At 67.2% G+C, this 56,418-nt stretch carries 54 protein-coding genes, 1 pseudogene and 1 riboswitch (1 of these 56 only partly in view); of the genes and pseudogenes, 24 read left to right on the forward strand and 31 right to left on the reverse strand.

Annotated features, from left to right (window positions below; genetic code table 11):
* Positions 1 to 2,610 (forward strand): hypothetical protein, encoded by a 2,610-nt coding sequence (locus F1C12_RS21660; protein WP_185279144.1) that lies wholly within the window; start codon positions 1 to 3, stop codon positions 2,608 to 2,610.
* Positions 2,553 to 4,841: a helicase-related protein gene (locus F1C12_RS21665; RefSeq protein WP_185279145.1), complete on the forward strand. Its 2,289-nt coding sequence runs from the start codon at positions 2,553 to 2,555 to the stop codon at positions 4,839 to 4,841. The genes F1C12_RS21660 and F1C12_RS21665 overlap by 58 nt, the downstream gene beginning before the upstream one ends.
* A gap of 284 nt (positions 4,842 to 5,125) precedes the next feature.
* Here the strand turns inward: F1C12_RS21665 and F1C12_RS21670 are convergent, their stop codons facing one another.
* Positions 5,126 to 5,377, reverse strand: a complete 252-nt coding sequence (locus tag F1C12_RS21670; RefSeq protein WP_185279146.1) for a helix-turn-helix domain-containing protein — start codon at positions 5,375 to 5,377, stop codon at positions 5,126 to 5,128.
* 138 nt (positions 5,378 to 5,515) lie between these two features.
* On the opposite strand from F1C12_RS21670, the gene F1C12_RS21675 reads away from it, so the two are divergent.
* From F1C12_RS21675 to F1C12_RS21715, 9 genes are all read left to right on the forward strand, one after another.
* A complete protein-coding gene (locus F1C12_RS21675; protein WP_185279147.1) occupies positions 5,516 to 5,803 on the forward strand; it encodes a hypothetical protein in 288 nt (95 codons plus the stop codon).
* Positions 5,804 to 5,856: 53 nt separating this feature from the next.
* A complete protein-coding gene (locus tag F1C12_RS21680; RefSeq protein ID WP_185279148.1) occupies positions 5,857 to 6,069 on the forward strand; it encodes a hypothetical protein in 213 nt (70 codons plus the stop codon).
* Positions 6,066 to 6,704, forward strand: coding sequence for a DUF6349 family protein (locus tag F1C12_RS21685; RefSeq protein WP_185279149.1), 639 nt, complete (start codon positions 6,066 to 6,068; stop codon positions 6,702 to 6,704). Before F1C12_RS21680 ends, F1C12_RS21685 begins: the two co-directional genes overlap by 4 nt.
* Positions 6,701 to 7,597: a hypothetical protein gene (locus F1C12_RS21690; RefSeq protein WP_185279150.1), complete on the forward strand. Its 897-nt coding sequence runs from the start codon at positions 6,701 to 6,703 to the stop codon at positions 7,595 to 7,597. Before F1C12_RS21685 ends, F1C12_RS21690 begins: the two co-directional genes overlap by 4 nt.
* Before the next feature lie 111 nt (positions 7,598 to 7,708).
* Positions 7,709 to 8,005 (forward strand): hypothetical protein, encoded by a 297-nt coding sequence (locus tag F1C12_RS21695; protein WP_185279151.1) that lies wholly within the window; start codon positions 7,709 to 7,711, stop codon positions 8,003 to 8,005.
* The gene (locus tag F1C12_RS21700; RefSeq protein ID WP_185279152.1) at positions 8,005 to 9,684 is read left to right on the forward strand and encodes a DNA cytosine methyltransferase; all 1,680 of its coding nucleotides are present in this window, start codon (positions 8,005 to 8,007) and stop codon (positions 9,682 to 9,684) included. The genes F1C12_RS21695 and F1C12_RS21700 overlap by 1 nt, the downstream gene beginning before the upstream one ends.
* On the forward strand, positions 9,681 to 10,580 hold the full coding sequence (locus F1C12_RS21705) for a Mom family adenine methylcarbamoylation protein (RefSeq protein ID WP_185279153.1): 900 nt from the start codon (positions 9,681 to 9,683) through the stop codon (positions 10,578 to 10,580). Before F1C12_RS21700 ends, F1C12_RS21705 begins: the two co-directional genes overlap by 4 nt.
* A gap of 479 nt (positions 10,581 to 11,059) precedes the next feature.
* Positions 11,060 to 11,605 (forward strand): hypothetical protein, encoded by a 546-nt coding sequence (locus tag F1C12_RS21710; RefSeq protein ID WP_185279154.1) that lies wholly within the window; start codon positions 11,060 to 11,062, stop codon positions 11,603 to 11,605.
* Between the two features lie 27 nt (positions 11,606 to 11,632).
* Entirely contained in the window at positions 11,633 to 12,268 is a 636-nt protein-coding gene (locus tag F1C12_RS21715) for a hypothetical protein (RefSeq protein ID WP_185279155.1), read from the forward strand.
* Between the two features lie 86 nt (positions 12,269 to 12,354).
* Here F1C12_RS21715 and F1C12_RS21720 read toward each other — a convergent pair whose 3' ends face one another.
* Positions 12,355 to 12,831, reverse strand: a complete 477-nt coding sequence (locus F1C12_RS21720) for a hypothetical protein (protein WP_185279156.1) — start codon at positions 12,829 to 12,831, stop codon at positions 12,355 to 12,357.
* Between the two features lie 363 nt (positions 12,832 to 13,194).
* Here F1C12_RS21720 and mobF point away from each other — a divergent pair, with 363 nt between their 5' ends.
* Positions 13,195 to 16,965, forward strand: coding sequence for a MobF family relaxase (gene mobF, locus F1C12_RS21725; protein ID WP_185279157.1), 3,771 nt, complete (start codon positions 13,195 to 13,197; stop codon positions 16,963 to 16,965).
* A 372-nt stretch (positions 16,966 to 17,337) separates the two neighbouring features.
* A pseudogene (locus F1C12_RS21730) lies at positions 17,338 to 18,230 on the forward strand (IS5 family transposase).
* On the opposite strand, the gene F1C12_RS21735 reads toward F1C12_RS21730, so the two are convergent.
* From F1C12_RS21735 to F1C12_RS21750, 4 genes are read right to left on the reverse strand one after another with little or no spacing between them, the layout of a single operon-like run.
* Positions 18,227 to 18,388: a hypothetical protein gene (locus tag F1C12_RS21735; RefSeq protein WP_185279158.1), complete on the reverse strand. Its 162-nt coding sequence runs from the start codon at positions 18,386 to 18,388 to the stop codon at positions 18,227 to 18,229. The pseudogene F1C12_RS21730 and the gene F1C12_RS21735 overlap by 4 nt on opposite strands.
* A complete protein-coding gene (locus F1C12_RS21740; protein WP_185279159.1) occupies positions 18,385 to 19,167 on the reverse strand; it encodes an MgtC/SapB family protein in 783 nt (260 codons plus the stop codon). The genes F1C12_RS21735 and F1C12_RS21740 overlap by 4 nt, the downstream gene beginning before the upstream one ends.
* 52 nt (positions 19,168 to 19,219) lie before the next feature.
* Positions 19,220 to 20,461 carry a magnesium transporter MgtE N-terminal domain-containing protein gene (locus F1C12_RS21745; RefSeq protein WP_185279160.1) on the reverse strand — a complete coding sequence of 414 codons (1,242 nt, stop codon included), beginning with the start codon at positions 20,459 to 20,461 and terminating at the stop codon, positions 19,220 to 19,222.
* A 41-nt stretch (positions 20,462 to 20,502) separates the two neighbouring features.
* The gene (locus F1C12_RS21750) at positions 20,503 to 22,140 is read right to left on the reverse strand and encodes an Nramp family divalent metal transporter (RefSeq protein ID WP_185279161.1); all 1,638 of its coding nucleotides are present in this window, start codon (positions 22,138 to 22,140) and stop codon (positions 20,503 to 20,505) included.
* 213 nt (positions 22,141 to 22,353) lie between these two features.
* A riboswitch (M-box (ykoK) riboswitch) is annotated at positions 22,354 to 22,522 on the reverse strand.
* A 345-nt stretch (positions 22,523 to 22,867) separates the two neighbouring features.
* On the opposite strand from F1C12_RS21750, the gene F1C12_RS21755 reads away from it, so the two are divergent.
* On the forward strand, positions 22,868 to 23,113 hold the full coding sequence (locus F1C12_RS21755; protein WP_185279162.1) for a hypothetical protein: 246 nt from the start codon (positions 22,868 to 22,870) through the stop codon (positions 23,111 to 23,113).
* Between the two features lie 140 nt (positions 23,114 to 23,253).
* On the opposite strand, the gene F1C12_RS21760 is transcribed toward F1C12_RS21755, so the two are convergent.
* The 12 genes from F1C12_RS21760 to F1C12_RS21815 form a co-directional block, all read right to left on the reverse strand.
* On the reverse strand, positions 23,254 to 23,391 hold the full coding sequence (locus F1C12_RS21760; protein ID WP_185279163.1) for a transposase: 138 nt from the start codon (positions 23,389 to 23,391) through the stop codon (positions 23,254 to 23,256).
* 159 nt (positions 23,392 to 23,550) lie between these two features.
* On the reverse strand, positions 23,551 to 24,585 hold the full coding sequence (locus F1C12_RS21765) for a hypothetical protein (RefSeq protein ID WP_185279164.1): 1,035 nt from the start codon (positions 24,583 to 24,585) through the stop codon (positions 23,551 to 23,553).
* A gap of 69 nt (positions 24,586 to 24,654) precedes the next feature.
* Complete coding sequence (locus F1C12_RS21770) at positions 24,655 to 24,903, reverse strand: hypothetical protein (RefSeq protein WP_185279165.1); 249 nt, start codon at positions 24,901 to 24,903, stop codon at positions 24,655 to 24,657.
* 20 nt (positions 24,904 to 24,923) lie between these two features.
* Complete coding sequence (locus F1C12_RS21775) at positions 24,924 to 25,538, reverse strand: hypothetical protein (RefSeq protein WP_185279166.1); 615 nt, start codon at positions 25,536 to 25,538, stop codon at positions 24,924 to 24,926.
* Positions 25,535 to 27,223: a type IV secretory system conjugative DNA transfer family protein gene (locus F1C12_RS21780; RefSeq protein ID WP_185279167.1), complete on the reverse strand. Its 1,689-nt coding sequence runs from the start codon at positions 27,221 to 27,223 to the stop codon at positions 25,535 to 25,537. The genes F1C12_RS21775 and F1C12_RS21780 overlap by 4 nt, the downstream gene beginning before the upstream one ends.
* A gap of 11 nt (positions 27,224 to 27,234) precedes the next feature.
* On the reverse strand, positions 27,235 to 27,669 hold the full coding sequence (locus F1C12_RS21785; protein ID WP_185279168.1) for a hypothetical protein: 435 nt from the start codon (positions 27,667 to 27,669) through the stop codon (positions 27,235 to 27,237).
* A 21-nt stretch (positions 27,670 to 27,690) separates the two neighbouring features.
* A complete protein-coding gene (locus F1C12_RS21790; protein ID WP_185279169.1) occupies positions 27,691 to 29,346 on the reverse strand; it encodes an ATP-binding protein in 1,656 nt (551 codons plus the stop codon).
* Positions 29,347 to 29,543: 197 nt separating this feature from the next.
* Positions 29,544 to 31,055, reverse strand: coding sequence for an SCO6880 family protein (locus F1C12_RS21795; protein WP_185279170.1), 1,512 nt, complete (start codon positions 31,053 to 31,055; stop codon positions 29,544 to 29,546).
* Complete coding sequence (locus F1C12_RS21800; RefSeq protein WP_185279171.1) at positions 31,052 to 32,374, reverse strand: hypothetical protein; 1,323 nt, start codon at positions 32,372 to 32,374, stop codon at positions 31,052 to 31,054. Before F1C12_RS21800 ends, F1C12_RS21795 begins: the two co-directional genes overlap by 4 nt.
* Positions 32,375 to 32,393: 19 nt before the next feature.
* The gene (locus F1C12_RS21805) at positions 32,394 to 32,699 is read right to left on the reverse strand and encodes a hypothetical protein (RefSeq protein ID WP_185279172.1); all 306 of its coding nucleotides are present in this window, start codon (positions 32,697 to 32,699) and stop codon (positions 32,394 to 32,396) included.
* A gap of 47 nt (positions 32,700 to 32,746) precedes the next feature.
* Positions 32,747 to 33,895: a hypothetical protein gene (locus F1C12_RS21810; protein ID WP_185279173.1), complete on the reverse strand. Its 1,149-nt coding sequence runs from the start codon at positions 33,893 to 33,895 to the stop codon at positions 32,747 to 32,749.
* Positions 33,882 to 34,841, reverse strand: a complete 960-nt coding sequence (locus F1C12_RS21815; protein WP_185279174.1) for a hypothetical protein — start codon at positions 34,839 to 34,841, stop codon at positions 33,882 to 33,884. The genes F1C12_RS21810 and F1C12_RS21815 overlap by 14 nt, the downstream gene beginning before the upstream one ends.
* Before the next feature lie 392 nt (positions 34,842 to 35,233).
* On the opposite strand from F1C12_RS21815, the gene F1C12_RS21820 reads away from it, so the two are divergent.
* From F1C12_RS21820 to F1C12_RS21835, 4 genes are all read left to right on the forward strand, one after another.
* A complete protein-coding gene (locus F1C12_RS21820; protein WP_185279175.1) occupies positions 35,234 to 35,425 on the forward strand; it encodes a hypothetical protein in 192 nt (63 codons plus the stop codon).
* On the forward strand, positions 35,419 to 35,811 hold the full coding sequence (locus F1C12_RS21825; RefSeq protein WP_185279176.1) for a hypothetical protein: 393 nt from the start codon (positions 35,419 to 35,421) through the stop codon (positions 35,809 to 35,811). The genes F1C12_RS21820 and F1C12_RS21825 overlap by 7 nt, the downstream gene beginning before the upstream one ends.
* A 95-nt stretch (positions 35,812 to 35,906) precedes the next feature.
* On the forward strand, positions 35,907 to 36,365 hold the full coding sequence (locus F1C12_RS21830) for a single-stranded DNA-binding protein (RefSeq protein ID WP_185279177.1): 459 nt from the start codon (positions 35,907 to 35,909) through the stop codon (positions 36,363 to 36,365).
* A 73-nt stretch (positions 36,366 to 36,438) separates the two neighbouring features.
* Positions 36,439 to 36,798 carry a hypothetical protein gene (locus F1C12_RS21835; protein WP_185279178.1) on the forward strand — a complete coding sequence of 120 codons (360 nt, stop codon included), beginning with the start codon at positions 36,439 to 36,441 and terminating at the stop codon, positions 36,796 to 36,798.
* Between the two features lie 48 nt (positions 36,799 to 36,846).
* Here the strand turns inward: F1C12_RS21835 and F1C12_RS21840 are convergent, their stop codons facing one another.
* Entirely contained in the window at positions 36,847 to 37,074 is a 228-nt protein-coding gene (locus F1C12_RS21840) for a sigma factor-like helix-turn-helix DNA-binding protein (RefSeq protein ID WP_185279179.1), read from the reverse strand.
* A 94-nt stretch (positions 37,075 to 37,168) separates the two neighbouring features.
* Here F1C12_RS21840 and F1C12_RS21845 point away from each other — a divergent pair, with 94 nt between their 5' ends.
* Complete coding sequence (locus tag F1C12_RS21845) at positions 37,169 to 37,681, forward strand: hypothetical protein (RefSeq protein ID WP_185279180.1); 513 nt, start codon at positions 37,169 to 37,171, stop codon at positions 37,679 to 37,681.
* Positions 37,682 to 37,797: 116 nt separating this feature from the next.
* Complete coding sequence (locus F1C12_RS21850) at positions 37,798 to 39,060, forward strand: hypothetical protein (RefSeq protein ID WP_185279181.1); 1,263 nt, start codon at positions 37,798 to 37,800, stop codon at positions 39,058 to 39,060.
* 801 nt (positions 39,061 to 39,861) lie between these two features.
* Here F1C12_RS21850 and F1C12_RS21855 read toward each other — a convergent pair.
* The 12 genes from F1C12_RS21855 to F1C12_RS21910 form a co-directional block, all read right to left on the reverse strand.
* On the reverse strand, positions 39,862 to 40,533 hold the full coding sequence (locus F1C12_RS21855) for a hypothetical protein (RefSeq protein WP_185279182.1): 672 nt from the start codon (positions 40,531 to 40,533) through the stop codon (positions 39,862 to 39,864).
* Positions 40,530 to 42,539: a hypothetical protein gene (locus F1C12_RS21860; RefSeq protein ID WP_185279183.1), complete on the reverse strand. Its 2,010-nt coding sequence runs from the start codon at positions 42,537 to 42,539 to the stop codon at positions 40,530 to 40,532. The genes F1C12_RS21855 and F1C12_RS21860 overlap by 4 nt, the downstream gene beginning before the upstream one ends.
* A gap of 10 nt (positions 42,540 to 42,549) precedes the next feature.
* Entirely contained in the window at positions 42,550 to 44,130 is a 1,581-nt protein-coding gene (locus F1C12_RS21865; protein ID WP_185279184.1) for an RCC1 domain-containing protein, read from the reverse strand.
* Positions 44,127 to 44,939, reverse strand: a complete 813-nt coding sequence (locus tag F1C12_RS21870) for a hypothetical protein (RefSeq protein ID WP_185279185.1) — start codon at positions 44,937 to 44,939, stop codon at positions 44,127 to 44,129. The genes F1C12_RS21865 and F1C12_RS21870 overlap by 4 nt, the downstream gene beginning before the upstream one ends.
* 55 nt (positions 44,940 to 44,994) lie before the next feature.
* Complete coding sequence (locus tag F1C12_RS21875; RefSeq protein WP_185279186.1) at positions 44,995 to 45,384, reverse strand: hypothetical protein; 390 nt, start codon at positions 45,382 to 45,384, stop codon at positions 44,995 to 44,997.
* A 76-nt stretch (positions 45,385 to 45,460) separates the two neighbouring features.
* Positions 45,461 to 45,958 (reverse strand): prepilin peptidase, encoded by a 498-nt coding sequence (locus tag F1C12_RS21880; RefSeq protein WP_185279187.1) that lies wholly within the window; start codon positions 45,956 to 45,958, stop codon positions 45,461 to 45,463.
* On the reverse strand, positions 45,951 to 47,159 hold the full coding sequence (locus tag F1C12_RS21885; protein WP_185279188.1) for a type II secretion system F family protein: 1,209 nt from the start codon (positions 47,157 to 47,159) through the stop codon (positions 45,951 to 45,953). The genes F1C12_RS21880 and F1C12_RS21885 overlap by 8 nt, the downstream gene beginning before the upstream one ends.
* A complete protein-coding gene (locus F1C12_RS21890) occupies positions 47,159 to 48,295 on the reverse strand; it encodes a type IV pilus twitching motility protein PilT (protein WP_185279189.1) in 1,137 nt (378 codons plus the stop codon). The genes F1C12_RS21885 and F1C12_RS21890 overlap by 1 nt, the downstream gene beginning before the upstream one ends.
* A gap of 7 nt (positions 48,296 to 48,302) precedes the next feature.
* Complete coding sequence (locus F1C12_RS21895; protein WP_185279190.1) at positions 48,303 to 49,478, reverse strand: ATPase, T2SS/T4P/T4SS family; 1,176 nt, start codon at positions 49,476 to 49,478, stop codon at positions 48,303 to 48,305.
* A gap of 77 nt (positions 49,479 to 49,555) precedes the next feature.
* Positions 49,556 to 52,255: a hypothetical protein gene (locus F1C12_RS21900; RefSeq protein WP_185279191.1), complete on the reverse strand. Its 2,700-nt coding sequence runs from the start codon at positions 52,253 to 52,255 to the stop codon at positions 49,556 to 49,558.
* A gap of 151 nt (positions 52,256 to 52,406) precedes the next feature.
* Positions 52,407 to 53,231, reverse strand: a complete 825-nt coding sequence (locus F1C12_RS21905; protein ID WP_185279192.1) for a hypothetical protein — start codon at positions 53,229 to 53,231, stop codon at positions 52,407 to 52,409.
* Positions 53,228 to 53,719 (reverse strand): hypothetical protein, encoded by a 492-nt coding sequence (locus tag F1C12_RS21910; protein WP_185279193.1) that lies wholly within the window; start codon positions 53,717 to 53,719, stop codon positions 53,228 to 53,230. The genes F1C12_RS21905 and F1C12_RS21910 overlap by 4 nt, the downstream gene beginning before the upstream one ends.
* Positions 53,720 to 53,805: 86 nt before the next feature.
* Between F1C12_RS21910 and F1C12_RS21915 the strand changes: the two genes are divergently transcribed.
* The 4 genes in view from F1C12_RS21915 to F1C12_RS21930 are tightly spaced (at most 8 nt apart) and all read left to right on the forward strand, a layout consistent with a single transcriptional unit that may run on beyond the window.
* Positions 53,806 to 54,465, forward strand: coding sequence for a helix-turn-helix domain-containing protein (locus F1C12_RS21915; protein ID WP_185279194.1), 660 nt, complete (start codon positions 53,806 to 53,808; stop codon positions 54,463 to 54,465).
* A gap of 8 nt (positions 54,466 to 54,473) precedes the next feature.
* A complete protein-coding gene (locus F1C12_RS21920; protein WP_185279195.1) occupies positions 54,474 to 54,995 on the forward strand; it encodes a hypothetical protein in 522 nt (173 codons plus the stop codon).
* On the forward strand, positions 54,995 to 55,960 hold the full coding sequence (locus tag F1C12_RS21925; protein WP_185279196.1) for a hypothetical protein: 966 nt from the start codon (positions 54,995 to 54,997) through the stop codon (positions 55,958 to 55,960). Before F1C12_RS21920 ends, F1C12_RS21925 begins: the two co-directional genes overlap by 1 nt.
* Positions 55,957 to 56,418, forward strand: the beginning of a protein-coding gene (locus tag F1C12_RS21930) for an alpha/beta hydrolase family protein (protein ID WP_185279197.1). The gene runs 588 nt beyond the window's last position; 462 of the gene's 1,050 nt are visible here — the first part of the coding sequence; its start codon is at positions 55,957 to 55,959; its stop codon lies off the right edge, out of view. The genes F1C12_RS21925 and F1C12_RS21930 overlap by 4 nt, the downstream gene beginning before the upstream one ends.

Below are 56,418 nucleotides of genomic sequence, written 5' to 3' on the forward strand. Positions count from 1 at the left end.
GTGTTCGACGACGCCAAGACTGCGTGGTCGACCGAGCGCAACCTGCTGCGTGACCTTCTGTCTCAGGAGCAGTGGGACCAGGCACGTCGCACCACGATCAACGCGCACTACACCGACCCCGCCTACGTGCGGCAGATGTGGTCGACCCTGCAGGAACTGGGATTCGACGGCGGAACCGTGCTCGAGCCGGGCGCCGGCGCGGGAACGTTCATCGGCATGGCACCGGAGTCGGCGGCCATGGTCGGCGTCGAACTCGACGAGACCACCGCGGCGATCGCGGCGGCCGTCTACCCGCACGCGCAGATCCGCGCGGAGTCGTTCGCTGACACGAAGTACCCGGCCGGGCACTTCGACGCCGCGATCGGCAACGTCCCGTTCGGCAACGTCACCCTCCACGACCCGGTGCACAACGCCGGACGGCACTCGCTGCACGACCACTTCATCATCAAGTCGCTCGCTCTGACCCGGCCCGGCGGCATGGTCGCCGTCCTGACCAGCAGGTACACGCTCGACACCCAGAACCCCGCTGCCCGCCGGGAGATGAACAAGATGGCCGACCTGGTCGGCGCGGTCCGCCTCCCCTCGGGCGCACACCGTCGCGCGGCCGGCACCGAGGTCGTCACCGACCTGCTGGTCTTCCGCCGCCGGGAGCCCGGCCGTCCGGCTGCATCCGACGTCTGGGAGACCGTGCACGCCCACCAGGTCGACGGTGAGGTCGTCAAGACCAATGCGTACTTCGACACCCGCCCCGAGAACGTTCTCGGGACCTACACGATCGGGCCGAGCCAGTACGGGCCCACGCTCTACGTGACCGGCGACCTCGCCGCCGTCGAGACCAACCTGCGCACTGCACTCGACGGGATCGTCGCGGACGCGCGCGAGCGCGGCCAGCTGTTCACCGCGCGCTCCGAAGAGTCCCAGCTGCAGCAGAAGGAGCACCGACCGGAGCTTGCCGAGGTGTTCGACGGAACCCTCCTCGCCGAGGAGGACGGCAGCTTCGCGCAGGTGCAGGGCGGCCGCGCCGAGCCGGTGAAGGTTCCCAAGTCGGCCGCGGTCGAGCTGCGTGCGCTCCTGAGCCTGCGCGACCAAGCCCGAGTCCTCCTGGAGATGGAAGCCGCGTCCGCCGACGACACCGACGAACTCGAGCACGCACGCGAGGCGTTGCGCACCGACTACGAGCGTTACTCGACCAAGTACGGCCCGCTGAACCGCTACACCATGCGCGAGACCGGTCGCGTCGATGACGAGACCGGCACTCCCCGGATGGCTCGGATCACCCCGACCGCCACACGGATCCTCCGCCAAGACCCGTTCGGATCGCTGGTGATGGCGCTGGAGGTGTTCGACGACGAGAAGCAGGACGCCGTCCCCGCCTCCCTGCTCTCGCGGCGCGTCGTGGTGCCGCGGCCGGAGGTTCAGGGAGCCGAGACCCCGTCCGAGGCGATCGCGCTCTCCATGGACCGCACCGGAGGCATCGACCTCCCGCTGATCGCTCACCTGCTCGGCACCGACGAGAGCGAGGCGCGCGCCGCGCTCGGCACCCTCGTCTACGACGACCCCGCCCTCGACCGCCTGGTTCCCGCTGCCGAGTATCTGTCCGGAGACATCCGGGTCAAGCTCGACGCCGCCCGTGCCGCGGCCGAAGCCGACCCGGACCGCTTTGCACCCAACGTGCCCGCCCTCGAGAGGGTGGTGCCAGAACCTCTGACCATGGAGGAGATCGCCGTCCGGATGGGTGCGGTGTGGATCGACCCGGGCACTCACCAGCAGTTCCTGCGCGAGATCCTCCGTGAGCAAGGACTCACGGTCGAGAACCCGATGCCCGGCAAGTGGGTGGTCAAGTCGCAGATGCGGCGTTCGATCCTCGCCACCGACGAATGGGGAACCAGCCGCCGTCCCGCGCAGGACGTGGCCGAGGCGGTCATGGAGCAGCGGGCGCTCACCGTCTACGACGAGCTCGACGACGGCAAGCGCATCCTCAACCCGACCGAGACCCAGGCCGCGACCGAGAAGGCCGAGAAGCTGCAGGCGCGATTCGCGGAGTGGGTGTGGGAAGACGCCGAGCGCGCCCACCGCCTCACTGAGGAGTACAACCGCCGGTTCAACTCCATCGTGCTGCGCGACTACACCGACGCCGGCGACTACCTCACCTTCCCCGGCATGGCAGCCAACTTCACCCCGCGGCCGCACCAGCGCGCCGCCGTCGCCCGCATGATCTCTGAACCGGCGGTGCTGCTCGCCCACGAAGTCGGCGCGGGAAAGACGGCGGAGATGGCGATGGGCGCCACCGAGATGCGTCGCATGGGACTGATCAACAAGCCCATCGTCGTGGTCCCGAACCACATGCTGGAGCAGTTCGCCCGCGAGTGGCTTCAGATCTACCCGCAGGCGAAGATCCTCGCGGCCTCCACCGACGACCTCGCCGGCGACAAGCGCCGCCTGTTCGTCGCCCGCGCGGCCGCGAACGACTGGGACGCATCATCGCGACCCGGACGGCGTTCGAACGCATCCCGGTCTCCCCCGCGTTCGAGGCAGAGTACATCCGCGAACGCGTGCACGAGCTGGAGGCCAACCTCGCGGCCGCGCGGTCGGCTGGATCGTCGACAGTGAAGATGATCGAGAAGGCCAAGGTCCGCTTCGAGGAGAAGCTCAAGGCCAAGCTCGACAAGCCGGTCGACCCCGGCATCACGTTCGAATCCTCCGGCGTCGACTATGTGATCGTCGACGAGGCCCACGACTACAAGAACCTCACCACCGAATCCAACATCGACGCCGCCGCTATCCTCCCTGGATCCGGCCGCGCGACGGACCTCCACCTCAAGATGGAGTACCTGCGCTCCCGGCACGGCCTCCGCGCCGGGACGCTGGCCACCGCGACTCCGCTGGCGAACTCCATCACCGAGGCGCACGTCATGCAGCGCTACCTGCGCCCGGACCTGCTCCAGGCTGCGGGCGTCCTCACGTTCGACACCTGGGCGGCGACGTTCGGCGAGCTCGTCACCGAAATGGAGATGGGCCCGGCCGGCGGATTCCGGCTGAAGACCCGGTTCTCGAAGTTCCAGAACGTTCCGGAGATGCTGCGTATGTGGCACGTCTTCGCCGACGTGAAGACCGCCGAGGACCTCGGGCTGCCGGTCCCCCTGCTACGCGCGCGCCCGGACGGGGAGCGTGCACCGCACGTGCACGTCATCCCGCCCACTCCGGCATTGGAGTCCTACCTCGAGCACATCGGCCAGCGCGCCGAGATGGTCGCCGCGAAGGCGGTCCCGCCCGAGGAGGACAACATGCTCAAGATCGCCGGGGACGGCCGCAAGGCGGCACTGGACATGCGGATGGTCGGCGCCGAGCACGCTCAGCCCGGCAGCAAGCTCGAAGTCGTCGCCGCCACCATCCTGAACGAGTGGCAGGCGGGAAAGGATCTCACCTACCTCGACACGGTCACCGGCGAGGTCTCGGAGACCCCGGGCGGCCTGCAGATCGTCTTCAACGACCTCGGCACCCCGGCCAAGGACCGGTGGGACGCCTACAACGAACTCAAGCGGCTCCTCGTGGCCGGTGGGATGCACCCCGACCGGATCCGGTTCATTCATTCGGCGCGCAACGACGCCGAGAAGGGCCGACTGTTCGCCGCCGCGCGCTCCGGCCACGTCGACGTCCTGCTCGGGTCGACCGGCAAGATGGGCACCGGTGTGAACGTGCAGGCCCGCGCGATCGCCATGCACAACATCGACGTGCCGTGGCGGCCGGCCGACATCCAGCAGCGCAACGGTCGCGGGATCCGGCAGGGAAACCAGAACGCCGAGATCGCCGTGCACAACTACGTTGTGGAGCGCTCCTTCGACGCGTACATGTGGCAGACCGTCGAGCGGAAGGCCAAGTTCATCGCCCAGGTGATGCGCGGCAAGCTCGACGTACGCGAGATGGAAGACATCGGCGACTTCGCCCTCTCGGCCGCCGAAGCCAAGGCCCTCTCCAGCGGCAACCCGCTGCTACTCGAGCAGGCACAAGCCGCCGACCAGGCGGCGAAGCTGGAACGCCTCGAACGCGCGCACGCCCGCTCCCAGCGCAACCTCCACGAAATGCACGCCGTCGCGACCCAGCGCGCGCAGCTCGCCCAAGACCGCATCGAGATCCTGGAGCAGATGATTCCCTCGGCCGTCCCGACCGACGGCGACCGGTTCCGCGCCGTCATCGACGGGCGCGCGTACGACAAGCGCGCCGACGCGGCCGCGGCGATCGCCGTCTGGGCGCGAAGCAAGTACCTCGGCTCCCTCCCCGTGTACGCCGAACGCGACCTCGGCGAGCTTGGCCAGCTCGGCGGGTTCACGATCGACATGCGAACCCGACCCCAGCTCGGCTCGATCCAGATCGTCGCGGAGCTTCGCGGCGTCCCGAATGCCACCGTCTCGGTCGGACGAGAAGAGATGGCATCGCCCGGCATCGGCTACGTCACGCGCTTGGAGAACCTCACCGCCTCGCTGCCCAGGCTCCTCGCTGACCAGCGCGGGGCGCTCCGTGAGGCCGAGTCCACGCTGCAGGACGCACAGGCGCGCATCGGCCGGCCATTCCCCCGCGCTGCCGAACTCACCGAGGCGCAGCAACGCCTCACCTCGATCACCGCCGAACTCAACGCACTGGCCGCGGAAGCATCCAAGACCGCTCCGGCGGCCGCACCGACAGTCGACGCGGCCGCGGCTGGCGCGACCGCCGAGGCCGCCCGGCCCGTTCGTGTGGACGTGGACGCCATCACCAACCGGATCGACGCGCTTACAGCCCCCACGGACCCCCGGCCGACCTGGAAGCCAGACACCGTCCCGCCGCCCACTCAGCAAATCCGCTGACGGCCGAGAGACCGTCGGAGGGGCGTGCATCCAGGCGATGCGCGCCCCTTCTCGCTGTGCATGGATGGGGAACCGGTGTAGAGGTCACGCGCACGCCAGGCGCGGCGAAAGTAGCCGTCCGGGTTGCCGCTCTTTTCGTACCGCAAGCGGCACGAAAAGAGCGCCCTCAGCTGCGCTCTGCCGCAAGGCGCGCACATGGAGCGGAAGCGGCCCCTCTCAGCTTGCCGGTGCCGCTATCGAGCGTGTTGGGCAGCCGACCACATTATGCGAGACGTGCGGGAGGTTCAGGACTCGCCAGCTGCAGCGGGGGTGAGATCGAGGGGAAGCTCGATGACCTCGCCGCCGACGGTCACCGAGATGGTGGCGCTATCGGCCCCGACGGCGACCAGGTAGCTGCGCAAGCTGGTCAGCGTCATCCGGTCCGCTTCACGCTCGAACTTGCTCACCGTCTTGAACGACTTCTCCAGCCGCTCCCCTACCTGCCCTTGCGTCAGGCCCGCTGCCTTCCGCACCAGGTCTAGCTCGAATCCGGCCATCAGGTCCTCCACTCTCCGCCCCCATTCTCCCGGACTCGCGCCGAGCAAACTCACTCTACCAAAAAGGCGATTCGCCTTGAAAGTAGACTCTACTTTAAAGTAGAATAGAGAGGTAGGCAAGCGACGAGGAGGAAACCAATGAGCGACTACGCAACCACCTACCGGCTGACCCCTTACGACACCGGCGACCGCCTGGAGCCGCGCGACTGGGTGAAGGGCGAGGTGGCCTCCCCGTCCGGGCTCCCGCGACAGGCCATGCCGGACGACTTCGGCCGCGTCGACTTCACAGACGACGAGGGCACCACCCTCCTCACCGTCTTCGCCGAGCCCGACGGACACGGCGGCGTCCGCCTCGTGGTCTACGGCAACGTGCCGGTCACCATCGAGCGCGCCGACGACTCCGAGCGCATCCAGCTCGCCGACTAACCACCCCGGGTGCCGCCCGCGGGCGGCACCCCTCCACACCGAAAGGACATCCCATGCGGTTCTTCCCTCACAGCAAGGCCCTCGTCCTGCTGACCGTGCTCGGCCTGATCGCCCTCTTCGCCAGCGCCCCCACTGCCATTCCTTCGTGGATCGGCGTCATCGCCGCCATCGTCACCCTGACCTCCTTCGTGACGCTGATCGTCGGCATCATTGCCGGGATCTTCGCCACCTTCCAGCGGAGCACCCACCAGGAGGTGCAGCGATGAGCCAGCTCACTTTCGACCTGGACGCCATGATCCACGAGATGGACGTCGCGGCAGCGCCCGCGTGGACCGGCGCGCCGCTGCACTTCACCACCGGCTACTGGAACCCGGCTGACCTCGATGCCGCCTGGAACCGCTACCTCTTCGAGAACGGCCACTTCAACTGCCTCCAGGCCAGCCACATGTGGCACCGCCCCTACATCCAGGAGAAGCCGCTCGCCGTCGGAGCGCACACCATGGACCGCTTCGAAGCCGACCTCCGCCACTCCCACCTCTGCCCCGGATCCCGGTACCAGAGCGACACTCCCTGCACCTGCCTCGGGTCCACCCTCTACCAGGCCATCTGCACCGCCTGCGGCTGGCACCACATCAGCTCATCCGAGAACGACATGCTCGGAGCCTGGCATGACCACGCGATGCCGGGCTGGCGCACCCTCCCGGTCGCCCCCGAAGGCTGGCGCAACGACATGTCGGGCAAGCTCAGCAAGAACGGCCGCGAGTTCCTCGACGCCTACCCCACCGAGTGGACATTCGCAGGCGCACCGATCCTCACGGCCCGCAGCGGCATCGGCACCCGCGCCGTCCCCGGCCGCAGCCCATTCGGCGGCTACGACTTCGCCGCCGAGGTGATCCGATGATCGCCCACGTCACGGGCGGGGCGATCACCCCGCCCTACCCGGCCCTCCCGGTCGCCGTAGGCGAGGTCGCGCACGTCGACGCAGGGGCACTGAACGTCCAGTGCCCCTGCGGCAACTCCACCCGCTTCCACGCCGCCGACCGATCCGGACGGCTGGTCAGCGAGAAGCCGGGACCGGCCCCGGAGGGACTGGGCGAGATGCCCGAGACCTGCCTGGCAATCTGCGCCGACTGCGGCCGCGTCTACGACGACGCCGTGAACGACCTCGCCTCCACCGGCACCGCCACCATCGGCTCCCCCGTCCTCGCTCGAGTCAACACCACGAGCCCCGAGTGGCGGCGGGCGCTCGCCCTCGCCACCGAGGCCGGGAGGGCCGACGCCGACGCAAGCTCCTGCCCCCGCTGCGGCAGCGCCGAGAGCTTCCCCGCCCTCGTCTCCCTCCATGGCCAACCCACCTTCGTCACACGCTGCGCCTTCTGCGGCACCACCCGACCCTTCGCCCCCCACCCTCAGGAGCACACCATGACCGACACCAACGAACGCTTCGACCTCCCGGTCACCTACGGCGACGGCCGCGTCTACATCGCGCACACCGTCAGCGGCTACCGCTGGAACGGATACCTCTGCCCGGCCTTCACACGCGACGTCGCCGACCAGATCGCCGCCGACCTCGCCCGGGATGAAGCCCAGGCCCCGGACGAGTTCCGCACCCTCGTGCGCTGGAACGACGAGCTGCAGGCCTATCTCCTCCAGAGCGCCCAGTACGAAGAAGCGGGAGATCCGCCGGAGATCGTCCGCGGGCATGACTCCCGGGGCGTCACTGTCTATTCCATCGGCGGAGGCAGCTGGACCTGGAGTGCCGCGGAGACGTCGCCGGCCTCACCCGTCCACTGACCACCGCCACCCAAAAAATCTACTAAAACGTAGATTCCCCTTGAAAGTAGACTCTACTTTAAAGTAGAGTAGAGAGGTAGGCGAGAGACCCCACAACGAAAGGCATCGACCGTGACCACCATCCGAATCACCACCACCGCGGGGGTGCGGGCACCGCGCCCCCGCCGCATCCCGCGGGCCAAGCAGGCGCGGATGTTCACCGCGGCGTACAGCGTCCTCCTCGGCTTCATCGCTGCCCTCGTGATCGTCGCGGCCGCGGACATCGTCCCCGCCTTCGCCGCCGGTCACATCGGGGCGCGGCCCGTCGCCAGCAGCAGCCTCGCAGCCGCGCTGGTCATCTTCCTCTTCGTCATCCCGGCCGTCGCGGCCCTGCAGCTCCACGTCGAGCGTGCGGGAGGTAAGCGCTGATGCTGGCCACTCTCGAATCCGACGTGACGATGACCGACCTCTTCGCCGGGGCGGGCGGATCATCGACCGGCGCCGGACAGGTGCCCGGGGTCAAGGTCAAGGTCGCCGCGAACCACTGGGACGTCGCGATCGACATCCACGCGGCGAACCACCAGAGCACCGATCACGCGATCGTCGACCTGCACCAAGAACGGCCGTCGTTCTTCCCGTCGACCACGATCCTCTGGGCCTCCCCGGAGTGCACGAAGTGGTCGCAGGCCAACGGGTCCAAGCTGCCGGACATCGAGGAGGGCCTGTTCGAGGACCCGCTCTCCGACGAGGCGAAGACCCGCTCGCGCCTGCTCATGTTCGACGTGCTGCGCTTCATCGAGCACCACCGCTACCGGCTCGTCGTCGTCGAGAACGTCGTCGACATCGCCATCAACGCGAAGTACCGCACCGCCTGGACCGTGTGGCGGCAGGAGCTGCGGGCGCTCGGCTACAAGTTCCGCGTCGTCTCTCTCAACGCCATGCACGCGCAGAAGTTCGGCGCTCCCGCTCCCCAGTCCCGCGACCGCATCTACGTCGTCGCCTGGCCCGAGGCCGACAAGGCACCGGACCTCGACCGCATCCTGCGGCCGCTCGCCTACTGCTGGAAGTGCGGCGAGATGCGTGAGTCGGTCCAGTCCTTCAAGCCCGGCCGCACCGTCGGCCGCTACCGCCAGGCCTACGTCTACTGCTGCCCCGGCTGCGGCTCCATCGTCGAGCCCGGCTACCTCCCCGCATCGGTCGCGATCGACTGGTCCATCCCGGGCCGTCCGATCGGCGACCGCCTCAAGCCCAAGACCCGCCTGCGCGTGGCCGCCGGGATTGCCCGCTACTGGGGACCGACGCACCTGGAGGCGGCGGGCAACACCTACGACGCGGCCGACCCGCACCACCCGCACCACGGCGAAGCCGACGCCTACTACCGCAGCTGGCCGATGACCGAGCCGCTGAAGGCGCTGCACACGAGCAACTCCAAGGCACTCGCGATCCCGGTCGACGGCCGTGACGGCAAGAACGCCTACCCCGTGGACGAGGCGCTGCGCACCCAGACCACACGCCTGGAGACCGCGCTCGCCTACGCGCCCGAGCGCACGCCGTTCATCGCCGAGATGTACGGCACCGGGACCGTCCGCCCGGTGACCGAAGCCGCCGGCACCTTCACCGCCGGAGGCAACCACCACGCGCTGGTGACCCCCTTCGTCACCCAGTTCCGTGACCGAGTGCGTGACCTCGACCCGTACACCGAGCCGATGCGCACCGTGGTCGCCGACGGCGCGAACCATGCCCTCATCCACCGAATGAACGGCGGCGGAGCCGAGATGACCACGCCCGCCAGTGAACCGATGCGCACCCTGACCACAGCCGGGCACCAGGCGATCATGCAGCAGCCCCGAGGGCAGCGCGCGCCGATCAGCGCCAAGGACCTGGACGCCGCCATGGCGTTGGTCCCCGACACCCTGCTGCGCATGTTCCTCCCGACCGAGGTCGCCGCCGGGATGGCCTTCCCCGCCGACTACATGTGGCAGCCCACCAACCGCCTGAAGCCCGTCTCGCAGCGCGACATCACGAAGGCGGCGGGTAACGCGGTCTGCCCGCCCTGCGCGCGCGACATCGTGGGCATCTGCGTCGAGACGATGGGGCTGGTGGGATGAACGCCCCGGCGCCCCTTCTCTCGCAGCGGTGGGGGTACCGCCAGCACAGCTGGCGGCACCCCGCCGACGGCGGCTTCCACGCCCCGTCCTTCGACGTCGTGCGGCTGCCCGAGCAGCTCGCCCGCGAGTTCGTCACCCGACATCACTACGCGGCATCCTTCCCCGCCGCCCGGTTCAGCTACGGCCTGACAACCACCGACGACCGCCTCGCCGTCGACGGCACCACCGTCGGCGGCCGCGCCCTGGTCGGCGTCGCGGTCCTCAGCGTCCCCATGCGCGCCAGTGTGCTGAGCAACGTCTTCCCGGAACTGCAGCCGAACATGCAGACGCTCGAGCTCGGTCGGCTCGTCCTCACCGACACCCCGGCGAATGCCGAGTCCTGGTTTCTTCGCCGCGTGTTCGAAGGAGCCGCCAGTGAGGGCATCCGCGGCGTCGTGTCCTTCTCCGACCCCATGCCGCGCACCCGCACCGTCGTCGACGAGAACGGCCGAGAGCACGTCGACGAATATAAGAACGGCCACATAGGCGTCTGCTACCAGGCTACGAACGCGCTGGCCCTCGGTCGCTCCACCCGCCGGACCCTCACCTACCTGCCGCGCCACGGCCTCGTGCTCAGCGACCGCACGCTGCAGAAGATCCGCGCGCAGGAGTCCGGCGCGGACGGCGCAGAACGTCGCCTCGTCGCCCTCGGCGCACCAGCTCGCCGCGCCAACGAGAACCCCTCCAGCTGGCTCCGTCATGCACTCCAGGAGCTGCACGTCACGCGCGTGAGACACCCGGGCAACTACCGCTACGCATGGGCGATCGGCACCCCCAGCGAGAGACGTCGCACCCGGATCGGATTGCCCCGCACTCCGTACGCGAAGCCCGACCAGGATCTCCTCGCGCTCCTCTAGCCGCAGGGCCGGCCCCGGGCCGGCGTGAAGGCAGGCTCCGCCGCCCTCACACTCCCGTGGCCGAGGCGAGCGCCGCGACGACCAGCTTGACGAGGAACGGGACGGGTAGCCGGAGCATCGAGAGGGGGAATCGTACTAGCGGCCGCTCTCCGCCTGTCAAGGGCCGCTCCCTCCCCTGCACCTCCAGATGGTCGGGGAAGGTGCTCCGCACCTGCGATCCAAGACTCGTCCGCGCTGGGGGTCGGTCGGAACCCTTGACAGGCTCCGGCGTCCGCCAAGTCGGTCCCCTTATTCGATGATCCGCCCACCTCTGATTCCGCGGACACCTAACGAAAGGGAAGAACCGATGAACACGCAGAACACCACCAGCAGCTTCGACCAGATCGGCGGCTACGAGGTCCCCGTCGACCCCATGGACCTGCTCGGCTGCGACTCCTGCCAGTAAGTCCAGCACCAGCTCACCGCGAGAGGAGAAGACGATGACCCGCTACACGCCGACCGAGATCCTGCAAGCCGGGATCGACCAGACGCGCGAGACATTCGCCGACCTGTACGTCGCCACCGACCGCGCCCGCAAGGCGATCGACTTCCACTGGCACCGAGTGAACGTGGACGCTGCAGTCCAGCCGATCGACGGCGAAGAGCGCCTGCCGGAGCACGCCGCCGGCGCTGGCTTCGGCAACGAGCTCGCGCTCCCCGCCCGCCCCGTCGACCTGACTCGTCTCACCGACGCCGGCCTCGCCCTGTTCGCGATCGGCGCGCGCATCGCCCTCCTCGAGCGCGACGAGCTGACCAAGGAGCACGAGCGACTCACCCAGCAGCTGCACTGGGCACGTACCTCCCCCGCAAACGACGAGTGGCGTCGCTACGTCGCCGCCCTGATCCGCAACCACGAGGCCTACCTCCACCGCCAGCAGCCTCGGGTCTCGACCCCCGTTACCCCGTCGGCATGGGCGGTCCGCGTCCCCGGCACCGACACCATCCTCCCCGCGGTCCCCCAGCACACGCTGCCCGCGGCCGCCTAGACCTCACACACCTCGAAAGGAACCCTCATGGCCACCACGAACGACGCAACCTGGCTCCAGCGCAAGCTCACCGAGCTCTGCCCCAACATCACCATCACCGTCACCCGCGACGCGCAGAACAACCTCGTCGCCACCGGCAGCAGCACCCTCGGCTCGTTCACCGAACGCAGCGCCGACCACGACGTCGACACCCGCGACGAGTTCTACAACGCCGTGCGCGGATACTTCCTCGACCTCGACCACGACACCGCCCGCGCCGCCGTCAAGGCGGCCGTCCCGGAACTGCCCTACCCGACTGTCCCACTGACCGGCGCGGAGCCCTCAGGCATCACCAGCCCAGACGCCGACAACGGCGTCGACTACATCGGCTGCGGAGCCACCGAGTGCGCCGGCGACTGGGACGTCTCATACCTCGCCGCAGACGGCCACCTCTGGGACAGCCGACGAATCGACGAGGCCGAAGAGAACGACGTCCTCGCTGGCTACACGGTCTGCAACCACTGCGGCCGCGTCTACCCCAACGCGCACCGCTACCAGGGCCCGCTGCCTACCGTCGCCCGCATCGACGTCACCACCGATACCTGGCTCGACGCGCTCGACCTCTACAACCACCGCACCTTCGCCACGCAGCCCACCCGCCCCGCCAACCAGGAGGAGCAGTGACCGCAGCCTGACCCAGGCAACGACGAAGCGGCGGGGAGAACCAAGTCGGTCCTCCCCGCCGCTTCGTGGTGAGCGTGGTCCGATGCTTACGCGGCGACGTGCTCGCCGTCGCCCTCAGACTCGAACGACTCCTCCGCAGGAGCCTGCGACGTCACGACATTGGGCCACGACGGCCCCGCAACATCCGACGCCGGCTGTCCCCCCGCTGGCGCTCCCGCGGCCGGCGCCGCGTCGACCAGCTTCGACAGTCGGGTGACCTCAGCCGTGCTGATGCCCAGCAGGTCCGCGATGGTCGCGACCGTCTCCAACGAGCGCAGCTCCGCGATCACCTTCCCCTGCTGCAGCTCGAGCGCGCTCTGCTGCGCGTCGAACTCCCGCATGGCCTCCTCGCGCTGCGCCGCGAGCTGATCGAGCTTGTCCAGCGACAGGTAGTACGCCGTCGCCGCATCCTCGATGCGGGCTTCCTTCTTCTTCTGCTCCTCCAGCTGAGCCGCACGCGCGGCACGCGCGCGCTCCCGAGCGAGGGTGGAGGCGGACTTGGGCTTCGTGGTCTTTGCCGACATGGGCACACTCCTTCATCGAGTTGTCCATGCTCAACCTCCACTTGAGCACCTAACGCCGCGATTCTATCCGCCCGCCGGCCCTCGCCGCAGGCGGCGCACCACTTCCAGCACGAAGGGACCCCGCGTACCGAACAGCCCAGCAACCACCAGCCAGCACCACCAGCAACTCACCCTCCAGAGCAGCCACCACCAGAGCAACAGTCAATCGCCGAGTCATGCGATACCCGACCTCAGAGCAGCGACCAACTACACTGAGACACCAGAAACAACACACCTCTTGCACTAGCAGTGTGCGGAACGGCCAAGCAGGAGCAAAAGGGCTGATAAGCCCGGGAATCTGATCCGAAAGGAGGGCGGCTGCCGATGATGACAGTCCACGTCCTCCACGCCGGAGACGGGTACACCTACCTCACCCGGCAGGTCGCTTCCCATGACCAGACACGCAAGCGCGGCGAAGACCTCACCGATTACTACACCGCCGAGGGCAACCCCGCCGGCGTCTGGTTCGGTAAGGGGGCGGCCGCGCTCGGAATGTCGGGAGAGGTCTCCGAGGAGCAGATGAAGGCCCTGTTCGGTGAGGGGCTGCGCCCGGACGCGGACGAGTTCATCAAGGCGAAGATTGCCGAAGGGATGAGCGCCAAGGAGGCGCACGCGGCCGCCCGGTTGGGGCGGCGCTTCATGGTGCCGCAGACCGGCACGGACGAGTGGGCGAAGATGGTCGGCGCCGCGTACCGCGAGTTCCGCACCGCCCACGGCCGCGTTCCCGAGCCGGGCGTCGAGCGCGATCTGATCCGCTGGGACCTCGCCACCAGCCACCTGCAGGAGCAGCTGGGCCGGGCGCCGAAAGATGCCGAGGTCTCCCGGTTCCTTGCCACGATCGGCAAGCAGGACCGCCAGCCGGTCGCCGGATACGACCTGGTCTTCACCCCTTCCAAGAGCTTTTCCGTGCTCTGGATCCTGGCCGACAAGGAACGCTCCCAGCAGCTGCACGAGATCCACAACGACGCGGTCCGCATGACGCTCAACTGGATCGAACAGGAGGCCGGTAAGACCCGCGTCGGTGCCGGCGGGGTCGCCCAGATGGACACCCACGGGCTCACCGTCACCATGTTCGAGCACTTCGATTCCCGATCCGGTGACCCCAACCTGCACACCCACGCAGCCGTCTCCACCAAGGTCCAAGGCGTCGACGGCAAGTGGCGCAGCTTGGACGGACGCATCCTCCACAACCTCGGTGTCGCGGCCTCCGAGCGGTACAACATGCTCGTCCAGGTGCTGTCCATGCAGCGCCTCGGGCTGGCCTGGACCGACACCAGCCGCGGCCGCGACAAGCGCCCTGTGCCGGAGATTGCGGGTGTCGATCAGAACCTCTGCCGGGCGCGCTCCAGCCGCCGCGTCGCCATCGAGGACGAGTACGCCAAGCTCGTCAAGGAGTACGTCACCACGCACGGCCACACTCCCCCGCGCAAGGCGCAGCAGGCCATGTTGGAGAAGGCGAACCTCGCCACACGCGAAGCCAAGGACCAGCTGCGCAGCCTGGACGAGATTCGCGAGACGGAAGCCCAATTCGCCGAACAGTACCTCGGCGTCGGCGGTACGCAGGCCATGCTCGACGACGCATTCAGCGCCGCCGACATCGGCGAACGCGCCCGCCTCCTGGAGCCGATGGACCTCGACCAGGTCGCCGAGTACGTCCTGCGGAGCGTCGAGAGCTCGCGCACCACCTGGCGCATCGACCACCTTGAAGCCGAAGCCAACCGCGCCGTCGCCGCCTACTTCACGACTCACCCGGAACTCGACCCACTCGCCTTCCGGGATGCCCTCCTGCAGCGCGCCGTCGACCTCTCAGTACGGCTGACCGCAGATGATCCGAACCCGGTCCCTGCGGCGCTGCAGCTCGCCAACGGGTCCTCCATCTACCGCCTCTACCGCGGTGAGACCTACACGTCGCAGCGCATCCTCGATACGGAAGAACGCCTCGTCCAGGCTGCGCAGACCACCGCCGGATTCCGCGTCCCCGAGGACGTATTCGACGCGACCCTCGCGGAGGTGAACGCCGCCCAGATCGCCGCAGGCAAGTACGCGCTCGACCCAACCCAGGCCGCACTCGCACGTCACTTCGCTACCAACGGTGGACTGATCGACATCGGAATCGGGCCCGCGGGAACCGGCAAGACCACCTCCATGCGCGCGTTCGCTCGCGCCGTCGAGGCCGCTGGCGGCCGCGTGCTCGCCGTCGCGCCCTCGGCCGCGGCATCGACAGTCCTGGCGGAGGAGATCGACGTCGAGGCCGACACTGCTGACAAGCTCATCCAGATCCACACCACCGGAACGCCCGAGCAGCGCGCCAGCGACCGGTACCGGATCGACGCCAACACCGTGCTTCTGATCGACGAGGCAGGCATGGCCAGCCTTCCGATGTACGCCAAGCTCCTGGACCTCGCTGAAGCGCACGGAGCCAGCATCAAGGCGCTCGGCGACTACCAGCAGCTCGCCGCCGTCGAAGCCGGCGGCACCCTGCGGCTCCTCGATAAGACAGTCGGGGCGGTCGCGCTCGAACACGTCTACCGGTTCGTCGACCAGGACGAAGCCGCCGCGACCCTGCGTCTCCGCGACGGCAAGGAGTCCGCACTCGACTTCTACGTCACCCGCGGCCGCACGCACGGCGGTCTCCGGATGACGCTGCTGGAGGACATCTACGACGCCTTCCTCCGCGACGAAGCCGAGGGCAAGGAAGCGCTCATGCTGGCGGCCACCAATGAGGAAGTCGTCGCCCTCTCCGCCCGCGCCCGCATCGACAAGATCGCGGCCGGAACCGTCTCGGCCGAAGGCCCAACCCTGCACGACGGCAACCGCGCCGGCGTCGGCGACAGGATCGTCACCCGCGACAACAACCGCCGGTTGCGTGCCAACCAGGGCAAGGACTTCGTCGCCAACGGTGACCTCTGGCATGTCCTCGAAGTCGGCGACGACGGCTCGCTGAAGGTCAAGAGCATCCGCCACGACGGCGTGGTGACCCTCCCGGCCTGGTACGTGGCCGAGCACGTCGAGCTGGGCTACGCCACCACCGTCAACCGCTCCCAAGGCATGACCGTTGACACCACCCACACGATGATCGACCCGGATGGAACCGCCCGCGAACAGCTGTATGTGGCGGCGACGCGCGGCCGCCAAGGCAACCACCTGTACGTGATCACCGACGACACTCTGGCCGCCGACGGTCACAGCCCTGACCGCGACAAGGACTCCATCCTTCACGGCCTCGAACGGGTCCTCGCCCGCGAACAGGCAGAGCTCTCCGCCACCGAGACGCTGGAGCAGGAGCAGGAAGCAGCTAACTCGCTGCAGCGGCTCGTGCCGGTCTATGAGGACGCCAACGTGCGCGTCCTCGGCGAAATCACCAAGATGAAGATGGAGATCATCGTGCGCAGCGTCCTGGACCGCGACGCGGCCAGCCGCATCACTGACGACCCGGCATGGGCGACTCTTGCCGAACGTCTTGCCGCGCACGAAGCACGGGGGTCGGACGTGCGAGCGCTCCTTCGCGACGCCACGGCGACCCGGGAGATCGACGGCTTCAACGAAGCTCGTTCGCTGGCTAAGGTGCTCCACTACCGTGTCGGCGACCCCGCCGGCGCACCCACCATCGAACTGCCGTCGTGGATCACCCCGCCGCCGGGAAGTGTGGGACACGATCCGACGGTGCGTGACTGGGTGAACGAGCAGGCCGACCTGATCGCGAACCGCATTCACACGCTCACTGAACGTGTGGAAGCTGCGCGGCCTGTGTGGATGGAGTCGCTTGGGTACGCTCCGGAGGACAGCGCACAGCGGGCGCTCTGGCGGCGCAACCTGGCGCGCATCGTCGCCTACCGCGACTTCCACCACATCACCGTCGACACTCCCATCGGGCCGCCGCCTGCTCATGACGACCCGGCTTACGCGGATGCCGTCGCCGCGCTCCGCGCGCTCCGCGGCACCGCAGCGACCGCGCCTTCGGACGCGGCACCGACTCCTCCGACGGCTACACCACTCTCCGACCGCGTGGGCGAGATAACAGCTGAGCCCTCCCGGCAGACGCTTGCCGACGTCGTCGACGAGAACACCCGAGAGCGCCGGGAGCGCCAAATCTGACTAGTCCGGCGTCGGCTCTCAGGCGTCCGTGCGGTCTGTAGTCTCCCTCGGAGCTGAGTTCACCGTGGAGGCAAGGGTGTCAAACCCCTCGCGCACGAGTTCCTCCGGCGTCGCGTCGAGCGGCAGACGAAAGCGGTCGGCAATGGTGGGCATGAGTAGCCTTCCCAAGGTCATGGCCCCACGAGGTGTGGAGTCCACGCCGGCATTTGCGGCGACGCTCCGACCCGATTCCGGGGCGCAGGCGCCCCCAACCGAGCCGTGCGCAACAAGAGACGGCCGCTCCCCTAATCAGGGAACGGCCGTCGTCAGTTGAACGGGTACTAGAGCGTGTTGATCAAGTGGTTTCCGGTTCTGGTTGGCGAGTCTTGAACGGTGACGCGACACGAGGTCTCTGACGAGGTGTGGGCCGTGCTGGAGCCGCTGATGCCGGTGTCGACGGGGAGGTCTCGGCCGTGGGCGGATCACCGCTTTGCGGTCGAGTGAATGGCGTGGAAGTACCGAACCGGTGCGCCGTGGCGGGACGTGCCGGAGCGGTTCGGGAAGTGGAACTCGATCTACAAGCGGTTCAACCGGTGGGCCGAGGATGGCACCTGGGAGAAGTTGCTTGCCGAGGTGCAGTAGCAGTCCGACCCGGCGGGGAAGATCGACTGGGTCGTGTCGATCGACTCCACGATCACACGCGTGCATCAGCACGGTGCGACTCTCGCACGCACCACAGGGGCTCTGCCGAATCACAAGAATCCGTGGTTCGAGCCGCCTGATCACGGGATCGGACGGTCTCGCGGCGGGCTGACGACCAAGGTGCATCTGGTTGCCGACGGCCGAGGCAGGCCGCTGGGCATGACCGTCACCGGCGGCAACGTTAACGACACCACGATGATGACCGCGGTGCTCGAGGACATTCGTGTCCCACGCGCTGGGCGGGGCCGGCCGAGGACTCGACCGGACCGGGTGCTCGCCGACAAGGGATACCCGTCGAATGCGAACCGCGCCTGGCTGCGCGAACACGGGATCGCCGCGACCATTCCCGAGCGCGATGACCAGATCGCCCACGGCGCAAGAGGCCGGGCCGGCCGATCGGGTTCGGTGATCAGCAGCAGGAGCGCTACAAGGGCCGAAATGTCGTCGAGCGCTGCTTCAACAGGCTCAAACAATGGCGCGGCACCGCGATGCGATCAGACAAGACCGCCCGCAACTACCGTGCCGCCATCAGCCTCGCCGCCACACTGATCTGGATCAAGGCCGACTTGATCAACACGCCCTAGTGCCCCGGCGGTTTCCGGGGGCGCCGGCTCGCGTGGTCGAGCTTCGCGTGCGCCCGGCGGACGCGCAACGCGTCGGTGAGCGCCAGCGCCACGGTCAGGCCGGCCACCACGAGTCCGATGGTGAGCGGCACGAGGGCGCGGAGGTCGAGGTCGTTCATGCGTCACCTCGCCGTCGTAGGAGCGAACGGAAACCGAGCCGGCTCTGGTCGAGGGGCTGGACGGGAACGGGTTCGGGGTCCTCCGACCGCCAGGAGGCCTCTTTGATGCCGTCTTCGAGGGAGATCGCCGTGATGACGCTGTCGAGCAGCGCCGGCGCCGCGCCCTCGATGAGGACTTCGGCGTCGAGCCTGGAGAGCTCGTGGCCCTTCTCCGTGGTGGCGTCGAGGTGGCTGCTCATGGCGTGGACGATGATGTCGGGTTCGCTGAGGAGTTCGCTCAGCCGCGCCCGGACCTCCGGCTCCCGCGCGTCGTCGACGAGCACGGTGAGGGCGTAGGCGCCGATGGTGTCCGTCTTGGCCACGGGCGCCCGGTCGACCAGCCGGCCCAGCGGACGGAGCAGCAGGTGGATGGCCAGCACGATGCCGGTGGTGGTGAGCGCGGGGACGACGTGGCCGCCGGCGGCCTGGCAGCCCACGGCGGCGGAGCACCACAGAGTGGCGGCGGTGTTCAGCCCCTGCACCGTGAACCCCTGCCGCAGGATCACACCACCGCCGAGGAACCCGACACCCGAGACCACGTACGCGGCGATCTGCAACGGCGCCTGGGGCACATTGGCCTGGATGCCGAAGAGGACGAACGCGGCCGCGCCGACGGCGACCAGTGATTGGGTGCGGAGTCCAGCGGTGCGGGAGCGGTACTGTCGCTCCAGCCCGATGAGGAGGCCGCATCCGCCCGCGAGCAGCAGCCGCAGCAGGTAGTCCAGGTCGGTGATGCTCACGGGTGATGCTCCTTCAGGCCTCAGGCGGGTCGCGGGTCGCGTGGTTCCGCGATCAGGGGGCGCGGGTACGCCCGCGTTCGCGCCAGTCGTCGGGGATGGACTCCTCGAGGGCGTCGTCCACGGTGATGATGCCGACGAGCTCTCCGTCATCCGCGACCACGGGCACCGACAGCAGGTTGAAGTCGGCCATGGTGTTCACGACGGCGACGGCATCGTCCGACGGGGCGACCGCGACCGGCTCGGTCTCGGCGATCTCGCTGACGGGTGCTTGCGGGTCGGCGCGGAGGAGCTCGATGAGGCCGACGGCGCCGATCAGGCGGTTCTCGGCGTCGACGACGTGAACGGTGGTGAGCGCCTGGTCCTGCATGCTTGCGTCGCGCACCGCCTCCACGGCGTCGCGGGCGGTGGTGTCGGGAGGGACAGCCAGGTACTCGACGCCCATCATGCCGCCGGCGCTTCGGTGCTGGTAGCGCATCAGCCGCAGCACATCCTCCCGCTGCGGAGCCGGCAGCGCATCCAGGACGTCCGTCCGCCGATCCTGCGGGAGATCGAGGATGGCGTCGACGACGTCGTCCGCGTGCATGCGGCTCAGGACCGCCGCGATCTCCGCGGTGTCCCTGCTCCTGAGCACGCGGGCCTGCTCGTCGTCGTCGAGCTCTTCGATGACGTCGGCTTCCAGCTCCGGGTCGCCGTGCAGGTGCTCGAACAGGTCGGCGCGCTCGCTCTGGGTCGCTGATTCGATGACATCGGCGATCTCGGCGGCACGGAGACCGTCGAGCCGGCGGAAACGCGAACGCAGCGCCGCCGACGGCGCGTGACCGATCAGAGCGTCGAACGATTTCCAGTCCCGGACCGGATGGTCGCGTCGACCACGCCACAGCGGCGCGCTGACGTCGACCCCCGTGGCCACCCAGCCCTGGCCGTCGTACCGGATGGCGATGTCGTAGGCGCGGACCAGCCGGGCGTGCTCGACATCGACCAGACGGTGTCCGAGCACGGCCTCCTTCAACAGCACCTCGCCGGGCCGCCGCTCGAACGGCCGAAGATCCAGGCGGGCCGTGCCGAGGGTGATCGACCCATCGCCGAGCTCCGTGATGCTCTCGGCCGGGACGAACACGGATCGGCCGCCGACCCGCGCCACCAGTCCGGTGACGGCAGGGTAGCCTTCGGGTCCGAGGCGGACGATCAGGTCGGCCAGAGCGCCGATCTGGGTGCCGTGCCCGTCGCGGATCGGGCCGCGCAGCAGGCGGGAGAGCATCACCGTGGTGTCGGCGGTGGTGACTGCGTCGTTCATGACTTCCACGTCCTTTCAGCAGAATTATGCGGGTGAGCGGGTCAGTGGCCGAGGGCCAGTTGCACGACCCGGACGATGACCAGGATCATCGCGATCAGCAGGTACCCACGGAGGACGCTGAGCCCGAGCCGGCGCCCGGTCGAGAGCTTCGGCGGGTTCAGCAGCGCCAGGGGCGGCATCCGCCAGCCGGCCCGGTCGCTGCGGGCGACCGCCGGCGCGGCCGGGGCGGGGTGCCGCAGCCGCCAGATGCCGAAGGCGACACCGACCGCCACCGACAGTGCGCCACCCACGGCGAGGATCAGGACGATCTGGCCGCTGGTGATGCTCGGGAAGATCACACTCGCCGTCAGGACCAGCGACAGTATCACGAGCACCGCGATCACCGCGGAGGTGAACACGTTGAGCCAGCGCCCGTTCACCCACGGCCCCAGCACTTCCTTGTCGTTGCACAGCAGAAGCAGGAACACCGTCGCCGACGGCAGCAGCACCCCGGCGAGGACCTGCACACCGACGGTGATCAGCCCGAGCGGGCTGCCCGGCAGCACCACCACCGCGGCGGCTACAAGGAGCAGTCCGGCGAACACCGCGTAGAACCCCTTCGCATCGCGGACCTTGCGGTGCAGGGAGTGCTTGAGCCCGAGGGTGTCGCCCAGCGCGTACGACGTGGACAGGCCGACCGCGGCCGCACCGATGATGGACGCGTCGATCAGTGCGATAGCGAACAGGATGCCGGCGACCTTCCCGACGTACTTTCCGATCCCGGCGGCGACTCCGGCCGCGTCGGTGAAGTTGCCGAACTCGGGCTGCCCGGCGAAGACCGCGGCCGGGACGGCCATGAGGATCGCGCCACCGATGACCACGATGACGATCCCCACCCACAGGTCGACCTTCTCGTAGGGGATGAACCGGGGAGTGATGCGCTTGTCGATGATGTAGGACTGCTGGAAGAACAGTTGCCACGGCGCCACGGTGGTGCCGACGATGCCGATGATCAGCAGCATCACCGTCGACAGCTCCGCCCCGGCCGGGAGCCCGGGCACGAAGAACCCGCGCGCCACCTCGGTGAGCGACGGGTGCGCGAGGAACGCCAGCGGGACCAAGATCAGCGACCCGAAGATCAGGAACATGCACAGCCGTTCGAACCGCCGGAACGATCCCGTGGACGCCGCAGCGATGATCACCACCGCGGCGATGATGACGCCGGGGATCTGTGGCAGCCCCAGGTAGCTCAGCCCCAGGCTGATCCCGATGAACTCGGTGACGATGGTCAAGGCGTTCAGCAGGAACAGGTCGATGACGCTGAACGCGCCCCAGAACTTCCCGAACCGCTCCAGGATCAACCGGGCGTGCCCCACCCCCGTCACCGCCCCGAGCCGCAGCACCATCTCCTGGTTCACGTAGAGCACCGGCACCAGCAGCAGCAGCGTCCACAGCAGGCTGTACCCGTAGTTCTGACCGGCCTGCGTGTAAGTGCCGAAGGCACCCGCGTCGTTGTCGCCCACCATCACGATCAGGCCGGGACCCACGATCGCCAGAAGCGTCTTCAGCTTCGCGGACAGTTTGGTCCGTGCGGCGTCGTCTCCGACGGGGATGGTGCCGAAGGCACCCTGGATATCGCCGACGTGCGCCGAATCGAGGACGGCGTTCTGTGGGGGCGGGGTCTGCATGGTCGAGGGCATGGCGAATCGCTTTCTCTTCGGCGGCGCGCGGGGAATCGGCGCGCGCCGTCGCGGGCACGAGCAGGAAAGGTGGCCGCGTTCGGCGGCCGGAACGGGTCGGAAGGACGCGTTCAGAGCAGGGAGGAGGGAGCGATCGGCTCCCGTCTATCGCACTCGCTCATCGCTCACCTCCCGTTTCGGATCCCGCGTGCCTCCAGGACCGCCGAACCCGGCGGCGCCTCTCCACGTAAGACCTTTGGCACTCCGCGACGTCACCCGGGAACCGGGAGCCAATCGGGGCCACCCCTTAAGCCGGGGAGACCTGTCCTGACCCATGGCGTCTCTCGACATTTGGGGTCGCTGGCATGTGTTCGCGAAGGAGCCTCAGCTAACGATCGGCACCTACAAACGTGATGGTACACCGAAAATCGCTTATCTGCATATATACGCAGATGAAGATTTTCGCAGCCATCGGCGGAGCTTCCACCCCGTCGATTTCACGGCGTCAGGTCGATGGTAGGGCGGACTTCAGACGGCCGCCAGCAAGCTGAGCCACGCCTAACCTGGCGGGCCCGTTCAGTCACGTAGGCCTCGCGCCGATCTTCATAGCCAGTTCATCGGCATCGTTCACCCGCGTGCCACTTTCGGAGGGTGCTGCGTTCAGTGCGCGCCAAGAGCGTGTGTTCGTCTGGGGCGCGGTTCCCTGTGAGCTCTCCGGCGTCGATCAGGTCTTATCGAAGGAGAAGTGATGTCGTCGAAATCTCGTGGGCTGCGTCGCGGCCTCGTCGCTGTCGGCCTGGCCGGCGTCGCCGCGCTCGCGGTCGCCGCTCCCGCGCTGGCGCAGCCGACCGACGGTCACGGTGAGCGCAGTAACGCTGAGCACAGCGTGCACCTCGCCAAGGGCGACCTGCTGGTCAGCAGCGGCCTGCCTCGGCCGTCGGCAACCAGATGCACCTTGGTCGTCAGCCCGCCGCGAGACCGTCCGATCCCGTGATCAGGCGGCTCGAACCACGGATTCTTGTGATTCGGCAGAGCCCCTGTGGTGCGTGCGAGAGTCGCACCGTGCTGATGCACGCGTGTGATCGTGGAGTCGATCGACACGACCCAGTCGATCTTCCCCGCCGGGTCGGACTGCTACTGCACCTCGGCAAGCAACTTCTCCCAGGTGCCATCCTCGGCCCACCGGTTGAACCGCTTGTAGATCGAGTTCCACTTCCCGAACCGCTCCGGCACGTCCCGCCACGGCGCACCGGTTCGGTACTTCCACGCCATTCACTCGACCGCAAAGCGGTGATCCGCCCACGGCCGAGACCTCCCCGTCGACACCGGCATCAGCGGCTCCAGCACGGCCCACACCTCGTCAGAGACCTCGTGTCGCGTCACCGTTCAAGACTCGCCAACCAGAACCGGAAACCACTTGATCAACACGCTCTAGGTGCCGAGCGTCGTCGTCGGAGCGTCGGAGCGTCGGAGCGTCGGAGCGTCGGGGCGCGAGTCGATCGCCGAGGTCTGTTCCGGATCCACCAGCGCGTTTACTCGTGCGTCGAGCTGGCCCAATGGCGTGCCCATCACTTGCTCTAGAGTGCGATTTCCCGTTGAACCGAAGATGGCCAGGGACGAGGCGATCGGCCGCACTACAGCGGCTGCCGCTGCCGCGTCGTCGACATCGAAGAAGCTCCCGACCGCACTCACGACGGCCGAGGCCGCACCTGGTGCGATCGCCGAGACGACGCCTATCGTGACGGCCGCGGAACCGAGGTCGGCCGCGATGCTGCTCTCCCGCTCTCGTGCGTCATCGAGTTGCCGTTCGTAGACCACGCGGCGATCGAACGTGTCCTCGTCCACGGGCCCGTAGTCCAGGGACTCGACCTCCTCGCGGAACCGAGCGCTCGACTCGATGTTCTCCGGGGTGTTCTGCGCCCACCAGGCTTGCGCCTCACGTCGTGCCGCTTCAGCGGCGTACAGCTGCTCCGCAGCCGAACGTTCCGCGACACGTGCCGCCTTCAGACCACCGTCAGTGGACTCGGTCACCCACCGATCCCACTCCTGTGCGACGGCGTTCCGCCCAGGCAGCGCAAGAGCGCTACGGCTGGCGACGTCGGAGCGCAACCGATCAGCCGTCCGCTGACGCAACCTCCGGAAGAGGATCGAGGCCGCCGCCAGGCGCCGATCCGCGCGCATGATCCGCGCCGCGTCGGCGCCGAGCTGCGCGCGAAGCGGCGCCACGTAGGCTCGACGGCTCGTGAGTGCTGCGTCGGCCGCGCTGTGGCGGTTCGTCGCTGCAACCTCGCGGGAACGCGCTTCCCACGGGGCGGCGAGACCTTCTTCGGCCATCCGAAGTGCCGCCTGCAGAACTGCAACGTCGGTGCGTGCCTCCCGGTGAAGTTCACGCAACGCATCCACAGATCCGGTCGTCGGCGGGCTCTCCTCGCCTTCCCACCCTGCGTCGATAGTGCGATCGCTCATCTCGGCCTTCCCTTCGATTGCCTGGCACGCGTCCAGGGGTGATGACCGCCCGGACGGGCGGCCAGCTCGTTAACTCGCGACCAGGTGAAGCCCCGACGCCGCTACCGCGGGCGAGGGCTCGCCTACCTTCCGTGTGAGCGCGGATGGTCGGATCAGAGTGTCGACGATGGTGATCGCGCCGTTGGCGTCGACCGCGGTGGTGGTGAGGAGCGTCCAACCGCGCAGGATCAGACCGGCAAGGTTTGTCTCGCGCTCACCGATTCGCCGCGCCTGTTCCGTGTTGGAGTTTGGTCGGAAGCTGGTGACAACGGTGGTCACCGTCGCATCATCGGCGGGGCTCAACTCGCGCCGCCCCCGCCGGGCGCTGGCTCCGGACGCCCTTCGAGGTCGCTGACAAGGAAATCCGCGAAGTTGCCCGAGTCATCGACTCGTTTGAGAGGTGCTTCTGGTGTCCAGGGCTCGTCCGTGCGGTGGTTCGCCGGGAACAATCCGAGGCTGCGCATGCGGGCGAAGGTGGGCCAGAGGCAGCGCTCATGCCACTCGACGAGGTCAAAGGATGGCGCGGCCCTAGTGCGTCGATACACGTACTGGTGCGAGACCATGAGAGCAGTGAGCAGCTCGACGGCGACCGGGTGCTTGTACCAGTCGTTGATGAGCCGGTGGGTTTCATCGGTCAAGGCGACGAGGTAGCGGTCGCGCAGCCAATTCACCCAGTCGTAGAGCTCCATCCAGAGCTCTTTCGCAGCCTCCCGATCGAGCGTCCGCCAGGACCAGGGACCGCCGGGCCGTGTCTCAAGCCAGTCGACGATCTTGGTGACCTGTCCACCGATAGACCCGACCGCACCGCTGAGGTACTCGATCTCCTCGCCATGCGCGCCCAAACGGTGCTCGTGCTCGGCGACCGTGCCTGGCAGGGTGAGGGGTCCGAGCGGGGTCTTCTCGCGACCGCTCATGCTGCCAGCCCCAGCTCGTCACGGGTGTGTGCCTGGCTTGCTTCGTAATCGGCAGCGTCGTTGCCTTCCCACCAGGCCGGCAAGCGTACGACTGCCGCGGGCAGGTTGCGGTAGAACATGACAGCCATCCCATCCTCGAGCGCGTGGAGACGTCCCACGGTGAAGACGTCCTGTTCCTGGGTAGACGCGGAGGTCGACGTGCCGTTGGGGCCGTCGGTGGTGGACTCCCGGGTGATCTCGCGCTTGTCGGCGAGGTTGGAGAGCTCGCGGAGGAAGTCGTAGTCACGCGAACCGCCGAAGAACAGCAAGCATGAGGAGAGCCGGATGATGGTGTCAGCGCCCTCGGCTCCGAATCGCTGCTCGCACTGCTTGCGGCCCTGCAGGATCGCGGCCACCTGAATTCCATGCCCGCGGCCATCGGTCATCAGCGAAGGCGCAGACGGCAGCGGGCACACGTTCGCCAGCTCATCCAGAACGATCGTGAGCACCGGGTTGAGAGGCTTCTGCTCGCCAGCGTCCATCGCCACCGACTGCAGCGACTCCACGAGCGCTGTGATGACGGGGGCGGCCAGGCCCTTTTTCTTGCTCATCAGGTAGAGGGTGTCCGTGGACGCGACGAACTGCTCCAGGTCGAGCATGATGACACCCTCGGCCGGGCACACGGCGTCGAGGATCTCGTCGATCGCCAGCGCCTTGAGCAGGATGGTGATGGTCTGCTGCATGTTGTTGCGGGTCTCCACCGCTTCTCCACGCGCGAACGTTTTGAGGTCGCCGAACCAGCGGTGGTTGGCCTGCGGGTGCTCGCGGAGGATCGTGAACGGCGTGTTGATGCTGAGGTCCTGCATCCAGTCAATGACGTCGCGGAACGTGTACCTCTTGTCGCTACCCGGCATGCCGAGCGCGGCCGCGTGCATCATGCAGCGCAGGATCAACGAGGCCGATTCCTTGAAGAACCCCGAGTTCTTGGAGTCGCCGGACAGCGGCATGGCGTTGGCGATCGCATCCGCACGCTCCATCGCGACAGCAGGCTTCTCGCAGCCCGCAACGATGTCCCAATGGACGCGCCACTTCCAGGGAAGAAGTGTCCGGTACTCCGGGCCGAAGGTCAGCGCCCGACCGACCCGTCCACGGATCCACGCCGTCAGGAGAAACACATCCAGGCGCGTCGACGTCGTGACGCACGCGCCCGCGGCGCGGGCGACCATCTGCACGACGAAGCGGGTGGTCTTACCAGCACCGGAGGAGGCGACCACACAGAACGAGTCCTCGCTGGTGGCGTGGAAGGGCTTGCGACCAAGAAAGGCGAACGGATGCGGGAGGGCGAGGTCCCGGGCGTTCTGCTTGCGTCGGTGCCTGCCTGTCATCAGTCCCTGGTCCTTCGCCGGCCGGCCGGGCCGACCGCGACGGGCCGCTCGAACAATCAGCCACCACGCCAGAGCGAACACTCCAAGGAACACCGCGAGCACGGCGAGGAAGAGCGGGAGCGGGGCAAGCACGACGCCGGCGGGAACGGACGCCCCAAATAGAGGACCGAGGACAACGGCCAGCAGAATCCTGACGTCATCAGACGGGTCGAACATCGGCACACCTGAGGCGGTGATGGCCAGAGCAAGATGGGCGCCGACAGCTGCCAGCGCCAGGGCGATTCCCACCTGCAGGCGGAACTTCCATGTAGTGGAGGACATGCGAACCTTCCCTAGCTGTGTGCGGCGACGAGACCGCTCCAGGCGGGCGTCGAAGCGATCAAAACCATGCCGATGGCGAAGACGACTGCCGAACCGGCCGACCAGAGGATCGCGTAGCGAAGCGTGACGCCCCTGAACTTGCGGCCACCGAGTATGCGGAAGATGACCGACGCGATCGTGACGATGATGGCGATCGCGAACCCTCCAGCGAGGGTGTACGTCAGCGCCTGCATATCCGTGGCCGCCTTCGCCAGCAGCGCCCACATGAACGCTGAGATCGACCACACGGCCGCCGCTCGCGCAACACGGCGAGCCTTTTGGGGCAGCGGCCCCTTGTTCGCAAGTAGCGCGATCGCCAGTGCGACAAGAAAGGTGAGCGATCCGGCGCTCCCTACGGCCACGGCGGGCCAAGAGGTCCATTGGATCAAGGATGCGAATGTGAGCATGGTGGCCTTCCGTTGGGGGGTTCAGCTAGCGATGAGCGCTTCGTCGGGACGGAACACTCCGCACTGAGTGCAGAAGGCACCCGACGTCGTCTGTGAGTGGATTTCAGGAGAAATGCAGTTGGTGGCGAGCTGCAGGAAGCTGTCGTCGGTGAGGTCGGCGTGCTTCGCGCGGTTCGCCGCCGCGATGATCTCGGACCGGCGGCCGGTCAGCTCGATCTCGCGATACTCCTCGGCCGCCGACACTTCGTCTGCAGCGGCCTCCCAACCGGTGGCCGGCTTCAGCAGCGGCGGTGCGACGAACGGGCGAGGAGCTGCGGCGGTCGGCGTCTCGATGCGGTGCCGGCCCGTTGCCTCAATGTCCCAGTTCGGCTCTTCCTCGACCGGGTCGGCGGTCCAACCGGTGGTGTCTGTCGGATCGGCGGCCGCGGGCGTGACGGAGCCGATTTCCTCGAACCGGTCGGAGGTCTTGAAGGTCTCCAACTCGTCCTCGGTCAAGTAGTTGCGCACGATGAAGGGCCGCTTGCCGATCTTCCACAAGCCGACACCCTGCGCGAGGCTGCGAACCTCGCGCACCTCCGCGTCGGTGAGCCCCAGAGCTTCCTTGGTCGCTGGGAGTACGTCTTCCTCCTGGCGGTACACGATGCGGATCTCCGCGTCGGTAAGGAGGCCCTGCGCGAGCGCGCGTGTTGCCGATCCTGCGTTCCCCACCATGTCGAGGTCGGTGATCCGATGCATGATCAGCAAGTTGCACAGGCCATATTGACGGGCCAGCTTCCACTGCTCGCTCATCCGTAGCAGCATCTGCTCGTCGCGCAGCATCCGCCAGCCCTCGTCGTAGATGACGATGCGCTTGCCAGCGGCCGGATCCATGACCGCCGCCTCGAGCCACGCGGCCACGCAGGTTGTCGCCACCGAAAGCAGCGTCGCGGAGGCCCCCATGAACCCGCTGGTGTCCATGACCACGAACGGCGAATCGGCGTCAAACTTCACGGTCGACTCGCCGTCGAAAACCCCGGAGAGGTCGCCGTGGACCAGGCGGCGAAGTCCGTGCGCGATGTCGGCGCCGTCCTCACGAGCCTGGTCGTCCTTCGTGTCGGTCAGCTGCTTGTAGACGTCGGTGATCGTCACCGTCTCGCCGGCGGGCGCCGCGATCGCCGCGACCAGCGCGACATCGAGCGCGGTGTGCTCACGCGGGCTGATGTCCCGGTGGATCAGAGACGGGATGATCGCTGTCAGCGTCAGCCGTCGGCGGGAGAGCACCAACGCGACCCACTCATCGTCGGACAGACGGCTATCCCGTGGTCCCTCGTCGAGCGGGTTGAGACGGTTCGCGCCGGACGGCGCGAGTGAGATGACGGTGCCGCCCATGGCCAGGGCAGGCGCAACCCACTCTCCCTTCGGGTCCGACGCGACCGCGACCTTGACCCCGAGGGTGCACATCCGGCAGGCGAAGGCTTTCGCGCCCGCGCTCTTGCCGGTGCCGACGGTGCCGATCCAGACCATGGAGGTGCCGGTGACCAGCTTCTGACGGTACAGCTCGTACGGGTCGAAGACGAAGTCGCCACCGCCCGAGAGCGAGCCGAGTTTGCCCATCCACGCGCCGCGGTGGCCGAGACCGACTTCGTTCAGGAACGGGTACGCCGTCGACGCGGTCAGAGCGGTGGCCCGATGAGTCATCGGGTTTACACAGGTTGGTCCCCACCAGGAGTGCGCGGCTCGGACCCCCCATGCTGGAGGGACCGGATCGGTCGGGCCAGCCGCGGCTTTCTTCACGACCTCCGGCGCCATGAGCTCACGCACGAGCTTTTCTCTGGCCTTCCGCTGCTTCCGAGTCTCTCGGGGCGGGACGACAACGCCAACGAACTTGCGCTCCATCAGCTGGCCTTCCGTCGAAGGGAGGAGGTCGCCGAGGGGGCCAGTGCCAGCGGGAGCGACGCGCTGTTGAAGGCCGCTAACTGCTGCCCGTACATCAGGCGGACCTCCATGCCCTGGCCCTCGGCGGCGGTGGTGAATGCGGAGCAGTTCGCGTCCAGCTCCTCTTTGCTCAATCCCGTCACGGTGACCAGGCCGAGGAACTCGAGGTCGCCAAAACCGTGAACCAGCTCCTGCTCCCGCCGGGTGATGTCGACCTGCTCCTGGATCTCGAACTCGTCATCCGCTCGGTCGTTGCCCCGGCGCTGCCGTTCGAGCCGGTTGGCGTTGATCTTGCGCCGCTCAGCGCGGATGCGTCGGCGGGAGGTCTTCAGTGGAACCGGTGTGAAGTAGAGCGAGGCCGAGTGCTGGAACGGGAGGGTGGTGACGGCGCGGAGGAAGTCCGGAAGTGTGGGGATGCGTGGCCATTCGGTGACCTCGTACGTGGCGTGGAATGCGCCGTCGGTGCGCAGGTGGTCGACGAGCTCCTTCCCCCAGATCGGGCCCGCGCTGGCCGGGGCCACGCCGGCACGGGCGTCTGTTCGGTTCTCGATCGCGTCGGCAGCCTGTGGGTCGTACGCTTTCCGCATGACGGCGGCGCCCTCGCGCGCGCCCAGCCAGGACCGGACGGTGATGCCGCAATCGCGGAGGGATCCAGTGGTGGTGTCCACTTCGCGGGCCATGACGTTCGCGAGGCCGACTCGGCCTCCGCCCTGGGCTTTGACGTCGCGAGCCAGACGGTCTTTGTCAAGCACAACGACGATGAACTGCTCGTGCTGCGGGGAATTTGCGACGGCGTTGTCGAGGAGGACTTCGTACTGTTGACGCGCCCACCCGCTGACCGCCTGCGACGCACGCGGCTCGTAGTAGTCCCGAATCGCCGTCGGCGAAGACACCCGAGAGGTGAGGAGAACCTGGATGCGCGCCAGACCCGGGTGCTTTACCAAAGAGGACTGGAACAGAGCCCAGGAATCCACGCGCTCCCGCTTCTGCGGATCATCCAGCAACGCATATCCCGGGGTGGTGACAGCGAGGACGGCGATGAAGGTGCCATGCACCCGGTCCTCGAAGATCGCCTCTCCCAGTTCGGTCTCGAATGCGGTAATCGAGCCGAGACCTCCCGGAAGCTGGAAGGTGCTCGACTTCTCCACATGGGTGACGACCGGTCGACGCCATTCGGTCTGTCCGAGCAGAGTACGCATCGTGTGTCCAATCTGTGCGATGAATCGGTTGATGAGGGGGTGTCCGTGCTCGTCCGACCACAGCCCGACGCCCACGAGCGCTGAGCCCGGGAGGAGCGCCACAGTGAGCGCGCCGATCGGGTCGTCGAGGTGGAACATGATCCACACGACGACGAGCACGACGCCGGATGCGGCAACTCCCACCTGTAGGTTGCTGAAGTTGCCGATGAAGCCGGCTCGGCGTCGTGCCGGGAACGAGACCTCCCGGGGCTTGTCAATCTGTTCGGCACTCATAGGCCTGCTCCTTCTTCTGGACGGTGGCGGGCGAGGCGGGGCGCGGTCCCCATCCCGTTACCCGCAGCATCGGCGGCTCCCTCGAAGCCTTCGCGCGCCTTGGTCGCCCCGGCCTTGACGACCTGGGCGGCTCCAGCCGCGATGCCGACTGGGCCGGCCGCGGCCGCGGCACCGCCCGCGGCGCCGCCAGCGGCCGCGCCCCCAGCCGATCCGGCGGCGCCCGCCTTCGCCCCGGTGGACGCGGCAACGGGCGCGGGGGATCCAGTCGACGTGGGGCCGCCTGCGCTCTTGATGGGCTTCACCGGGTCGCTGGAGCCGCCTCCGTCCGAACCGGACTTGCGCGGCATCCACTGGCGGGCCTGTCCGGCGGTCTGTGCAGCTTGGCTGGCCCCTTGCCGGAGGGCACCTTCGCCTGCGGCTTGCGCGTAAGCGTGGCCGATCTCCACGCCGAGAAAGCCGAAGAACTTCATCGCGATTAGCGGTGAGGCGGCCGCGACGAGGAAGGAGATCACCGCCACGCTGAACATGAGCAGGTTCATCTGGCCGCTGGCAGCCAGCATCTTCGCGCAGGTCGCGATGATGATCGCCGCGAGGGGCTTGGCGACCAGCAGCGAAACGGCGATCTGTAGCCACTTCAACGGCACGGATCGCCCCGCCTTCTCGGTGGGGAGGAACATGAAGGCGAGAGGGCCGAGGCCGATCATGACGATTAGCGCCCACCGGCGGAAGCCGAGCATCGCCATCAGCAGGAAGCCGCCCAGCGCGAGGCAACCAACGGCGATGAGCGGAATGATCGGGATGACCATCGTTGAGACGGCGCCGCCGACCATCCAGGACGGCGCGTTCCAGACGCCTCCTCCGGTGGTTTCCCACTGACCGTTCGAGGTGTTGTAGGTGAAATTGAGCGACTGCATCAGCGAGTCGGTGATCCCGCCCGCTGACTGATTGAAGTAGTCGATGAGCGCTGTGGTGGTTTCGTCGAACCCGTGAATCGCGTACGGCCCGTACCAGAAGAGCACACGGGTGAGGACGACGAACCCCACACCGCCGACTAGTGCGCGAAGGACGCCGTCGAGGCGTCCTCCGGCCGCTGACCGCATGAGCTGCCACACCATGGCCGCGACGGTGATGGGGGCGGCCAGCCAGAGGATGAGGTTTCCGACGTCCGTGCCGACGGCAAGGTCAGCCGTTGCGACGGTTCCGTCGAGATTGGTGGAGTCCATGTTGAACGTGTTCTTCACCACGTCGGCCGCGAAGTTCGCCAAGCCGACGATCATCCCGCCCATCAGGTTGTTGATCCAACCGAAGAGCCAATCCATTGCTGTCCGCCCCCGCTGCTTAGGAGATCGGGTTCTGGTGGCTGGACCAGTTGATGATCTGGGGGGCGGCGGCGATTGCGACCGCTCCGGCAATCGACCCGAAGACCATCCACTTGCCGCCGACCACCTTGCGGTGATTGTCGGAACTCGAGCCGCCGACCCAGTTGATGATTCCCCACGTCAGGAAGATGACCATGACGATGAAGCCCAAGGTCATCAGGTTGCCGGCCTGCTCGCCGACCCAGTTGAAGAACGGCCACGTGTTCGACGGCTTCACGTTGACGTCGTCGCGAACGATGACCTCGGAGACTGCGGTGCTTGACATTTGCTTTCCTTTGCTGAGGGTGATGAGCGGAGCCCCGCCCGGGGTGGTCAGAGGTTCGAGCGACCGACGTCCACGTGGACGTGGTTGCAGGTGTCGTTGAAGTCGACGAAGTGCGTGAACGTGATCTGCGTGTGAGCGGCCATCCGGCACTGGCGCTGGCCAAGCCCCATCGCTTCGGCAGGCGCCGCCTTGTCGAGCGCTCGAATCAGCTCGAGCGAGGGCGGGTTCGCCCCAGTGAGCGTCTGCCCGTTGATGGAGAAGAAGTCGATCGCGTGCCCGCCGCCGTCCTTGTAATGGAGGCTGTCGGTGCCGGCTCCTTCCACCTGGCCGGTGCACCTTCGGTTGATATCCGAGACGCCGACCTTGTCAAAGGCGCGGACCGCGGCGACAGCAATCTGCAGGATGCGGGTATCGATCTGGCAGTTGGCGACCGTCTTTCCTTCCGCAACCCACCGGATCTCCTTCAGGTGGTCCGGGGTGCTGCCGTAGAGCTTGCCCGCGTCGATCGCCTTCACGAGTTCGCCTGCGAGTGCGCGCGCGTCCCCGGATACCGGGCATTGCACGCCGCCGCCAGTCCCTCCACCGGCATCCTGGCTTCCGCCGGTCCATCCGACCTCGGCCGGGATCGCGATCGGCTGGATCGTCGGGGCCACGTCGTTGATCACCGCGGTGGCCTTCGGAATCCACTTGGCGTAGGCATCGGGGAACGCCGACACCTCTACCGCCTGTGCAGCCTTCCCCGGTTCCATTCCCTGCCACCCCGACACGGCGTTCAGGTGACGGAAGAACATCCCGGCTGCGTACGCCGGGTTCATGATCTGCTCGGCAGTGCCCCAGCCCATGGAGGGGCGCATCTGGAACAGGCCAAGCGAATCGCGATCGCCGTGGTTGAGGTTGCGCAGCCCAGATTCCTGCAGAGCGGCGATAAGGGCGACGATCTGCGCTTTCTGTTGAACGCTGGGATCGGTGAAAGCCGATTTGGAGACGCCGAGAATCGTCGCCGCATTCTGTGACTGTTCGGCGCTCAACTCCGAGGTGGACGGCGCCGACCCGCCCGGCTGGCAGGCCTGCGCGCCTCCCGCGACGACCAAGACGATGAAAGCGATCAGGCCCAGCGGGGAGAGCGCCATGACGATGGTCAGCACGATGCCGCCCCAGATCAGGGGCTTGCTGCCGTTGTCGTTACTGGAGGCCATCGCCCACCCGCCCGAAGTCGCCCATCTGAAGGGAGGTCAGCTTGTCCCGGAACGCCGGAGGAACGACGTACTCGGCCGAGCACGGAGCGACCATGACCACGAAGATCGTCTGTTGCTCCGACTGGGGCTCCATGCCGGGCACGCTGCGGGTGATCGTGACGTCGTATGTCAGCCGGGTTTCGTATGAGGTGGTCGCCGGCCGGGCGCCGTTGCCCGCCGTCGTTGTGACCGCATTGATACGCACTTCGCTGGTCATTCCTCGGTTTGCCCACTGCTGCCACTGCTGCTCCGAGTACCCCAGCGAGGAGATGCGGTTGTCCCAGCTGCTGCCGGGTGTCTCCTTCTGATCGGGACCGTTGCCGTACCCGCCGACCGTCTCGTTCCAGGTGTCATGCAACGGGGTCACGAAGTCGGACCAGTCGGCGCGACCAGTGTCGAAGGTGAACAGGTAGCCGATGAGCTGATTCGCGTAAGCGCGCGCCTCCGGGACGCGTGAGGAGGCGCACTGCTGGACAGTCCAACGCTGCTCCAGCGGCACCGTCAGCTTCGAGTGCGGGACCGGCGCGGGGAAGGCCGCCAGTCCGGTCGACGGATCGGGGGTGGTCTCCGGGGCATCTGGATTGACCAGGGTGTTCGTGTTAGCGGGGATGCCTGGTCCGCCGATGTCCACAGTTCCATCCGCGGACGGCTGGGGGCTGCCCGTTCGTGTCGGACCCGACGTCGCGAACAGGTCGGAGCTTCCCGTGCCGGGGTCACTCGGATTCGCGGCGTGGCCGGGTGTGCGCGACGCTGCGTGCCCCGCGGGAGCATGCCGAGAGTTGACCAGCGCTCCCCCGACTACGAGGACGGTCAGCGCCACAACCAGGAAGGCTGCCAGGAAGATCGCTGCCTTGCCCTTCTTCGTCGACCAGAGCGCCTTCAGGGTTCTCGTGATCTTGTTCGTCATTCCGGTCTCCTCCACAGGTCGGTGTCGAGGTCAGCTGGGCCGGGGGTGGAGGCCCCAGCCCAGCTGCCCTCATTACCTAGATGGCGGAAGTGCGCAGCGAGTTCGCCCGGGGGCATCCGCCCCGCAGAAAACGGGCCGTGAGGATCACTGCGCACTTCCGCCATCTAGGTAGTGAGCAAGACTTCGCTCTCTCTGCACCTCGGAAGGACGATCGTGGAAGAAGACCCCCGCACGTCGGCGCCCCCCAGCCCGACACTCAGCCCTGCCAACCAGACCGACGTGGTCGACGGCTACCAAGTCCCCGTCGACCCGATGGACCAGCTGCAGTGCGACGGATGCCAATGACGGCACGGCGGGGCGAGGTCGAGCGACTCGCACGCTGCACAGACCCCATGCCGCTGTCCCCCGTCGACGCAGAAGACCAGAAAGCGGAGGCATCCGCCCTTGCTCGGATGAACGCCGAACTGGCTGAGCTCGCCGATCAGGGCTGGCGCGTCAAACGAGAGAACCGCATGACCAATCTCGACGAAAGCACTTACATGATCCAGCACATGCTCGAGCGGTGGATCGAGGACCCATGCTGACCTGGGTAGTCGCGACGACCAGGCGGCTTGTCTTCGTCGGCGCGGGGATTTGGGTTGTTTCCGCGGCGATCGCGCTACTGAATCCCCTGACCCCGCAGGCTATCGCCACGCCAGCAGCTACATGGCCGTTGTGGTTGAGCGTCCCCCTGGCCGTCGTCGTCGTGGCGGTGCAATTCGGCAGCTGGGCGGTCGCGATCACGCTCCCGATCATCGGGTACGCGCTGATCGTTCACGGGCGTCCCTGGCGGGACACCACCCGCGCTCCAGGCCGCCCAGAGCGGACTCGCCGAGCTACCTCGGCGACCAACACCGATAGCGCTGTCGACGACACCGTCATCGACCACACACGAATCACCGCACGATCCCGTCGCATCATCGGCGCTTAACCGAAAGGACAACACATGCCGAAACCCTCCAACCACAAGATTCGCCTGTCTCGGCGAAATACCCGCGGCCTCGCCACCCGCAAGGCGATGCGCTGATGGCCGGAGAGATGGTCATCACCGTGGTGGGGAACCTCACCGCCGATCCCGAGCTGCGCTACACGCAGAACGGGCTCGCTGTCGCGAACTTCACCATCGCGTCCACCCCCCGCACGTTCGACCGTCAGGCGAACGAGTGGAAGGACGGTGAGGCCCTGTTCCTCCGCGCCAGCGTCTGGCGCGAGTTCGCCGAGCACGTCGCCGGTTCGCTGACCAAGGGGTCGCGCGTCATCGCGCAGGGCCGCCTGAAGCAGCGCTCCTACGAGACGAAGGAAGGCGAGAAGCGCACCAGCATCGAGCTCGAGATCGACGAGATCGGCCCGTCGCTGCGCTACGCCACCGCTCAGATCACCCGCACGCAGGGCTCGACCAACGCTCCAGAAGATAACGCGCCCACCGATGAAGAACCGTGGGACCGCTGGAATCTACCCTCGTCCGGCGAACCGCTTCCGTACTAAACGACACCGACCGCCGCGGACGGATGCCATTCCCGTTCCGAAGACCAGACCTCCAATTGAAAGGGTCAAGACAATGTTCACCATCGAAAAGACTGACGACGCCACTGGTGTGCTGCGCAACGACGTCACCGGCGAGAGCATCGAGGGCTCCCTGCAGAACCTGGACGCTTACCTGAAGATGTTCGGCCAACTAGACGGCACCATCGAACTCATCCGCCGGTCCCAGAACCTGCCGGAAGCGCGCGCCGCACTCAAGGATGCGCTGGGCGTCGACGACGCGCAGGCAGACGCGATCCTCGGGTTGCGCCTGCAGAAGATCGTGGATGTCACTCGAGACCACGTCCTCACCGACGACGAACGTGCCCAGCTGGACGCCGAGCGGGATGCGCGGCGACGCTACCCCAGAGGGGCAGAGGACATTCGGGAGCGCTAGCCACGCCACGGTTACTCCCGAGGCGCCCGGTGTCGATGGCACCGGGCGTCATTTCGTGCCCGCGCCTGGATGTGCCGCGACGTAGCGCTCATAGTCCTGCCGAGCGCGCTCCGCGGAGACCCCGAGCATGCGGCCAATCTCCGCGAAGGTGTATCGCTCCTCGTAGGCATCGAACACCGCCTGGCGGCGACGAGTGGTCAGGTCCTCTTGCTCAGCCCGCACCCGGGCGCCGTCCGCGGCCAACGCGGCCAGACGCTCGGGGATCGGAGTGGTCATGCCGGCCAGCCTAACGCATCCCAATAGCCCTTGCCGAAATCCAATAGCTATTGGTGAAACCCAATGGGTCTTGTGAAAACACAAGACCTCTTGTATGTTCGTGACCATCGACCAAGCGAAAGGAAAGGAGCCGCCGATGACTGGACACACGAAGATTGCCGACCCGCTCCCCGGCCGAGGCGGAGCCATTCAGCTGGTCCGCTACTTCCCGACCCGGGATGGCTGGGCCTCCGAGATCATCGAGGGGAAGTACCTCTCCGCTACGAGGTCCACGATCAAGATCCGAGGAGATGACCAGACCGTCGAACTGGACCGGGAGAAATGGGCGGTCTGTATGGCCGACCCATCGTGGGAAGCCGCGCCCGCGCCCGTATGCGCGGCTATCCGTACCTTCGCCGTCGACGACCCCGAGGTCAGGGATATCCGGCCGGTGGGGTCCGGTGGCAAGCAGCAGGCGGGGACCCGCGAGTGCTCGCAATGCGGCGCGGAGGTGACGGTCACGCAACGACTCAATCGGGGCGTGCCGACCTCTGCGTGGCTCTACGAAGAGCACACCGTCCCTGAACCGGGAGCAGCGGCCGAGGAGGCAACCTCCGACGTCGCCTGAACCTTACCGACCCCGGACCCGCGGCCGAGAGTGAGAACAGAACACCTCGGCCTCACGACCTCAACCTGTCCATCCGTGAGCGCCGAGCGCTCTAACCTAACCAAGGGGGAATCACCTTGAGCACCGAGAACAGCACCGACGTCGCACCTCCGCGCGGCCAGAACCGCCTGTGGACGTGGACGTGGGCGCGGTCGCATCGTGGGACGGCGATCGCCGCGGCCGCCGGCGCGGCCCTCGTGATCGCCGCGGCGGCCGTCGGCATCCCGGCGGCGGCGGCCACCGCGCAGCACTCTGACGCAGACGCGGCCTACCAGGCGGCACGGATCAAGGCCGTCACCCAGTACCGCCAGGACGTGAAGGCGCAGAAGGACTTCGCGGCCGCGATCGCGGCCGCCGGTGAGCTGCAGAAGCAGCTCACGCAGATCCACGACGAGGCGAAGGCTGGCCAGTACCTGCCGGATGCCCAGGTCAAGGCGCTGGCCGCGCAACTGACCCAGCTGAAGATGTACGCCGGTTTCAAGGCCGGGGCTCCCGTGCAGGATCCGCGGCCAGCGGGCAAGCCGTCCTCCACCACGGAGCAGCTGCAGAAGGAGACGGCCCGACTGACCGCCCTGGTCGAACGGCAGGCGGGTGCTGCGGGGAACACCGTGAAGGGCGCTCCCGGCATCGCCGCACAGGTGAAGACAGCGAACCGCGCCCTTGCGCAGATCGTCACCGGCCTCGCCAAGTCGGGCAACGTCGCCGCGATCCCCGCGCTCGACGTCGACGCGAACGGCGTCATCACAGCCCTCGCTAAGGCGGGCCAGGGCGAGAAGGACGCGCTGACCAATGCCGCGGCCGCCGCCAAGAAGGCTGTGCAGGAGGGCAAGAACCCGGCCCCGCTGCTCCTGGACTTCTTGGCCAAGGCCAAGGCCGTGCACGACTCTCATGACGCCACCGTGAAAGCGGAGGCGGACGCGGCAGCAAAGGCCGCAGCAGAAGCGGCGGCGCGGGCAGGACAGGCCACCTACACCGACCCCGGGACGGGACAGGTTCGTCAGACCCCGCGCGGCAGCGGCGGAGGCAGCCGTGGTGGCGGCGGCTCGAGCGGCGGTGGCGGCTCCACGGGTGGCGGCGGCTCCACGGGTGGCGGCGGCTCCAGCGGCGGCGGCGGCTCGTCGGGCGGCGGCGGAGGTGGCGGCTACACTCCCCCGCCGGTCAACCACACGCCGCACGTCAACGCCAACGGTGCGTACACGCCAGGTTGCGACGGAGCGTTCAAGTACTCGCAGACCACATCCAGCGGCGGCGCGATCAGCATCAATGTCGGCTACCCGTACACCTACAGCACGTTCTCTACCGACGATGGGTGGGGCCTCTCGGTCTACGCTTGCATCTAGGCCGCATCCCTCCCCCCTTTGGGATGCTCTCGGCGCCCCGCCCCTCCCCCGGGCGGGGCGCCGCTCTTTTGCATCACCCTTTCGGTCTGGTCGCTGAGGATCCTCGTTCGCGGCTAACTCTTCGGTTGAGGATCTTCAGTTCGCTCAGCAACGTCGCCATCGACAGTGCGAATGAATGGTCGCCAGTCAGCGTCCCGCCAGGTAGCGGTAAACGGGGTGAATTGCGGGCTCGCGGTCGGTGGGCCGTTCGGCTCGGACCTCACCCAACGGAAGATCTCTTTGGTGCCGGCCGCGATCGCGGGGTATGACGCGCCGGTTGGGAACTCGCATAGCCATGTCCCGTCTTCGCCATCGGAGGCGTTCTCTGGGACGACGGCCACGTCTAAGACCGCAGCACCCGTCTGGTTCAGCACCGTGTACGTGACCTCGCTCGAGGAGCGTCCTCCTCCTCCGCGAATGTTTCCCTCGGCTGTGATGACCAAGCCCCGCGCTCGTGCTCGTGCTCGCTCAGCCGACTCGCGCCGCTGTCGCTCTTGTTCGCGCCTACGTAGCCAGTTGTCTCTGAGGACGCCGAGCACCGCGATCGCGACGGCCACCACGGAGGCGAGCACCTGCACGACGATCGACCACGGGTCGGATGCCTGCTCGACGACGACGATCAGCTGGTCGTTTATGGCCGGATACTAGCGAGTGTCGAAGGTCTCGGCTGCGCGCAAGAACCCCGCCCGCTCGATGAGCGCGCGGGGTTCTCTGCGGTTGCAGGCGAAAGTGCCTACGAAGCGCTGTGCGCCGTGGTGAAGCTCACTTGCTCGGGTAGTGGGCGAACCCGGGCGGGGCGGTGTTGATCACTCGTGTCCCGTCGGTGGCGCTGCTGGCGTCCGGAAGCACGGCGACGGCAATCAGCTGCGCTGCACCATTCGCCGAGCGCACCGCCGCAACGGCGACCTGTGCGCTGCGGGACTCGGCGATGAGCTGCTTCATCCGTTCCGGCGCGGATCCCTCGATGGCAGCGTAGGCAAGGACTTTGCCGTCTGCGCCGGCGGCTCCGGCGAGCACGGCCGTCGGCCGGCCGCAGACGTCGACGACCTCGTACGCGCCCGTACCGGCCAGGGCGGACAGGTTCTCCTTCCCCCACTCGACGAGGCACGGGTCGGGAACCAGCTGAGGTGGCGACACCTGCTCTCCTTGGTAACGGCTGCGCACGTTGCCCAGATCGCCTGCGAGAGTGGCCGTGAGCTCACTGGTCGCATCAGTTGCCTGGGCGAGCTTCGCCGTCGCCGGTGCTGGCGCGATGGGGGCATTCGCGGCGACCTGCTGAGGCCCGGTCTTGATGGTCACCGTCGCTAGGTCGACGCGGTGAGGTTGGGACGCGAACATGACGATCGCGGCGATAGCTCCGCCGACGAGAACGGTTGCTGCGGCCGTCAGCCACCACAGCCTCTGACGGGTGGCCTTGCCGTGGCGGCCGCTCATCGCAGCACCGACACGTTGACGCCGCCGGTGGCGGGGCTGTACGGGCTATTAGCCCACGGGCTGGAGCAGTAATACTGCGCGCCGTAATAGGTGACGACGGAGCTGTTCACGCCGCTCGGCAGGCCCCAGTTGTCCTGGTAGCCGTAGGGGTGTGTGAAGACGTTCCCGGTCCACGAGCGGGAGTACCAGTTCGACCAGCCAACCCAGGTGCCGGCCGGGCAGGCGGTCCCCCAGTCGACCTGGATGGACTTCTCGCAGTTGCTCGCGGCACACGTGCTGTAGGTCCATCCGGTGCCACGGACCCGCTCCCGGAAGTTGAAGGCCTGCCAGCTGGACTGCGCGGGCGTCGCGAACGGCGTGATCCAGTTGTTCGACTGCACCTGGATGACCGGGCTGTAGAGGCCGTTGGGGGACGCGCAGCGAGTCTGCAGGCCCATGCCGTAGAGGTAGCCCTGAGTGGCGTAGGAGGGCGACCAAGACACCTTGGTGAGGTTGTTCTGGAAGGGGCCCTGGTAGTTGACGGTGTTCGACACGGTGCCGTTGGACTGGCCGGTTCGGTTCTCGAGTTGAGATGCCTGGATGGTGGTGCCGGCCGGGCAGGTTCCGGTGAAGCTCCACGTCACCTGTCCGGAGACGAAATTGCCAGAGTAGCCGGTGCGCGTGTAGACCATGTTGGCCCCAGCGGGTGTGGCCGGCCAGGCGGTGGCGATCGCGGCCGGCGCCGACTTCGTCGAATCGTCGCCAACACGTGCGGTCACCCAGAAGGTGATCGTGGCCCCGTAGGTGGTCCCGGTGGTGAACGCCTTCGTCGCGGTCAGTCCGGTCGTCTCAGGCATCTGGTCGTCCGTGCCGAAGCTCGTCGCCCACGACGGCTCGTAGGACGTGGTGAGGCTTGACACCGCCGTCCAGGTGAGGGCGTACTGCTCGGCCGAGCTGCCCTGCTTCACCGTCAGAGCGGGCGCCGGGAGCTCCTGGTGGTAGTTCGCGACAGCCTGCTTGACCTCGCTGCCGACGCCGCAGGCGGCCGTGAGTGTGATCGCCCCGCCGCTTCCGTTGGCGACGCCTGCAAGCTCCAGGGTCGACGCTGCATCGGTGAGCGTGCGCTGGGTGACGACGTTGACGGGTGCGATTCCGTCGGGTGAGCTCGCCGCGTACGAGAGGTTCAGGGTCGTGGGCATCGCAGGGCACGTGCCGCCCGTGAAGGTGACTGTGACCCCCTCCCGGGCGCCGGAGTATGCGGTGCCGGTGGACTGGGATCGGACGACGCTGGTGATTCGCAGCTCGGAGGGCGTGGGAAGGGGGTTGGTCGCGGGAACGTAGTGGACCTCGCTGGCGGCGGGGGCGTTGACGATCGCTGTGGTGCCGGTGAACACGCCCTGGCGGGAGAACTTCGCGATCTGCTGGTCGGCGCTCTTGACGTCGATGCGGATCATGTATGGCCGGACATCGTTCCAGTCCGCATCGGCGACGTCGGCGGGTCGAGATCCCGCGGCGAGGGACGCGTTGCCGGTGGTGTCGAACGTGATCGTGCGGCCGCCGAGGTTTTCGTAGGCGATGGTTGCGGCCTGGAGGTCGTCGACGCGCAGCGCGGAGTTGGTCGCCGGTGCGGGGACTGTCGTGTCGGTCGTGCAGGCGCCGGCGGCCGTCGTTGTGCTCGAGCGGAGGGATGGTGTTCCCCCGTCCGTCTTCGTGAACCACTGCTTGATCGTGCACTGGCTGCCGGTGGTCGTCAGGAGCGCGATCCGGTCGTCGCCGTATGCGTGCACCAGGGTCGCGCCGCGGACGTCCTGCTTGAACTCGATGTCTCCGACATTCAGGCGGGACGATGCGGTGGCCGAGTTGCCGAGGGTCGAGTTGAGGGTCACCACGAGGATTGCGGCCGCGAGTGCGGCCGCGACGATGGCCGACCGGATCGGTGCGGTAACGACGAGTTCCTTGATGCTGCCTGGGGCGTCTCCGCGGGATCCAGCCAGCAGGTGGAGACGACGTGAGATGAAGTTGCGCATGGTGACTTCCTTACTGCCAGCTAGGGGCGACGAACCCGGTCGGGCGGGGCATTTGCTGCGCGCTCGCGCGGTTGCCGGTGAGGGTCGCGGGCCACAGGCCGTTTCCGTTGGTGCCGATGGCCCACAGCCCTCCATCGGTGTCGATCGCCGCGGTGTAGTTCATGTTCGGCGAGGTCTGGACGCTCCGGAATCGAGCAGGGGCGTCGACCGGGGTGGGTGTGGTCCTGTCGGCGCTGTCGCCGGTGCCCAGGGCGCCGGAGCTGCCAGCTCCCCAGCTGAAGAGGCGGCCTGAGTTGTCGATCGCGAACGCACGGTAGGAGCCGGCGGTGACTTGCACGAACGCGGCGCCGGGCGCGACCTTGACGGGCGTGGACTTACTGGTCAGGGTGCCATCCCCCAGCTGCCCGTTGGCGCCGTATCCGACGGCCCAGAGCTGGCCGGTGACGTCGATGGCGTAGAAGGCGGTCACGCCGGCGCTGATCTGGGTGAAGACCGTGGTCGCCGGGATTGGGGTAGCCGTGCTGACCGCCGTGGTGGTGCCGTTCCCGAGCAGGCCGTAGGCGTTGAATCCCCAACTCCATGCGCGGCCCTTGTCGTCGAGTGCCCAGGTGGCGCCGTTGCCGGTCGAGACTGCGGTGAACCGGGTGGTGGGCGCGATCGCGGTCGGCGTGTTGTAGCTGAGCTTCTTCCCGTCGCCGAGCTGCCCGTTGGTGCCGGCGCCCCAGGCCCACAGCCTGTGAGCCGTGTCAATGGCGAACGTCGACCCGGCGGCGCTGCTGATGGCGATGAACTTGTGGTCCGGGATCGACGTCGGCGTGCACACCGTGTCTCCTGCATGGCCGAGGCCGAGCTGTCCCTGGTCGTTGTTCCCGTATCCGTAGGCGGTGCCAGCGGCGTCGAGGAAGAACCCGAGGTCTCCGCTCGAGAAGGCAATCCGCACGTCGGTTGGGGTATCGAAGCCCTTGGGCGATGCGTCGAGGGTGCAGGGGGAGGTGGGGCGGAAGATCCACGGCTTGCCGGCGCTGTCGACGCCGCTGCGGGGTCCGGCAGTGACCCAGGTGGTCCCGGCCTTCGGCCCCTTCATCTGGTCCTCGGTGACCTTGGTTGGTGTCCCGGCGGCCACGCCCCAGATGGTGAACGAGTTTGCGCCGTCGACGCTGACCCAGCTCGGTCGGCCCTTCGCGTCGAGCGAGCTTACGTGCGTGGCCTTCGTGGCTTTGAGGACGACGTCGCGGGTCATGACCAGGCCGCCATCGACCTGGTCGGCTTGGATCCGCAGAGTGCGGGAGAGACCATCTCCGCTTGGGGTGTCCGAGACCACCGTGGTGCAGACCGCTGGGTTCAATCCGCACGCTCGAGCGGTGGAAGGGACGGTGGTGCCGGTGAGGTCGCTGTCGAGAATGGACGCGTACGTTTGTGCGCGGTTCTCGACAGCTTGACCCAGCTGGACGGTGAGGGCGGTTTGCTCTGTCAGGTTGGCGTTGTTGGTGACGATCGTGTTCATGAGGTAGAGCCCGGTGATCGCGGCGACCCCGAGGGTGACCGTGATGCGGAGGTCTCCCCGCTTGCCAGAGAGGTGCCGGCGGATCATGAGGCTGCTCCTGCGTCGTAGATGAGGATCGTGTCGGTGGCGGCGCTCCCGTCGACGACGGTGAGGGTTACGGGTCCGGAAGCGGCGACGGCGATGGTGCCGATGTAGTTCGACGGGGCCGGGAGGATCGGCATCGTGGCGAGCGTCGAGCCGTTCTGCTGGAAGCGCAGCGTCGCGCTCGTCGTGAGGGACTTGGCGTGGATGAGGTACCGCCAGGTGCGTGAGCTGGTCGGAGTTGCCTGAGCCAGGGCGGTGCCGGCGGGAGTGGCGTCGGGGCTGCCCTTCACTGCCGGGTTCACGGTACCGACCGGTGCGTTGAGGCTTGGGTCCATGCGGACGATGGGGTTCGGGACGAGGGTGGTGATGTCGTTGGCGCGGAACAATTCGGCGTGGAGGCAGCGCCGGTCTGCAGCGTTCGCCGGGGTGAGGCAGGTGCTGGTGGAGTCCGCGCGATCCCGAGGGATGAGCGCTTCGTAGGTGGACCCTCCGTCCCCGGCTGTCGTCCAGGCGGCGACCTTTGCGATCGTCCCCGAGGGGAGGGTGAGTGTGCGGATCGCCGGGTCATCCGGGGTGCCCCAGGTGACGGTGGCTCGTTTGTCGTCGACGAGGGCGGAGATCGTGGAGAGGCGTTCGGAGATACTGCCGGTGGTTGTGACCACGGCTGCCGCGCTCGGGGTGCTGGTTGCCACCGCCGTCGCGATGACGGCCAGCACGATCACCGAGGCGAGAGAGTCGCGGATGCTTCCTCGCTGTCCGTGCAGCAGGCCGCGCCTGGGGCGAGTGGTTGTGCGGATCTGGTTTGCGGTCACGAGGTCCTCCGGGTGGTGGGGCCGGCCACGAGGGCCGGCCCCTGGTCGGGTCTGGTCAGGGAGCCGTCGGGCAGGCGACGCCTGCGACGGTGGGGGCGGTGTCAGAGCTCCGGCTGCCCTCGGACGACGACCACATGGGCTTTCCGCCGTCCGCCTGGCTGACGGCGCAGAACGCGGAGCCGTCGCTGCTGACGTTGATCGTGACCTTCGTCTTGGCATCGGGCAGCGTGAGGTTTCCTGCGGCCTGCAGCTGGTCCGCGGTGCCGTAGCTGCCGTGGTTGAGCTTGTAGACCGTCTGGGCGCTCTGAATGGTGCTGCCGACGTTGCCCGAGCTGCTGGTGTTGATGCCGACCAGAACGCCGGCGAGTACGATCAGGCCGACGGCCGTCGTGGCGATCCATGCGCCGTTCGCTGCGAGGAACTCTTTGATGGAACCGGGATTCATTGCTTCTCCTTGTGGTGAGTGGTGTTGGAACTGAGGAAGGTTGGCTGCTGGCAGGTTTCGTGCGGATTGGGCACCGTTACGTCACCTCCCCTGTGGTGTGAGTCAGGACGGCGAGTCCGACCATGGCGGCGACGGCCAGGGCCGGTCCGTGCGCCGTGTTCTCCTCGGATCCGCGGCTGGCGCTGCGGCCGAGTAGACCGAAGAGGGAGTGGAAGACCACGCCCAGGAAGAGGACGCCGGCGGCCAGAAGAGGGCTGGCCAGTCCGAAGACTCCGACGGGAACGCCGATGAGCTTGATGTCGCCCGCGCCTACGGGGAGGCGTCCCGCTGCATCGTCAGCGACCGCGCGCTCGAGGTAGATCACGAACGCGACGAGGCCGCAGGCGATGCCGGTGGCCCACTGGGTCAGGCTCAGCTGATCGATGCTGCCCGCCGCGACGGACGCGGCACCCAGGGCGAGGATGCTCGCGTTGTGGATGGTGTGGGTGCGCGCGTCGACGAAGGCGATGGCGATCAGGCCAACGGTGAGGGTTGCGGCCGCAGCGACAGGCTGGCCCGGGATCAGATTAAACATGGTTGAGGGCGTTCCCCATGTCTTGGAGCGAGATCATCATCGGAGTGAGCAGCAGGAAGACCGTGGTGACGCCGAACATGAGGGTGAGGTCGTCTACTCGGCGAGCAAGACGGTTGGCCAGCGAGGTGGACGCGTTCTCGGCCTTCTTGCCGTAGGTGGCGCTCAGGTCGCGGAGAACGTCGATGCGTTCGCTTGCCCCCGGCTGGAGGGCGAGCCTGTGGCTGAGGGTGGGGGGAAAGTACGGTGAGCGCGCGACGCCGGCGAGGTCTTCGGTTCCGTCGTAGATGCGCTGGATGTGCTCCTCGACGTGGAGGATGATGGCCGCGTTTCCGGTTGCGCGCGCGGCGGTGCGCAGCGACTGGGATTCGTCCATGCCTGCGTCGAGGCTGGAAGCGAGCACCTCGGTGAACTTGGCCCCGGCGTCATGAGTGGTGACCTTCCTCAGTTCCCGGCGCATCCTTTTGCCCCGCTTACCCTTCGGGGCGGTCAGGAGGTATCGGTCGATTCGGAGCCGGAACTTCGGGTTTTTCTTGCCCGCGGTGTTGTACCAGATCATGGCGATGATGCCGCCGACGAGGGCGACGATAGCGACGGCTCCGACCACCCGAGTCGCGTTCAGGATCAGCGTCGCTACGACCGCGGCGCTCGGACCCAGCGTGTCGGGGTTGCCGAACGCGAGGTTCACGGATGCGACGATGACGATCACGGTGAGGATCGCGAGGCTGATCGGGTTGGCGAGCTTGACTCGGAGTTCGGCGGTCAGGTCGGAGCTCTTCCGGATGAGTTCGGCCGATCGTCGCAGGTTCCGCCAGAGGATCTGCTGGTTCACGCCGGCGCTGATCAGGTCGCGTGCGACCCGGGGGAAGACACTCTCCTCGTCGTTGATGGCGTCGGAGAGGCTGGTGCCGTCGATCAGCTTGTCGGCGATTCGGCCGTATGCGGCACCGACGCTGGTTCCCTCGTAGATCGATGCGATGGCCGTTACCGCGTGGTGCTCGGACGCTCCCGCCTTGAGAAGGGCTTCGAGGTCCTCGAGGGTTTCAGCAATCTCCTCCCGCGTCGACTTCTGCGCCGTCACGGTCTTGCGCGAGGCGCCCTGGTCAGTGGCGCTGGCGGTCTCCAGCTTCGCTGGGGCGACCGGTTCGCGGGCGACGGTGGATGACGCCGACGAGGTCTCATCCAGGAAGTTGATGTCGGACATTAGGCCTCCAGGTCAGGGCGGACGGGCATGTTGAGTGCTTCGGTGAGGGTCTGGGGCTCGCGGAGCATGGCGGCTGCGGTCTCGTGCTTGACCTTGTTGTTGCGGACGAGGTGAGCCAGCGAGTCCTCGAAGGGCACGTTGCCGGCGCGGCGGCCCGCGCCGCGCAGATAGCTGCGCACGTGGTGCAGGGAGCCGCCCCCGACGTCGGCGCGAATCGTTGCCTCCATCTCGCGGTCGTTGATCGCGACTTCCTGGACGAGCGCCATTTGGGGTTCGTCGGCGGTGACGTTCTCGCCGTCCTTGCGAACGAGGGACTGCACGACCATGGCTTGAAGCGCCTGCGCGAGCTGTGCGCGGGCCAGGTGCTGCTTGTCGGCCGGGTAGAACGCGATCATCGCCGCAATCGCGTCTTCCACCGAGCTGGCGTGGAGGGTGCTGATGACCAGGTGGCCGGAGAGGGCGGCGTCGAGGGCGGCCTGGGCCACTTCGCCGTCGCGGATCTCGCCGACGACGATCACCCGAGGGTGGGATCCCTTCGCATCCTTGATGCCGTCTTCGTAGCTGCGGAAGTGGGTGCCGAGCTCGCGCTGCGTCACGAGGCTGCGCTTCGGCTGATGGATGAACTCGGTCGGGTCTTCGAGCATGTAGACGTGGGAGTCGATCGAGTCCATGAGGGCGGCGATGCAGGCCGCCAGGGTGCTGCTCTTGCCGGAGCCGGTCGGACCGGCGATGCCGATGAAGCCTGAACCTCGTCCAGCGAGATTGACCACCTTCTTGGTGAGCCCCAGCTGCTGCCAGGTGGGAATCTCGCGAGGGATGATGCGCAGCGTCGCGGTGGTCCCGTGGACCGTCCGCCGCAGCGTCACCCGGGCGCGATAGCGGCGGGACTGGTCGTTGGAAGCGAACGCCTGCCAGGTGCCAGCGGTCCATCCGCCCTCCCGGTGGTGCAGGAAGAGCGACGTCGCGAAGTCGTCGATACTGGCCGCGTCGAGCGCGGGCACGTCCGGAACCGCCCTGGTCTCCTTGTACTTGACCGTCAGGAGCCCGCGGTGGGGCGTCAGGTGAAGGTCGGAGCAGTTGTCGTCGCCGAAGTGGTCGACCCAGTCGGCCACGTCTTGTGCTGTGAATCGAGTCATATGCCGACTACTCCTGCCCGAGGATGCGGATAGCCTCGGCGCGGTCGGTGATGCCCGCGGCGATCAGAGCGTCCAGGTTCGTCGAGAAGCGTGTGGAGTTGGCGTCGGCGATCGCGTGAAGCTGGGTGCTGGAGCGGCCCTCGATCATCGCGTCGATGAAGTCATCCGTCTTGGTGAGGATCTCGTGCACGGAACGCATGCCTGCGTACCGGTTCTCACCGGTTCGAGCGAGCGTGCGCACGAGACGCTGCGAAACAACCCCGCGCACACCGTCCAGCATGGAAAGCGGCTCGGCCTCGGCGAGTTTCACGAACCTTCGGAGGGCGGCGACGCCGTCCGTCGCGTGGATGGTCGAGAGGACCAGCTTCCCCATGTCGGCGAGCTGGGCGGCGAGTCGGGCGGTGTCTCGGTCGCGCACCTCGCCGATAATCAGCAGGTCGGGGTCGGCCCGGACGATCTTCTCGAGGATGGCGGCGTAGCCGGCCTGGGCACCGTTGGTCTCGTTGACCTCGATCTGCTCGACACCGTCGATCAGCTGCTCGACGGGATCTTCGATCGACATGATCGTGCCGAACTCTCGCCGGAGCTCCATCACAATCGCACGCAGCAGCGAGGACTTGCCCTCGTTGGTCGGACCTGCAGCGAACACGATCCCGCTTCGCCGCGTCAGCATCCGCCCCAGTGCGCGAGAGTTCTCGTCGGTGAGGCCGAACTCGACAAGCGGGCGAGCTCGGCCCAGCTGCGGAAGTCGGAGCACGACCTTCTCGCCGTCGTCGACGAGGAGGAAGCGGACGGCTCGGGCTCGGTAGTTGTAGCCGTCGACGGGCAGCATGATCCGGCCGTCAGCGGGCTCTGAGGCCTGGTGCTGACTTCCCAGACGTGCATGCGCCTTGACGGCGTTGAAGATGGTTCGAGCTTCGTCCGGGCCGTACTCGACCAGGTCGTGACGCTCACGCTCGAACTTCGTGTAGATGCGCAGCGACTTCGTGACGCTGTCGATCACCATGTGGACATCGCTCGCGCCGGCACGGGCGAGCGCAACCAGCGCCCCGTGCTTCCAGTCAGCGATCTCGCCGGTGCCGATCTTGTTCGCGACGTCCGCGAAGGTGCCCGGCTCGGCCGAGGGAGCGGTCTCGGCGTCCAGGCTTGCGACCGAAGTGGTGGACGGGTAGGTGAGGGTCATGCTCGTTCCTTTGCTGGAGGTATGAATGAGGAGGGGGGCGCGGGCGGGTGTGAGGGGAACCCGCGCCCCCGGTCTGGTTACTTCGTGGACGTGCGCTTGCTGCGCCGAGAGGCGACGATGAGGACGACCCCAGCCGCGGCGAGGATGCTGACCAGCGCCAGGCCGATGGGCAGGTAGGCCGCCTCGTCGGAGCCGGTCTTGGCGAGCGCGTCGACGATGGTGGTCTCGCCGTCGGCGCCGCACTTGCCCTGATGGGTGACCTCACCGCGGGCGTTGCGGACGATCTCCACCCAGAAGTAGGTGCCGACCTCGGTGAACGTGTAGTCGTCGGAGACGTACTCGCCGGTCGCAGGGAGCGGCTGCGACTTGCCCACCTTCACCTCGTTCGCCGTGGTGCAGACGGGGGTAGTTCCCTGCTGCTTGTAGACGGCGAACTCGATCGTGGCGTTCTTGGGGATGACCCCGGTCACGATGGCGGTGTCGTGGCCCTTCTGGCCGAGGCCAACGCGCGGGGTGGCCTTCGTCACCACGTCGTCCTCCGCAACGACCGTCTTCTCCTTCTGGTCGCCGCACTCCCCTGTGTTGATGACGGTGCCGTCACCGGTGCGGAAGGTGGCGACCCAGTAGTAGACGCCGACCTTCTTGAAGATCACGTCGGCGGACGGGAATCGTCCTGCCTCGCTGACAGGCACCGGCTTGTTGTAGAAGTACGCCGGGTCGCGCTCGAGTGGAGCGGTGGGCGAAGGTGACGGCGTGCCCGCCCCGGCCGCGTTCGGAGCCGGGGTGGGGGCTGCCTCGGCAACGTATCCGGTGTTGAAGACCTCGTTGGTCGGTTCGCACACCGGCTGGTCGCCGAGGTCCTGCTGCAGGTAGGCAGCGAAAGTCACCGTGTTCGGGCAGCTCGTCGCACCATCGGCCGGCTGGCTGGTGCCGCAGTACGGCGCCGGGATCTGACCGTCGACGATCGCGGTGTCGTTCGTCTCGTCGCCGAGAGCGACCGAAGCGACCGCCTCGGTCGACACTGCGGGCGGGGATACCTTGGTGACCTCGCCCTCGGTGGCCCAGCCGTCGGTCCAGTCGGTGAAGTATCCCGCTCCGGGTCCGTCCTGGATGAGGGTCCAGACGTTCACCAGGTAGCCGTCCGCGGTCGGCGGGGCGGTGATCTCGTCCGAGTCGTAGCCGCCCGGGGCCGTCACGCTGACATCGGTCGTGTGGAACAGCTTCGCGTCAGACGGGACGGTGTCGCCCGGGGTGGGAGCCGTGTCGCCTTCGACCCAGTAGGTCTTGTTCTGGAAGTGTGCCGGGATGGGCTCTCCGCCGATGGTCGGCCACGGTCCCTCGTCGAGCGAGACCGTCAGGGTGTCGGAGACGGTGTGCCCGAACCCGACCTCGCCGGCGGATGCCTTCGAAACGCCGGAGAGCTTGGCGGCGACGACGTGCGCTTCCGCCTGCAGACCGAACTGGTCGGCCCACCGGTATCCCTCCGGCATGAAGGTCTGAGCTCCGACAGAGGAGTCGGCGGCGTCGATGTGCCAGACCCACTGGTAGAAGCCGGGTGCGTGGTTGGCCGCGAGCACCGAGGGTGCCGTGTACTTGCCAGGACCGTTGAGGGTCACCGTGGCGTTGCCCGCCACGGGCGCGCCGGCCGGGGCCGTGGCGGAGGGCGAGGGCTGGTCGACGAACGGGCCGTACAGCGTGCCCTGGGTCACGATGGGGATGTAGCGGCCTGAGGTCGTCTGCCGCCAAGGCTGCGACCCTGCGGCGACGTCGGCCTGGAGCGTGTCGGTGAAGCTGCTGCCCTGATCGACGAAACGGCTCTGCACGCTGGAGGTCACGACTGGCGAGAACAGCGTCGAGCGCTCGACCGGGTCGCTAGCGGTCATGGTGTAGCTGAAGCGCTGCTGGGTGGTCGATCCGCCCTTGATCACCCGCTGCTGACCGCCGGTGGAGTAAATCGTGACGTTGCCGTCGTAGGTCCATCCGGCGGGAGCGTTGACGTTGCCGGTGGCGCTGATCTTGTAGAACGGCGTGCCGTCCGCTGGGACACCCTTGACCGAATACGTGCCATTGCCGACACCGTTTCGGGCAGAACTGCCGGTGTCGGTGAATATGCCGTTCGTCAGCTGCAGGTTGACGGTCGCACCGGCGGGCAGGTTCACCACCCGAAGAGATCCGGTGTAGTTGTTGTTGTCGACGCTGAAGCTCATGGACCCGGTGAACGCCGGAGCGCCCTGCGGTTGGTTGTACTGGGCTTCGGTCTCGTTCCAGATCGTGTTGAACGCACCGAGCACCGTCTGGTTGCCGTCGATGTAGTGCACGCCGGTCGCGTAGCCCTGGCCGTTGTAGTGGGCCCACGTCGACGTATATGCGTACACATAGGCGTTCACCGCTGCCGCCTGGGTCGGGTCAGCGGTCTGGCCCCATTTCGAGAGCGCGTAATTGAGTCTCTGCAGAACCGACCCGTTGAGCGCATCTCCCATCTCGGTGGTCAAGGCGCCGACAAGAGAGCCGCCTCCGGTGGCGCCGCTCGGCCAATCCCTCGAGGAGTCCATGCAGTATGCGCGGGAGTTGTCGGGGACGATGTAGTTGCCGAGGTAGCCGCCGTCAGGAGTTATTCCTGAGTAGCCAGCGCCCGTCTGTGCGGCTTCTGCCGTCGTTGGCGACGTGCCAAACTCGACCGTTGTCCCCACGACGCCCAACGCCAGAGACGTGGCGACGAAAACTGCGGCGACCTTGGCCTTGTACCGGGGCTTCATCGTGCCCCGGTGGCTGGTCAACCTTGCGGGTGTGCCCCGTCGTTTCGGGTGGTGGTGCATCTGCGCTGGTCCTCTCCTGCCGACTGAGAATGACGGCGGTCAGGGCCGGAGCGGGTTCATCCGGCCTTCACTACCTAGATGGCGGAAGTGCGCAGTGAGCTCCGCGAGCAGGTCAGAACACCAGGTCGGACACGCCAGCGAGGACCGCCTCTTGCCGCACCCGTGCCTGGTATGTGCGGAGGGCGGCCAAATGCGTTTCGGACGAACGCGGGTTGAACTCGGCGTCGAGCAGGAATGCGCCGAGCAAGGATGTCTCGCGTTCGTTGGGACGACCGCCCCATGTGATGCTCGCGATAGCGCGCAGCTCCACGGCACTTACAGGGGCGAAGATGGTCGCCGCTTCCGCGATGCGTTCCCCCTCATGCCCATGGCGCGCAGGTGGGTTGTCGGCCATCCACCCGACGATGTTTGAAAGCTGATTCGCGAGCCGCGCCGGTGTCCGGGGCAGGAGCGCCGCCACGGTCAGGTCGATCGCCTGGTCCACAGTCGCTCCGGTGTGGGTGCCGTAGGCGGCCGGGTCGGGAAGCGTCGAGTGAGGCACGCGGATCGCGGGGTTGTCGAAGTGGTCGATCTCCGCTTGGATGCGTCGGCCCTTGGATGAGTCGGCGTAGGTGCGGAAGACGGTGCGCCCAGTTTCGACGCTAATCCAGTCACGGACCAGTGTGCTCGCGTAAGCGAGGGGCGAGGCCGCATTCTCGACCAGAGCACGGCACTGCTCGGGGTTCGTCGCAAACGACACCAGGATGAGGTTCACCAGGTCGTCTTCGTCGCGCGCCTGGTAGGGGTGACCTACGTTCTGCGAGAAGGCGATGGCGTTGGGGACGAGGTGGCGCCTGATGTCCTCCATGAACTCGAACACCAGCGGTGAGTTCATGAAGGTCTTGGAGTTCTCCGTGAGCAATTCGACGGCGGCTCGGAACCGCTCTTCGATGCTCATGACGCGAAGGCAGTCCGACGACCACTGACAAGCTCGGCGATGGTGTCGACCGTCTCCAGAACGTCGTATGCGACCTTGGCCGCAGCGAGGAAGTCTTCAACGCTGGTGGGGTCGGCCTTGATGGCCGCGGCGACGTCGGCGACGTCGAGGCCCTTGTACGTGCTCCCGCACTTCAGGAGCGGGTCGAGCACTCGGTTGACCAGGAGCGTTGTTCGACGCTCGACGGTGTCGGATTCCGAGAGAACAGCCTTGGAGTAGATGTCGCGCGCGCGCCGCATACCACGCTCCCCGTTTGAGGGATCGTCAAGGTTCGGTATTTCCGACAGAATCTTCCTGCGCTCTGTCGCGCTAACACGGGGGTCATCAGCCCACGCGTGCACCTGTCGATGGCGAGGAGAAATCTCCTCAGAATCGTCGATCTCACGAGGATCGGCGACCAGGTTAAAGCCCTCGATGTCCGTAAATAGGTCCGGCTGACGTCCCCTCACGGGGACGATAATAGCTGGAGCTGGGGACATTTGGACGCCAATAGGGACTTTCTGCCGGTGAGGCCCTATTTCGGTACCCTCCAGGGATGGGCAGAGGGAGCGCCGCGCCGTCGACAGAATTCTCGATGCGCGTTGTCTCCAACATCGAGCATCGGCGCCAGGAAGTGGGCCGAACCCACCAGCAGCTGTTCACCGAGGCCGGCCTCAGCAAGAACTACTACTGGAAGCGGCTCAATCATGAGCTGCCTTTCAACACCAACGACATCGACGCCCTCGCGCGCGTGCTCGGCGTCGAGCCCGAGGACCTCACCTCCAAGCGGATGGTCGGCAACCGAGCACTTCGGCTCAGCGGTCCAGAGCTCGCCCGCCGGCTTCAGCTGCTTGCCGAGACGCCGACCGCGCACGGCGATGATTTCCGCATCTCCGATCTTGTGGACTTCCTGCGATCGCAAGAGGTCGAATTCACTCCCGAGCGTTGGGCCTCCTTGATGGAGGAGACCGCCTCCGTGACGAGCCAGAGCGAGAAGCTGCTGGTCGAGATAGCGACGTTCTTCGACGTCGATAGGGTCTATCTCACCAACTTCGCCCAGGAAGATGTCACCGAGCACGTCGAGGCACAGCTCGTCCTCCGTAGAACGCTGAAACAGATCGGGGGCGCGACCGTCTCGGCGCGCGCGCTCGGCAATGTTCCCGCCAGCGCACTCCTTCAGATAGCGAAAGACATTTCAGCAACAGACCAGAAGTAGAGCCATAAATGAGCGTCAATTCGGGGACGCCCCATGGTCGAACGCCTGCAGACATTGCCAAGAACGCTCAGCGCAAGTTCGACAGCCTCAATCTCAACAGCAACACCTCCACTCTCATCGACGTCGTCGGTCTCGTCGTGGACCGGTCCGGGAAACCGATCGCGATTGAACCCATCGGTGACAAGAGTTGGGCCACCGTTACCGGACTCTGGGTCGACACCGCCGAACGGCACCGCATCCTGATCCGCAAGACGGACACGCCGCTCTACCAGATGCACGTGGTCTTGCACGAACTCGCACACATCCTCTTCGAGCACCCCGGCTGCAAGACCGCGCGAGCCACCGCGCCGGGAGTGGCGATCGACGCCACCTCGGCCGAGGTCCGTGCCCGCAAAGTCATCGCGTCCACCTCCAGCCCCAGCGCGGTCTCAGACGCCGTTATGGAAGGGGAAGCCGAACACCTGGCTTTCCTGCTGTCGCGGATCCTGCTGCGGCCCAAGAACGACTCCGACGAGCGAGTTTTCGGCTGATGCACGAACTGAAAACAGCAGCGACCATCATCCTGGCCCTCGTCTTCGTGCTCCGCACACCCTCCGCGATCCGGGAACCGCGCAGTCGCCTGTCCTGGCTCGCGTCCGGTGTCGGTACGCTCGCGCTGCTTACCCTCGGCACCGTGATCCCTCAGCGGGTCGTCGACGGCTGGCTCGGGGGCGAAAACTGGATCAACCTCGCCCAGAATCTTCTCTGCACCATCGCCTTCTGGCTGGTGACCCAGGCCGCCATCTCGCAAGACGGACAACGCCGGCGGCTGCGCTGGTGGCCGCTCGCGCTGGCGCTCATCGCGTTCACCATCCCGTTCCTCTTCATCACCGATCGCGGTACGACGGACTACTACTTCATCCCACACCGCACGGGACAGACCGCGATGTGGCTCTACGCCTCGATCTACATGGCAACGATCGCGTCCATCTCGTTCGAACTGCTCCGGGGGGTAAACCGCCGTGAAGCCCGCTCCTACTGGTTCTTCCGTGCTGGAGCTGCACTGGTCATCCTCGCCAGCCTCGACGAGATCGTCTACCTGACCTTCGCGCGCTTCCAGATGGCCCCAGCCTCGGTGATCGAACTGCTCAAGAACGGGTTCGACCCGTTCTTCTACGTGGGAGTCATCCTGATCGTCGCGGGTATCGCGTCGTTCACCGCGACCCGCTCCTTCCGCGAACTGCGCCTCCAAGCCAAGCTGTTCCTGCTGGGGCGCGTCCTCGCCCGCCGCGGTCTCCCCCGCCCTCAATCCGTGCCCTCAACGGACACGATCGGCCGGGTCTACGACCACGTGATCACCATCCGCGACCAGGAAACCATGGCCGAAATCACACTCAGCCGTGGTGAAGCGATCCTCGTGGCCGGATCCGAACGCTTCGTCGCCCGGAGCCTGCCCAACGCACCAAGCGAACCGATGGTCCAATCGCTCACCATCACGAACGGAGCTACCGCATGATCTGGGCTGTCGTCATCGTCGCAGTCCTCGTCGTTGCCGCAATCGGCATCGGCGCCCTGGCCGTCGTCCTCGCCCGCCGTGTCGTAATGCCGCGGCCACCGAAACTCACCGCGATCCGCGACATCGACCTGGAATCCGAGACGATCACCCTCGACGCCGACCGCAAGACCCTGCACGCCGGCACCTTCGGACTCTGGGCAGGTGACAACGGCTACGCCCTAGTAGGCGACATCGTGCGCCACGACACCTCCGACGACTCGATCACCCGCAAGCTGCTCGAAGTCGACGGTACGGGCCTGTCAGAGGCCACAGAAGGGCGGTGGACCGGCCACGTGCTCCGCTCACCCGCCGTCCTGCACCGCAACGATCGCGAAGTCCTCATCCCCGTCGACGGCGGAACGGCTCCGGCTTGGCTCATCGAGCCCGACGGCACCCCCACCACGACCTGGGCCATTCAC

The organism is Leifsonia shinshuensis, from assembly GCF_014217625.1.
Lineage (GTDB): Bacteria > Actinomycetota > Actinomycetes > Actinomycetales > Microbacteriaceae > Leifsonia > Leifsonia shinshuensis_A.

Coding starts and splice junctions, on each gene's coding strand:
- F1C12_RS21785 (WP_185279168.1), bottom strand. CDS start 27,669: ATGCTCACATTCGCATCCTTGATCCAATGGACCTCTTGGCCCGCCGTG.
- F1C12_RS21680 (WP_185279148.1), top strand. CDS start 5,857: ATGCGGTTCTTCCCTCACAGCAAGGCCCTCGTCCTGCTGACCGTGCTC.
- F1C12_RS21790 (WP_185279169.1), bottom strand. CDS start 29,346: ATGACTCATCGGGCCACCGCTCTGACCGCGTCGACGGCGTACCCGTTC.
- F1C12_RS21710 (WP_185279154.1), top strand. CDS start 11,060: ATGACCCGCTACACGCCGACCGAGATCCTGCAAGCCGGGATCGACCAG.
- F1C12_RS21825 (WP_185279176.1), top strand. CDS start 35,419: ATGCTGACCTGGGTAGTCGCGACGACCAGGCGGCTTGTCTTCGTCGGC.
- F1C12_RS21780 (WP_185279167.1), bottom strand. CDS start 27,223: ATGTCCTCCACTACATGGAAGTTCCGCCTGCAGGTGGGAATCGCCCTG.
- F1C12_RS21830 (WP_185279177.1), top strand. CDS start 35,907: ATGGCCGGAGAGATGGTCATCACCGTGGTGGGGAACCTCACCGCCGAT.
- F1C12_RS21720 (WP_185279156.1), bottom strand. CDS start 12,831: ATGTCGGCAAAGACCACGAAGCCCAAGTCCGCCTCCACCCTCGCTCGG.
- F1C12_RS21845 (WP_185279180.1), top strand. CDS start 37,169: ATGTTCGTGACCATCGACCAAGCGAAAGGAAAGGAGCCGCCGATGACT.
- F1C12_RS21915 (WP_185279194.1), top strand. CDS start 53,806: ATGGGCAGAGGGAGCGCCGCGCCGTCGACAGAATTCTCGATGCGCGTT.
- F1C12_RS21805 (WP_185279172.1), bottom strand. CDS start 32,699: ATGTCAAGCACCGCAGTCTCCGAGGTCATCGTTCGCGACGACGTCAAC.
- F1C12_RS21880 (WP_185279187.1), bottom strand. CDS start 45,958: ATGTTTAATCTGATCCCGGGCCAGCCTGTCGCTGCGGCCGCAACCCTC.
- F1C12_RS21895 (WP_185279190.1), bottom strand. CDS start 49,478: ATGACCCTCACCTACCCGTCCACCACTTCGGTCGCAAGCCTGGACGCC.
- F1C12_RS21920 (WP_185279195.1), top strand. CDS start 54,474: ATGAGCGTCAATTCGGGGACGCCCCATGGTCGAACGCCTGCAGACATT.
- F1C12_RS21715 (WP_185279155.1), top strand. CDS start 11,633: ATGGCCACCACGAACGACGCAACCTGGCTCCAGCGCAAGCTCACCGAG.
- F1C12_RS21815 (WP_185279174.1), bottom strand. CDS start 34,841: ATGACGAACAAGATCACGAGAACCCTGAAGGCGCTCTGGTCGACGAAG.
- F1C12_RS21775 (WP_185279166.1), bottom strand. CDS start 25,538: ATGAGCGGTCGCGAGAAGACCCCGCTCGGACCCCTCACCCTGCCAGGC.
- F1C12_RS21735 (WP_185279158.1), bottom strand. CDS start 18,388: ATGAACGACCTCGACCTCCGCGCCCTCGTGCCGCTCACCATCGGACTC.
- F1C12_RS21925 (WP_185279196.1), top strand. CDS start 54,995: ATGCACGAACTGAAAACAGCAGCGACCATCATCCTGGCCCTCGTCTTC.
- F1C12_RS21750 (WP_185279161.1), bottom strand. CDS start 22,140: ATGCCCTCGACCATGCAGACCCCGCCCCCACAGAACGCCGTCCTCGAT.
- F1C12_RS21865 (WP_185279184.1), bottom strand. CDS start 44,130: ATGATCCGCCGGCACCTCTCTGGCAAGCGGGGAGACCTCCGCATCACG.
- F1C12_RS21670 (WP_185279146.1), bottom strand. CDS start 5,377: ATGGCCGGATTCGAGCTAGACCTGGTGCGGAAGGCAGCGGGCCTGACG.
- F1C12_RS21675 (WP_185279147.1), top strand. CDS start 5,516: ATGAGCGACTACGCAACCACCTACCGGCTGACCCCTTACGACACCGGC.
- F1C12_RS21820 (WP_185279175.1), top strand. CDS start 35,234: ATGCCGCTGTCCCCCGTCGACGCAGAAGACCAGAAAGCGGAGGCATCC.
- F1C12_RS21690 (WP_185279150.1), top strand. CDS start 6,701: ATGATCGCCCACGTCACGGGCGGGGCGATCACCCCGCCCTACCCGGCC.
- F1C12_RS21855 (WP_185279182.1), bottom strand. CDS start 40,533: ATGAGCGGCCGCCACGGCAAGGCCACCCGTCAGAGGCTGTGGTGGCTG.
- F1C12_RS21890 (WP_185279189.1), bottom strand. CDS start 48,295: ATGACTCGATTCACAGCACAAGACGTGGCCGACTGGGTCGACCACTTC.
- F1C12_RS21755 (WP_185279162.1), top strand. CDS start 22,868: ATGTCGTCGAAATCTCGTGGGCTGCGTCGCGGCCTCGTCGCTGTCGGC.
- F1C12_RS21905 (WP_185279192.1), bottom strand. CDS start 53,231: ATGAGCATCGAAGAGCGGTTCCGAGCCGCCGTCGAATTGCTCACGGAG.
- F1C12_RS21835 (WP_185279178.1), top strand. CDS start 36,439: ATGTTCACCATCGAAAAGACTGACGACGCCACTGGTGTGCTGCGCAAC.
- F1C12_RS21700 (WP_185279152.1), top strand. CDS start 8,005: ATGCTGGCCACTCTCGAATCCGACGTGACGATGACCGACCTCTTCGCC.
- F1C12_RS21885 (WP_185279188.1), bottom strand. CDS start 47,159: ATGTCCGACATCAACTTCCTGGATGAGACCTCGTCGGCGTCATCCACC.
- mobF (WP_185279157.1), top strand. CDS start 13,195: ATGATGACAGTCCACGTCCTCCACGCCGGAGACGGGTACACCTACCTC.
- F1C12_RS21685 (WP_185279149.1), top strand. CDS start 6,066: ATGAGCCAGCTCACTTTCGACCTGGACGCCATGATCCACGAGATGGAC.
- F1C12_RS21795 (WP_185279170.1), bottom strand. CDS start 31,055: ATGAGTGCCGAACAGATTGACAAGCCCCGGGAGGTCTCGTTCCCGGCA.
- F1C12_RS21765 (WP_185279164.1), bottom strand. CDS start 24,585: ATGAGCGATCGCACTATCGACGCAGGGTGGGAAGGCGAGGAGAGCCCG.
- F1C12_RS21705 (WP_185279153.1), top strand. CDS start 9,681: ATGAACGCCCCGGCGCCCCTTCTCTCGCAGCGGTGGGGGTACCGCCAG.
- F1C12_RS21860 (WP_185279183.1), bottom strand. CDS start 42,539: ATGCGCAACTTCATCTCACGTCGTCTCCACCTGCTGGCTGGATCCCGC.
- F1C12_RS21875 (WP_185279186.1), bottom strand. CDS start 45,384: ATGAATCCCGGTTCCATCAAAGAGTTCCTCGCAGCGAACGGCGCATGG.
- F1C12_RS21840 (WP_185279179.1), bottom strand. CDS start 37,074: ATGACCACTCCGATCCCCGAGCGTCTGGCCGCGTTGGCCGCGGACGGC.
- F1C12_RS21760 (WP_185279163.1), bottom strand. CDS start 23,391: ATGGCGTGGAAGTACCGAACCGGTGCGCCGTGGCGGGACGTGCCGGAG.
- F1C12_RS21745 (WP_185279160.1), bottom strand. CDS start 20,461: ATGAACGACGCAGTCACCACCGCCGACACCACGGTGATGCTCTCCCGC.
- F1C12_RS21810 (WP_185279173.1), bottom strand. CDS start 33,895: ATGGCCTCCAGTAACGACAACGGCAGCAAGCCCCTGATCTGGGGCGGC.
- F1C12_RS21800 (WP_185279171.1), bottom strand. CDS start 32,374: ATGGATTGGCTCTTCGGTTGGATCAACAACCTGATGGGCGGGATGATC.